Annotated in this window: 54 protein-coding genes (1 of these 54 running past the window's edge); 23 read left to right on the top strand and 31 right to left on the bottom strand. The window is 60.1% G+C overall.

What is annotated here, in order from left to right; translation table 11 throughout:
- The 6 genes from FCH38_RS21805 to FCH38_RS21780 all read right to left on the bottom strand — a co-directional run.
- A protein-coding gene (locus FCH38_RS21805) for a M14 family metallopeptidase (protein ID WP_174375142.1) crosses the window boundary here: on the bottom strand, nt 1-1,567 show its 5' portion. Its footprint begins 167 nt before the window's first position; 1,567 of the gene's 1,734 nt are visible here — the first part of the coding sequence; its start codon is at nt 1,565-1,567; its stop codon lies off the left edge, out of view.
- A 5-nt stretch (nt 1,568-1,572) separates the two neighbouring features.
- The gene (locus FCH38_RS21800) at nt 1,573-2,421 is read right to left on the bottom strand and encodes an ABC transporter permease (protein ID WP_149901547.1); all 849 of its coding nucleotides are present in this window, start codon (nt 2,419-2,421) and stop codon (nt 1,573-1,575) included.
- 6 nt (nt 2,422-2,427) lie between these two features.
- Entirely contained in the window at nt 2,428-3,351 is a 924-nt protein-coding gene (locus FCH38_RS21795; protein WP_174375141.1) for an ABC transporter permease subunit, read from the bottom strand.
- 77 nt (nt 3,352-3,428) lie between these two features.
- Nucleotides 3,429-4,964: an ABC transporter substrate-binding protein gene (locus tag FCH38_RS21790; protein ID WP_174375140.1), complete on the bottom strand. Its 1,536-nt coding sequence runs from the start codon at nt 4,962-4,964 to the stop codon at nt 3,429-3,431.
- Between the two features lie 42 nt (nt 4,965-5,006).
- Nucleotides 5,007-6,827, bottom strand: coding sequence for an ABC transporter ATP-binding protein (locus FCH38_RS21785; protein ID WP_174375139.1), 1,821 nt, complete (start codon nt 6,825-6,827; stop codon nt 5,007-5,009).
- Between the two features lie 139 nt (nt 6,828-6,966).
- The gene (locus tag FCH38_RS21780) at nt 6,967-7,104 is read right to left on the bottom strand and encodes a hypothetical protein (protein WP_174375138.1); all 138 of its coding nucleotides are present in this window, start codon (nt 7,102-7,104) and stop codon (nt 6,967-6,969) included.
- 401 nt (nt 7,105-7,505) lie between these two features.
- On the opposite strand from FCH38_RS21780, the gene FCH38_RS21775 reads away from it, so the two are divergent.
- The gene (locus tag FCH38_RS21775; protein WP_174375137.1) at nt 7,506-7,799 is read left to right on the top strand and encodes a putative quinol monooxygenase; all 294 of its coding nucleotides are present in this window, start codon (nt 7,506-7,508) and stop codon (nt 7,797-7,799) included.
- A 60-nt stretch (nt 7,800-7,859) separates the two neighbouring features.
- Here FCH38_RS21775 and FCH38_RS21770 read toward each other — a convergent pair whose 3' ends face one another.
- The gene (locus tag FCH38_RS21770; RefSeq protein WP_174375173.1) at nt 7,860-9,761 is read right to left on the bottom strand and encodes a bifunctional sugar phosphate isomerase/epimerase/4-hydroxyphenylpyruvate dioxygenase family protein; all 1,902 of its coding nucleotides are present in this window, start codon (nt 9,759-9,761) and stop codon (nt 7,860-7,862) included.
- Nucleotides 9,762-9,882: 121 nt separating this feature from the next.
- Between FCH38_RS21770 and FCH38_RS21765 the strand changes: the two genes are divergently transcribed.
- A complete protein-coding gene (locus tag FCH38_RS21765; RefSeq protein ID WP_149901543.1) occupies nt 9,883-10,575 on the top strand; it encodes a TetR/AcrR family transcriptional regulator in 693 nt (230 codons plus the stop codon).
- Here FCH38_RS21765 and aroQ read toward each other — a convergent pair.
- The 11 genes from aroQ to pcaD all read right to left on the bottom strand — a co-directional run bounded on the left by aroQ (nt 10,550) and on the right by pcaD (nt 19,088).
- Entirely contained in the window at nt 10,550-10,993 is a 444-nt protein-coding gene (gene aroQ, locus FCH38_RS21760; protein ID WP_153516850.1) for a type II 3-dehydroquinate dehydratase, read from the bottom strand. The genes FCH38_RS21765 and aroQ overlap by 26 nt on opposite strands.
- Nucleotides 10,990-11,859 (bottom strand): shikimate dehydrogenase, encoded by an 870-nt coding sequence (locus FCH38_RS21755; protein ID WP_174375136.1) that lies wholly within the window; start codon nt 11,857-11,859, stop codon nt 10,990-10,992. Before FCH38_RS21755 ends, aroQ begins: the two co-directional genes overlap by 4 nt.
- A 202-nt stretch (nt 11,860-12,061) precedes the next feature.
- Entirely contained in the window at nt 12,062-12,823 is a 762-nt protein-coding gene (locus tag FCH38_RS21750; RefSeq protein WP_174375135.1) for an amino acid ABC transporter ATP-binding protein, read from the bottom strand.
- Nucleotides 12,824-12,836: 13 nt separating this feature from the next.
- Nucleotides 12,837-13,676 carry a transporter substrate-binding domain-containing protein gene (locus FCH38_RS21745; protein ID WP_174375134.1) on the bottom strand — a complete coding sequence of 280 codons (840 nt, stop codon included), beginning with the start codon at nt 13,674-13,676 and terminating at the stop codon, nt 12,837-12,839.
- A 42-nt stretch (nt 13,677-13,718) separates the two neighbouring features.
- Complete coding sequence (locus tag FCH38_RS21740) at nt 13,719-14,369, bottom strand: amino acid ABC transporter permease (protein ID WP_149901538.1); 651 nt, start codon at nt 14,367-14,369, stop codon at nt 13,719-13,721.
- 10 nt (nt 14,370-14,379) lie between these two features.
- Complete coding sequence (locus FCH38_RS21735) at nt 14,380-15,048, bottom strand: amino acid ABC transporter permease (RefSeq protein ID WP_174375133.1); 669 nt, start codon at nt 15,046-15,048, stop codon at nt 14,380-14,382.
- Between the two features lie 364 nt (nt 15,049-15,412).
- Nucleotides 15,413-16,474 (bottom strand): 3-carboxy-cis,cis-muconate cycloisomerase, encoded by a 1,062-nt coding sequence (locus FCH38_RS21730; protein WP_174375132.1) that lies wholly within the window; start codon nt 16,472-16,474, stop codon nt 15,413-15,415.
- 18 nt (nt 16,475-16,492) lie between these two features.
- Nucleotides 16,493-17,113 (bottom strand): protocatechuate 3,4-dioxygenase subunit alpha, encoded by a 621-nt coding sequence (pcaG, locus tag FCH38_RS21725; protein ID WP_174375131.1) that lies wholly within the window; start codon nt 17,111-17,113, stop codon nt 16,493-16,495.
- Between the two features lie 2 nt (nt 17,114-17,115).
- Nucleotides 17,116-17,856 (bottom strand): protocatechuate 3,4-dioxygenase subunit beta, encoded by a 741-nt coding sequence (gene pcaH / locus FCH38_RS21720; RefSeq protein ID WP_003505508.1) that lies wholly within the window; start codon nt 17,854-17,856, stop codon nt 17,116-17,118.
- Nucleotides 17,853-18,287, bottom strand: a complete 435-nt coding sequence (gene pcaC, locus FCH38_RS21715) for a 4-carboxymuconolactone decarboxylase (protein WP_174375130.1) — start codon at nt 18,285-18,287, stop codon at nt 17,853-17,855. The genes pcaH and pcaC overlap by 4 nt, the downstream gene beginning before the upstream one ends.
- 3 nt (nt 18,288-18,290) lie before the next feature.
- Nucleotides 18,291-19,088 (bottom strand): 3-oxoadipate enol-lactonase, encoded by a 798-nt coding sequence (gene pcaD, locus FCH38_RS21710; protein WP_174375129.1) that lies wholly within the window; start codon nt 19,086-19,088, stop codon nt 18,291-18,293.
- Between the two features lie 94 nt (nt 19,089-19,182).
- Between pcaD and pcaQ the strand changes: the two genes are divergently transcribed.
- On the top strand, nt 19,183-20,127 hold the full coding sequence (gene pcaQ, locus FCH38_RS21705) for a pca operon transcription factor PcaQ (RefSeq protein WP_174375128.1): 945 nt from the start codon (nt 19,183-19,185) through the stop codon (nt 20,125-20,127).
- Here the strand turns inward: pcaQ and pobA are convergent.
- Complete coding sequence (gene pobA, locus FCH38_RS21700; protein ID WP_174375127.1) at nt 20,121-21,293, bottom strand: 4-hydroxybenzoate 3-monooxygenase; 1,173 nt, start codon at nt 21,291-21,293, stop codon at nt 20,121-20,123. The genes pcaQ and pobA overlap by 7 nt on opposite strands.
- 117 nt (nt 21,294-21,410) lie before the next feature.
- Between pobA and FCH38_RS21695 the strand changes: the two genes are divergently transcribed.
- Entirely contained in the window at nt 21,411-22,334 is a 924-nt protein-coding gene (locus FCH38_RS21695; protein ID WP_174375126.1) for a helix-turn-helix domain-containing protein, read from the top strand.
- Here FCH38_RS21695 and FCH38_RS21690 read toward each other — a convergent pair.
- Nucleotides 22,304-23,065 (bottom strand): IclR family transcriptional regulator, encoded by a 762-nt coding sequence (locus FCH38_RS21690; RefSeq protein WP_174375125.1) that lies wholly within the window; start codon nt 23,063-23,065, stop codon nt 22,304-22,306. The two genes, FCH38_RS21695 and FCH38_RS21690, sit on opposite strands and share 31 nt — an antisense overlap.
- A 139-nt stretch (nt 23,066-23,204) precedes the next feature.
- Between FCH38_RS21690 and FCH38_RS21685 the strand changes: the two genes are divergently transcribed.
- From FCH38_RS21685 to FCH38_RS21640, 10 genes are all read left to right on the top strand, one after another.
- A complete protein-coding gene (locus tag FCH38_RS21685; protein ID WP_174375124.1) occupies nt 23,205-23,912 on the top strand; it encodes a 3-oxoacid CoA-transferase subunit A in 708 nt (235 codons plus the stop codon).
- Nucleotides 23,909-24,604, top strand: coding sequence for a CoA transferase subunit B (locus tag FCH38_RS21680; protein ID WP_174375123.1), 696 nt, complete (start codon nt 23,909-23,911; stop codon nt 24,602-24,604). The genes FCH38_RS21685 and FCH38_RS21680 overlap by 4 nt, the downstream gene beginning before the upstream one ends.
- A gap of 10 nt (nt 24,605-24,614) precedes the next feature.
- Nucleotides 24,615-25,820 carry a 3-oxoadipyl-CoA thiolase gene (pcaF, locus tag FCH38_RS21675; RefSeq protein WP_174375122.1) on the top strand — a complete coding sequence of 402 codons (1,206 nt, stop codon included), beginning with the start codon at nt 24,615-24,617 and terminating at the stop codon, nt 25,818-25,820.
- Nucleotides 25,821-26,313: 493 nt separating this feature from the next.
- Complete coding sequence (locus FCH38_RS21670; RefSeq protein ID WP_174375121.1) at nt 26,314-27,342, top strand: LacI family DNA-binding transcriptional regulator; 1,029 nt, start codon at nt 26,314-26,316, stop codon at nt 27,340-27,342.
- A gap of 281 nt (nt 27,343-27,623) precedes the next feature.
- A complete protein-coding gene (locus FCH38_RS21665) occupies nt 27,624-28,565 on the top strand; it encodes a sugar ABC transporter substrate-binding protein (RefSeq protein WP_174375120.1) in 942 nt (313 codons plus the stop codon).
- 138 nt (nt 28,566-28,703) lie between these two features.
- Nucleotides 28,704-29,627 carry a substrate-binding domain-containing protein gene (locus FCH38_RS21660; RefSeq protein WP_174375119.1) on the top strand — a complete coding sequence of 308 codons (924 nt, stop codon included), beginning with the start codon at nt 28,704-28,706 and terminating at the stop codon, nt 29,625-29,627.
- A 46-nt stretch (nt 29,628-29,673) separates the two neighbouring features.
- Nucleotides 29,674-30,570, top strand: coding sequence for a sugar phosphate isomerase/epimerase family protein (locus tag FCH38_RS21655; protein WP_174375118.1), 897 nt, complete (start codon nt 29,674-29,676; stop codon nt 30,568-30,570).
- Nucleotides 30,571-30,580: 10 nt separating this feature from the next.
- Nucleotides 30,581-31,591 (top strand): Gfo/Idh/MocA family protein, encoded by a 1,011-nt coding sequence (locus FCH38_RS21650; RefSeq protein WP_174375117.1) that lies wholly within the window; start codon nt 30,581-30,583, stop codon nt 31,589-31,591.
- A gap of 8 nt (nt 31,592-31,599) precedes the next feature.
- The gene (locus FCH38_RS21645) at nt 31,600-32,385 is read left to right on the top strand and encodes a TIM barrel protein (RefSeq protein WP_174375116.1); all 786 of its coding nucleotides are present in this window, start codon (nt 31,600-31,602) and stop codon (nt 32,383-32,385) included.
- 205 nt (nt 32,386-32,590) lie between these two features.
- Nucleotides 32,591-33,637: a LacI family DNA-binding transcriptional regulator gene (locus FCH38_RS21640; protein WP_174375115.1), complete on the top strand. Its 1,047-nt coding sequence runs from the start codon at nt 32,591-32,593 to the stop codon at nt 33,635-33,637.
- Between the two features lie 9 nt (nt 33,638-33,646).
- Here FCH38_RS21640 and FCH38_RS21635 read toward each other — a convergent pair whose 3' ends face one another.
- The 6 genes from FCH38_RS21635 to FCH38_RS21610 are packed head-to-tail and all read right to left on the bottom strand — an operon-like array spanning nt 33,647 to nt 41,790.
- The gene (locus FCH38_RS21635) at nt 33,647-34,705 is read right to left on the bottom strand and encodes a carbohydrate ABC transporter permease (RefSeq protein WP_174375114.1); all 1,059 of its coding nucleotides are present in this window, start codon (nt 34,703-34,705) and stop codon (nt 33,647-33,649) included.
- Between the two features lie 2 nt (nt 34,706-34,707).
- Nucleotides 34,708-35,703, bottom strand: coding sequence for a carbohydrate ABC transporter permease (locus FCH38_RS21630; RefSeq protein WP_174375113.1), 996 nt, complete (start codon nt 35,701-35,703; stop codon nt 34,708-34,710).
- 1 nt (nt 35,704) lies between these two features.
- Nucleotides 35,705-36,811, bottom strand: coding sequence for an ABC transporter ATP-binding protein (locus FCH38_RS21625; RefSeq protein ID WP_174375112.1), 1,107 nt, complete (start codon nt 36,809-36,811; stop codon nt 35,705-35,707).
- Complete coding sequence (locus FCH38_RS21620) at nt 36,799-38,163, bottom strand: glycoside hydrolase family 28 protein (protein WP_174375111.1); 1,365 nt, start codon at nt 38,161-38,163, stop codon at nt 36,799-36,801. Before FCH38_RS21620 ends, FCH38_RS21625 begins: the two co-directional genes overlap by 13 nt.
- Complete coding sequence (locus FCH38_RS21615; protein WP_174375110.1) at nt 38,160-39,254, bottom strand: glycoside hydrolase family 88 protein; 1,095 nt, start codon at nt 39,252-39,254, stop codon at nt 38,160-38,162. Before FCH38_RS21615 ends, FCH38_RS21620 begins: the two co-directional genes overlap by 4 nt.
- Nucleotides 39,255-39,267: 13 nt before the next feature.
- A complete protein-coding gene (locus FCH38_RS21610; protein WP_174375109.1) occupies nt 39,268-41,790 on the bottom strand; it encodes a hypothetical protein in 2,523 nt (840 codons plus the stop codon).
- Nucleotides 41,791-41,984: 194 nt separating this feature from the next.
- Between FCH38_RS21610 and FCH38_RS21605 the strand changes: the two genes are divergently transcribed.
- Both FCH38_RS21605 and FCH38_RS21600 read left to right on the top strand, forming a co-directional pair.
- Entirely contained in the window at nt 41,985-43,265 is a 1,281-nt protein-coding gene (locus tag FCH38_RS21605) for an ABC transporter substrate-binding protein (RefSeq protein WP_174375108.1), read from the top strand.
- Nucleotides 43,266-43,499: 234 nt separating this feature from the next.
- Nucleotides 43,500-45,482 (top strand): phosphatase PAP2 family protein, encoded by a 1,983-nt coding sequence (locus FCH38_RS21600; protein ID WP_174375107.1) that lies wholly within the window; start codon nt 43,500-43,502, stop codon nt 45,480-45,482.
- 81 nt (nt 45,483-45,563) lie between these two features.
- Here the strand turns inward: FCH38_RS21600 and FCH38_RS21595 are convergent, their stop codons facing one another.
- The gene (locus FCH38_RS21595) at nt 45,564-46,712 is read right to left on the bottom strand and encodes an ROK family transcriptional regulator (RefSeq protein ID WP_174375106.1); all 1,149 of its coding nucleotides are present in this window, start codon (nt 46,710-46,712) and stop codon (nt 45,564-45,566) included.
- Between the two features lie 145 nt (nt 46,713-46,857).
- Between FCH38_RS21595 and FCH38_RS21590 the strand changes: the two genes are divergently transcribed.
- The 6 genes from FCH38_RS21590 (at nt 46,858) to FCH38_RS21565 (ending at nt 52,657) form a co-directional block, all read left to right on the top strand.
- Nucleotides 46,858-48,087: an extracellular solute-binding protein gene (locus FCH38_RS21590; protein ID WP_174375105.1), complete on the top strand. Its 1,230-nt coding sequence runs from the start codon at nt 46,858-46,860 to the stop codon at nt 48,085-48,087.
- A gap of 86 nt (nt 48,088-48,173) precedes the next feature.
- Nucleotides 48,174-49,214, top strand: coding sequence for an ABC transporter ATP-binding protein (locus tag FCH38_RS21585; protein ID WP_174375104.1), 1,041 nt, complete (start codon nt 48,174-48,176; stop codon nt 49,212-49,214).
- On the top strand, nt 49,214-50,068 hold the full coding sequence (locus FCH38_RS21580; RefSeq protein WP_153516893.1) for an ABC transporter permease: 855 nt from the start codon (nt 49,214-49,216) through the stop codon (nt 50,066-50,068). Before FCH38_RS21585 ends, FCH38_RS21580 begins: the two co-directional genes overlap by 1 nt.
- Nucleotides 50,068-50,931 (top strand): ABC transporter permease, encoded by an 864-nt coding sequence (locus tag FCH38_RS21575; protein ID WP_174375103.1) that lies wholly within the window; start codon nt 50,068-50,070, stop codon nt 50,929-50,931. The genes FCH38_RS21580 and FCH38_RS21575 overlap by 1 nt, the downstream gene beginning before the upstream one ends.
- A 47-nt stretch (nt 50,932-50,978) precedes the next feature.
- Nucleotides 50,979-51,875, top strand: coding sequence for a glycerophosphodiester phosphodiesterase family protein (locus tag FCH38_RS21570; protein WP_174375102.1), 897 nt, complete (start codon nt 50,979-50,981; stop codon nt 51,873-51,875).
- The gene (locus FCH38_RS21565; protein WP_174375172.1) at nt 51,872-52,657 is read left to right on the top strand and encodes an inositol monophosphatase family protein; all 786 of its coding nucleotides are present in this window, start codon (nt 51,872-51,874) and stop codon (nt 52,655-52,657) included. The genes FCH38_RS21570 and FCH38_RS21565 overlap by 4 nt, the downstream gene beginning before the upstream one ends.
- An 82-nt stretch (nt 52,658-52,739) precedes the next feature.
- On the opposite strand, the gene FCH38_RS21560 is transcribed toward FCH38_RS21565, so the two are convergent.
- The 4 genes from FCH38_RS21560 to FCH38_RS21545 form a co-directional block, all read right to left on the bottom strand.
- Nucleotides 52,740-53,315 carry a flavin reductase family protein gene (locus FCH38_RS21560; RefSeq protein ID WP_174375101.1) on the bottom strand — a complete coding sequence of 192 codons (576 nt, stop codon included), beginning with the start codon at nt 53,313-53,315 and terminating at the stop codon, nt 52,740-52,742.
- Nucleotides 53,316-53,326: 11 nt separating this feature from the next.
- Nucleotides 53,327-53,662: a ferredoxin FdxA gene (gene fdxA, locus FCH38_RS21555; protein ID WP_174375100.1), complete on the bottom strand. Its 336-nt coding sequence runs from the start codon at nt 53,660-53,662 to the stop codon at nt 53,327-53,329.
- Between the two features lie 104 nt (nt 53,663-53,766).
- Nucleotides 53,767-54,366, bottom strand: a complete 600-nt coding sequence (locus tag FCH38_RS21550; RefSeq protein ID WP_174375099.1) for a superoxide dismutase — start codon at nt 54,364-54,366, stop codon at nt 53,767-53,769.
- A gap of 240 nt (nt 54,367-54,606) precedes the next feature.
- Nucleotides 54,607-55,404 carry a 2-keto-4-pentenoate hydratase gene (locus FCH38_RS21545; protein WP_153516815.1) on the bottom strand — a complete coding sequence of 266 codons (798 nt, stop codon included), beginning with the start codon at nt 55,402-55,404 and terminating at the stop codon, nt 54,607-54,609.
- A gap of 350 nt (nt 55,405-55,754) precedes the next feature.
- Between FCH38_RS21545 and FCH38_RS21540 the strand changes: the two genes are divergently transcribed.
- The coding region (locus FCH38_RS21540; RefSeq protein WP_174375098.1) for an AGE family epimerase/isomerase at nt 55,755-56,111 on the top strand (357 nt) is incomplete at its 3' end.

The raw sequence follows: 56,111 nt of genomic DNA, 5'->3' as shown, positions 1-56,111 counted from the left end.
GGCACGGGAAGCCGTTGATGATGCGGAAGCCGGTTTCACCGGCGTGGATTTCATAAAGCGCGATCTGGCGATTATTGTAGTCCAGAAGGCCCGGAATGGCGCCGAGATGGCGGGTCACCTTGTCGAGCAGGGCTTCGGCCTGGCTTTCCCAATCCGCATGGTGGCGGATGATGAGGAAGAAACCCTTCGGCAGCGTCCACATGGCGAAATTGCGCGGCACATAACCGGATAGAGGCCGGGTCCACTCGTGAGAGGGATAACCGTGCAGGTTCACGTGCAGGCTTGCGCCGCTTATGTCCTGCGCCTTGAAGCGGATTTCCTTCTCGTTGAGATGGCTGCCTGAATTTTCCGGCGTGCGATATTCGAGATCGTCGCCCAGCGCCGTGTAGCGCGCGGCATGGTGCATATGGCGCGGATTGTCGAGGCGCAGCCGCTGATGCAGGGCGTAGCCGTCGGGGTTTTCCAGCGGCGAGATGGTGAAATGCGCGCCGCTGCGGTCTGCGAGTTTGCGGGCGGCGCGGATGGCGCCGACGATACCTGTCGTTTCGTTGGGGTGCTGGCCGCCGCTCACCATCACGGCGGCATCGCTGCCGGCCACATAACGGGCGGAAAGGATGCGGCCAGAACGGGAGCGCGCCTCGAAGACTTCGCCGCCGATATCCGCCAGCAGAGCCGAAAGCTGCCCTGCCGCGATCGGTTCGCGGGCCGTATCGATCGGCTGTTCGCCGCCGTCGAGGAAGGCGGTGGTGAGCTTGCGGGTCTCGATGCGGAGGGAGATTTCGCCTTCGTTTTTGACGATTTCCGGTACGATCTGACCGGGCTTCAGGCCCCGGTCACCCAGCGGGCGGCCGGATTTCTTCTGGAAGAATTCCAGCAGCGAGAAATAGAAATCCTCATGCAGTGCTTCACGCAGGCTGACGACTTCGTCGCCGATGGGCAGGACCATGTCTTCGGCCGGATGCGCGACGCGGATGTTCAGTTCCTCGAAATAGGGTTCTTCATTGCCCCAGCCGTGGTTGGCGACGGCATTGATCGCCGCTTCGAAAAGCTGCTCGTAATCCGTTGCCAGTCGCTCGCCCACAGCCTCACCGGCAAGCCGGAACCAGCCGGTTGGCGAGACATTGGTTTCGCCGACGATATCGGTGTGAACCCGGTTTGGGGCCGGAACCTTCAGGCTTTCCTTCTTGCCGTTGCGGCTCAGCGTAACGTCATAATGGAAGGCGTCGTCGTCGCGGGCGATGAAATCGATCTTCGCATCGCCCACCAGAGCCGCCAGCGGATAGGCCTCCAGCCGGAAACGGTTGGCGGGCGCATTGGCGTGCACCGGGTAACCCACCTCGATGGCGTCGATGCCTTCCAGATTGATCTCTTCCAGAAAGGTGAAGAGAAGCGGTTTGTAGGCGCTGCGGATACGGGCGCTGACGCCTTTTTTCTTCAGCCTTTCTTCGGCTTCGCGGCGGCTTTTGGCATCATCGAAGGTCCATGCCTCGAAGGACTGGCCGGGCGTGGCGCGGGCGACAAGCGTGTCCAGAGTACGCTCGAAGGTCTGGTCGAAAATCTGGCTCATCTGGATTACCTCGAGGTTCTGCCTGTTGGGTCAAGGCTGTCGCGCAACCAGTCGCCGAGAAGGTTGAGGCCGAGCACGGTGAGCAGGATGGCAAGGCCGGGGAAGACGCTGACCCACCATGCCGTCTGCAAGTAAGTGCGGCCGTCCGCCAGCATGCCGCCCCAGCTCGGAATGGTGGGATCAACGCCGAGGCCGAGGAAGGTGAGGCTGCTTTCAAGCAGGATGTTGTTGGCGACATTGAGCGTCATCAGCACGATGACCGGGCCGATGAGGTTCGGGAGCAGGTGCTGGAGAATGATGCGCCAGTCCTTCACGCCGATGGCGCGGGCCGAGAGAATGAATTCCCGCTCCCGCAGCGTCAGCACCGAGCCGCGCACGAGGCGGGCATATTGCACCCATTGCGATATGATCAGCAGGATGATGGTGTTGGTAAGGCTGCCGCCGACAATGGCGATGAAGGTGATGGCGAGCAGAATGAAGGGCATGGCGAGCTGGATATCGGCAAAGCGCATGACCAGCATATCCCAGAAGCCGCGATAATAACCGGCGACCAGGCCGACCGCGACGCCGAAGATGACCGCGCCGATGACCGAGGTGAAACCGACCAGCAGCGAAATCTTGCCGCCGGCGACGACGCGGGCGAGCACATCCCGTCCGAGCGGATCGGTGCCGAGCGGATGGGCGGCATTGGCGAAGGGTTTGGCAAGGCGCGCCATCAGGTCGATCTTGTCCGCCCCGCCCGGAAACAGCACGTCGGAAAAGACGACCGCAAGGCAGATGACGGTGGTGAGGGACGCGCCGAGGATGAATTCGAGATTGGTGAAGCGCGACAGGCGCGAGGTTTTGGCAGCCATCGTCACTTACTCCGTGCGAATGCGCGGATCGACAAGCCCATAGGCGATATCGACCAGAAGGTTGATGCCGACGATCATCAGCGACAGCACGGTGATGACGGCCTGAAGTACGGGATAGTCACGCGCGCCGACCGCATCGAAAGCCAGCGTGCCGAGACCCGGCCAGTTGAACACCCGCTCGATGACGACGATGCCGCCGAGCAGCCCGCCAAATTGCAGGCCGAAATAGGTGATGAGTGGAATGGCGCAGTTGCGCAGCGCGTGTTTGTAGAGAACCTTGCTTTCGCTCAGGCCCTTGGCGCGCGCCACCATGATATATTGCGAGCGCAGCGTATCGAGCATGGCGGTGCGCACAAGGCGCACATTGGTGGCGGTGAGGATGACGCCCATGGTCACTGACGGCATGATGTAGCTGGCAAAACCGCCCATGCCGCTCGGTGGCAGCCAGCCGAGCGTGATGGAGAACAGGAGCACCAGCATGGTGGCAAGCCAGAAATTGGGGAATGACAGGCCGATGAGCGAGAAGATGCGGATCATCTGATCGGCCGTCTTGCCGCGCGAGGTCGCGGCCTTGATGCCGAGCGGGATAGACAGCGCAATCGACACGGCCATGGAGATGAAGGCGAGTAGCAGCGTGGCGGGCAGGGCATCGGCGATGAGGCGCGAGACCGGCGTGCTGCCGGTGAAGCTGCGGCCGAAATCGAGCGTCACGAGACCCTTCAGAAAGCTGAAATATTGCACGAAGAACGGCCGGTCGGTGCCGAGCGCTGCGCGGATGCGTGCCAGATCGTCTTCCGTCATGCTGCCGCCACCCTGGAACATGGTGACAGCCGGATCGCCCGTCAGGCGGACGGCGAAAGAAACGAGAAGGGTGATGGCGATGACGACAAAAATCGCCTGCAGCAATCGCTTGATGAGGAAACCGGCCACGTTTTTTACCTTGAAGAGAGATCCGGCCTTGCCCGCATTGCGGCGGGCAAGGTGTGTTGATCAGAAAACCAGCCTGATTATTCGACGGTGACGTCGGTAAGCTTCAGGCGGTTATCCGGCGGTGCGATGAAACCCTTGACCCGCTTGTTGATGCCGTAAATGGCATTGGTGTTGTAAAGCGGAATTTCCAGCGCGCGTTCGGCGGCATAAGCGCCGACTTCCTTGAGGATCTTTTCGCGCTCGGCACGGTCGGTCAGCGGACGCTGCGATTCCAGCAACTTGTCCAGTTTCTCGTCCTTGTCGTAAGGGTTCCACTTTTCACCCGAGTGATACATGGAATAGGCCGTGTTATCGTAATCGAAGGTCCAGCCGCCCCATTTCTGCTGGAACATCGCGCCGGTCTTGCCCTGCGGGATGATGTCGTTCAGCAGCACGTTGGTTTCATAGGGCTTGATGGTGGCGGTAATGCCGACCATGGAGAGGTAGCTGGAAATAACCTGCGCCACTTCGTTCATCGTCGCGTCATTGCCGCGGATATCGATCTGCAGCGCCGCACCTGCCTTGACGCCGGCTTCCGCGAGCAGCTTTTTCGCGCCTTCAGGATCGTAAGGCAGCGGCTTCAGATCGGCATCGTAACCAAAGGACAGCGCGCTCTGGAAGCTGGCGATTTCCGAGGCCTGACCGGCGAGGATCGACTTGACGATGGTGCCGCGATCAACGGCCATGATGATCGCCTTGCGCACCTTCGGATCGGCGGTAATGCCGTCTCGGGTGTTGAAACGCAGCGCATCGACGGTCGGGCCGGGAACGCTGACGATCTCAAGCTTGGAATCGCCTTCGATGACCGGGATCATGCCGATCGGGATGGTGGGCGGAATGACGAGATCGACGCGGCCGGCCTGCAATTCGGCAACGGCGGTCGCCGGCTCGGCGATGAAGCGATATTCAAGCTCGGAAAGTTTTGGCGCACCGCCCCAGTAATCGGGGTTGGCTTCCAGCTTGATATTGGTCTTCGGCGCGTAGGAAACGAATTTGAATGCGCCGGTGCCGACTGGGTTGAGGTTGAAATTGTCCTCGCCCTTTTCCTTGATGTAGGCAGGCGGAACGATCATGCCGCCGTAACCGGCAAGCTTGGTGAGCAGGACGGGATCCGGCGCCTTCAGCTTCATGTCGACGGTGTAATCGTCGATGACATCGACGCTTTCGATGGCGACATAGTTGGAGCGCTGCGGACCTTTGGCACCCTGTTCGCCGAGAAGGCGCTCGAAGGTGAACTTGACGGCGGCGGCGTTGAAGGGCTCGCCATTATGGAACTTGACGTTCTGGCGCAGCTTGAAGCGGATACGCTTGCCCTCGTCCAGCTCTTCCCAGGATTCGGCAAGGCCGGGAACCAGTTTCAGGTCCGGGCCGCGATATGTCAGGCCATCGAAGATGTTGGTGGCCACGGCCGCCCATTGCACCAGAAAGGTGTCGATCGGATCCCAGCTGCCGGGGTCCTGCGGGCTGGAAATGGTCATTTTGCCGGCGGCGAAAGCCGGTGCTGCGGTGAAGGCCGTGCCGGCCAGCGCAAGCGCGACGAACGTTGTCGTCATCCCCTTTTTGATATTTGTCATCTACCTGTTCCTCTTCAGATGGTTGCGGTTTTTCGCGGTTGTTCAGGCGCTCTTTGCGATAAAGTGGCCCGGATTGATTTCCTCATGGGCGAGAATGGCCGGCTCATCGCCGACACGGCGCACGGGGTTGGGTATTTCGCCCTCGATCATGGCGATGCGGCGCTCGACGGACGGGTCGGCAACCGGCACGGCCGAAAGCAGACGGCGGGTATAATCATGCGTCGGCGTTTCGAAGACCTGCTGGCGGCTGCCCATTTCCATGATCTGGCCGAGATAAAGCACGGCGACGCGATGGCTCATCTTTTCCACCACCGCCATGTCATGGCTGATGAAGAGATAGGCAAGACCACGCTCGGCCTGCAGGTCCATGAACAGATTGATGATCTGCGCCTGAATGGAGACATCGAGCGCCGACAGCGCCTCATCGGCGATGATGAGTTTCGGGTCGGAGGCGAGCGCGCGGGCGATGCAGACACGCTGGCGCTGGCCGCCGGAAAACTCGTGCGGATAACGCGATGCATGTTCGGAGCTGAGGCCCACACGCTCCAGCAATTCATCCACCCGCCGCCGTACCGCCTTCTGATCATTGATCAAACCATGGGTGTTTATCGGCTCAGCAATCGAGAAACCGACCGTCTTGCGCGGATCGAGCGAGGCGAAGGGGTCCTGGAAGATATATTGCACCTGCTGGCGCATGCGGAACCGTTCCGCCGACGACATTTGCGAATAGCTGCGTCCGTTGAAGGCAATTTCGCCTGATACGGCTGTCTGCAACTGCTGGATGGTGCGGCCGATGGTGGATTTGCCGGAACCGGATTCGCCCACCAGCGCCAGCGTTTCGCCGGCATGAATATCGAAGCTGACCTTCTGCACCGCGCTGCAACGGTGCGTCGCCTTGCCGAACAGGTTTTTGCGGATATCGAAGCGGACGAACAGGTCCTTGACCGACAACAGCGGCTTGTCGTCATATTTCGCGGTGTTCTGCACGCGCTCTTCGCCCACCACGACCGGCTGGCCATCCTGCAACACGGTGAGCGGCAGGCGCTTGGGAAACTCTTCACCAGTCATGCTGCCGAGGCGCGGCACGGCGGAGAGCAGGGCGCGCGTATAAGGATGCTGCGGATTGGCGAAGATATCCTTGACCGGACCTTCCTCGACCTTCTTGCCCTTCCACATGACGACAACGTCATCGGCCATTTCCGCCACCACGCCCATATCGTGGGTGATGAAGACCATGCCCATGCCGAGCTGCTTTTGCAGGTCGCGCATGATGTTGAGAATCTGTGCCTGAATGGTGACATCCAGCGCCGTGGTCGGCTCGTCGGCGATCAACAGCTTCGGTCGGCAGGCGAGCGCCATGGCGATCATTACCCGCTGGCGCATGCCGCCGGAAAGCTGGTGCGGATAACGGTGCAAAAGCTCGGCCGCATCGGGCAGGCGCACCATGTCGAGCAGTTGCTTTGCCTGCTCCATAGCAGCCGTCTTGCCCAGCTTCTCATGCAGAACAAGCACTTCACAGATCTGGTCGCCGATGGTGAAGACCGGGTTGAGCGAGGTCATCGGCTCCTGGAAGATCATGGCGATCTCCTTGCCGCGGATCGACCGCATCTCCTTCTGCGAGGCCTTCAGCAGATCACGGCCTTCGAACAGGATACGACCTGCGGGGTAAGTCGCGCCCATCATGTCCGCAAGACGCATGGTCGAAAGCGAGGTGACCGATTTACCCGATCCGGATTCGCCGACGATCGCCACCGTCCTGCCGGCTTCCACGGAAAAGGATATGTCGTCCACGACGCGGCTGTCGCCGAACTCGACGCTCAGGCCTTCGACCGAGAGGAGGGCGTTGCGGTTTGCGGCAGTCATGTCAGCGTCTCCGGCTTGGCGTGCGCGGCAATTCTGGCGCGGCCATCTGAATTATGGAAGGGCAAAGGGGCGTCGGACAGGCGTTTGGTATCAAGCTCTGAGCGAAAAACGTGAATGCCGGGGAGAAGCGCATAGTGTCTCACGCCGCCTCAAGGGCGCAATGCGCATCGGATGAGGCCGGCAAGCGCGGATATTGCGATCTTGCCCCGGCTCTGAAAGCTACCGCGTCGGTGCCGGCAAAAAGACCGGCATCGGCCCCGGAATCGATGTTGCGCATGAAACTGTATTCCCCACCCTTGTTTTACAAAAAAGCTAACAAAACCCGACAATCATGTCCAGAGTGTTGAACAATTTTTGTGTACTGCTCTACAAATACGCAAATGCGCTTATTTTGGGCGCGGTGTGTTCTGGCCATCGGGTGAGGAGAAGCCGATGGCTTTAGGTCGCTTTAAAAAGGGTCGCCGCTGGCTGGACTGAGGGCATATGGATGTACGGGTTCTCTCCATACACGAACTGGTGCTCGGACTTGAACCGGTACTCCATTGCTTTTAACGGTTTGTGGATTCTGGACTAAATCCGGAAAGTTGCGCGGGCTAATTTTATCTTGATGTCGCAATGGTAGAGGTACTGCTATTCGTCGCCCGGGGCGCATGATGTAATTCAACAAGGATAGCGAACATGACGAATAGAACGGGTGCGGTCAGATTATCCGGCTTCCTGCGGTGCGCATCGGTGGAGGATATCCAGCTTGTGGAAACCCATCTTCCAGCGCACCTTCGTCTGACCAGAGCGGAACCCGGCTGCATTTCCTTTGACGTCACTCAGGCCGACGATCCTCTGATCTGGCGAGTGGAGGAACTTTTTGTCGATCGCGCCGCCTTTGATTTCCATCAGCAGCGGACGCGGGCATCGGAGTGGTTCACTGCCACCTCCGCCATTCCACGGGACTATGAGATAGTGACGCTGGCTTGAATGCAGATCGGCCGCATCGACATTACTGCCGGCTGCGGCCTGATCGGAGTTTGACGGGGCCTATTCCCGCGGCATGCCGACCGGTGGGGCGAGGCGCCGTTGCGCGGCAATGCGGAAGGGCGCGTTCATCGCACCATAACCGGCATAAGCCCCACGCCGCTCGATGATCTCGAAGAAGAAACCTTCACCGAAAGTGCGGCTATAGATCTGGAAATATTCACCATTGTCGTCGCGGTCATAAAGAATGCTCGCCTCCCGCAAGGCATCGGAAAATTCCGGTTCAAGCCCGAAACGGGCTTCGAGGTCGTCGTAATAATTGCGGGAGATCGGCAGGGCGTGGAAACCGCGCGCCTGCATTGCCTTGGCGGTGGCGAAAATATCGTCGGTGGCAAACGCGATGTGCTGGATGCTGGTGCCGAAACCCTCGGCCAGAAATTTGCCGGCAAAGGTCTTGCGGTTGTCCGCGCCGTTCATGGTCAGGCGGAAATGCGGTGAGGGAACGCTTTCGATCGCTTGGCTGCGCACCAGACCGCCCGGATCGACCACATCCACCATCGGCGTGCGGCGGGTGGAAAACAGCGAGGTGTAGAACAGGAGCCAGGTCAGCATTTCATCATAATGCGTTGTTTGCGCCAGGTGATCGATACGCTTCAGCCCGGCATCGCCTACCGGTGTTTGGCCTTCTTCCGGCACGAATTCATTGTCCCAGATGGAGGCGAGCGCCGGCGAACCGTCAAGGAAATAGATGACGCCATTGCCCACGCCCTGAATGGCGGGAACGGCGACTTCGCCTGTCTTGCGCGGTTCCGTGAAGGTCGGCGCGCCGAGCGCTTCGGCCCGGGCAAGGGCTGCCTGCGCATCATCGACCTTCAGGCCGAAGGCATAGGCATTGGTGCCGTGGATGGAATAGGACGCACCGGCGAAACTGTCGCCTTCATCGCTGGTGTTGATGACAATACGGATATCGCCCTGCGTATAAAGATTGACATCGCGATTGCGGTGCTTGCCGGTTCTTTCGAAGCCGAGCGTGGCGAGCAATGTCTCCAGATGGGCTTTTTCTTCCGGTGCCGTGGTGAATTCGACGAATTCCACCCCTTGCGTTTGCACCCGTTCCGGCATGGCGGGCACATCGATGCGAATATCAGGTTCGAGACGGCGCACCTGATCCATGAGGTTGATGAGCGAACGGTGACCGTCCTCGGCGAGCAGGCGGGCCGAGCCGCCGCGAAACTGGTCGTTGAAGATTTCCAGCGACAGCGGGCCGCTATAACCCGTTGCGGCCACGGCGCGCATAAAATCCACCACCGGCAGGTCGCCTTCGCCGGGCATGTTGCGGAAATGGCGGCTCCAGTAGAGCAGGTCCATGTCGATCAGCGGCGCATCGGCCAACTGCACGATGAAAATCTTGTCGCCGGGAATGGAGCGGATCGAATTGGGATCAATCTTGCGCGACAGCGTGTGGAAACTGTCGAGAATGATGCCGACATTGGCGTGGTCGGCGCGGCGCACCACTTCCCATGCGTCGCGGTGATCGCTGATATGCCGGCCCCAGGCCAGCGCCTCGTAACCGACGCGCACGCCGTGTTTTGCCGCAAGCTCGCCAAGGTCATGGAAATCGGCGGCGGCGCGGTCGATGCCGCCGAGCGATACCGGCGAGACATTGGAACAGATCAGCATCAGATCGGTGCCAAGTTCGCCCATGATATCGAATTTTCGCTGGGCGCGGTCGAAGGCGCGGGCGCGGTGTGGTTCCGGCATGCCCTCGAAATCGCGGAATGGCTGGAAAAGCGTGATATCCAGACCGTGATCGGCGGCCAGCGCCTTCACCTCGCGCGGTGAGGCGTCATAGGTCAGGAAATCATTTTCGAAAATCTCCACGCCACTGAAGCCCGCCTTGGCGATGGCCGCAAGCTTTTCGGGAAATTCCCCGCTGATCGACACGGTCGCGATGGATGTGCGCATTGGCATGCTCTGTCTGCCTGTGTCATAGCTCGCCATATTGCCTTCCTTTTCAGCCTTATGTACTGATTGGTTAATAATCAGGGCGTGACCGCAGGCCGCCGCCCCACCGATGGAATGGATGATGACCAAAAGCGCGACGTCGAACGGAACCCGAGACAGCCGGCAGGCGAAGCGCGATCCGGAAGGGGTTCGCCGCGACATTCTTTCGGTCGCCATGGAAGAGTTTTCGCAGAACGGTCTTTCCGGCGCCCGCATCGATGAAATTGCGGCCCGCACGCGCACGTCCAAGCGCATGATCTATTATTATTTCAGCGACAAGGAGAGCCTCTACCAGCGCGTGCTTGAGGAAGCCTATGCCAAGGTGCGCGGCGGTGAAAGCGATCTGGAGCTTGACGATCTGGAGCCGGCGGCGGCGCTCGACAAGCTCTGTCGGTTCACCTTCGACCACCACCGGCGCAATCCGGCCTTCATCCGCATGGTGATGATCGAAAACATTCACCACGGCCGCCACATGCAGTCCTCCGAAACAATCCGCCAGTTGAACCGGCCGGCGATCGACGCGCTGGAAAGCGTGCTGCTGCGCGGCCAGAAAGGCGGCATCTTCCGCGATGGCATCGATGCGCTGGAACTGCACTGGCAGATCAGCGCGCTGTCCTTCTTCAACGTTTCGAACGCCGAGACCTTTTCGTTCATCTTCGGCGACGGCCTGTTTACCGAAAACGGTCAGGAGACATTGTCGCGGCATGTCAGCGACATGGTACTGCGTTATGTGCTGACGCCCGCCCATATCACGACGATCGGGAAAAACGGTTGATGAGGTGGCGAAGCGCCACTTCGTAACCTTCGATGCCGAGACCGGCGATCACGCCTTCGGCGCGGGTCGAGACGTAGGAATGGTGGCGGAAAACCTCGCGTTTGTGGATGTTGGAAATATGGACCTCGATGACAGGCGCTTCGAAGGCATTCAGCGCATCTAGGATCGCCACTGATGTATGGGTAAAAGCGCCGGGATTGATGACAATGCCCGACGATTTGCCCCGCGCGTCGTGAATCCAGTCGATCAGCTCATATTCGCGGTTGCTCTGGGCGAAGAACAGCTCATGGCCGGCAGCATCGGCCACCTTGCGGCAGTTAGTCTCCACATCGGCCATGGTCTCATAGCCGTAGATTTCCGGCTGGCGCTGGCCGAGCAGGTTGAGATTGGGTCCGTTCAAAACAGTAAAAAGGCTCATGCCACCCCCTCCGCCATGCAAAGTTCGGTGAAATGCGCCGTCATCCGTTCCGCATCCGGCTCGCGGCCGCAGAAGAGACGGAATGCGCCGACGGCCTGAAACACGGTCATGCCGCCGCCGGGCAGGGTGCGACAGCCTTTTGTTGCTGCCGTCGCCAGAAGCTCGGTGACCAGCGGCATATAGACGATATCGGCCACCCAGTGCCGCTGTTCGATGAGATCGGCCGCAACCGGCATGCCGGGGTGGGCGGGCATACCCATTGGCGTCGCATGGATGAGACCATCGGCGAAGGGCAGGGAGGCGGCCGGGTCGTCAACGGCAAAGGCGCGGCCTTCGCCGAAACGGGCATTGAGTTCGCCAGCCAACCTTTCCGCCCGCGGGAAATCGCGGTCGAAAATATCGAGACGGGCGATGTCGAGCTTCAGCGCGGCGTGGGCCACGGCCACACCCGCACCGCCAGCGCCGACCAGCAGCGCCCGGTCACGTTTTGCATCCGGCAGGCCGCGCACGAAACTTTCGTAAAACCCGTACCAGTCGGTATTGTGGCCGATGCGGCGACCGTCTTTGAAGACGACGGTGTTGACTGCACCCAGCATGCGGGCATCGTCCGACAATTCATGCAGGTGCGGAATGACCGCCTGTTTGAAGGGATGGGTAATGTTGGTGCCGGCAAAGCCGCGCGTTTCCAGCTCTTCGAGCAGATCGGCAAGGGCGCTGGCTGGCAGCTTGCGGGCGGTAACGTCGACCAGCTCATAAGTATAATCGAGCCCGTGGGCAGCCCCTTCGCGCATGTGCAGCGCCGGCGATTTGGAAAGCTGGATATCGGCGCCAATCAGGCCGACCTTGAAGGATTTTGTTTCTGTCATGATCGGGTGTCGTTCGTCGGTTCGGGGCAGGCTGCGCCTGCCTTCAGGTTGCTGGCGAGGTGTTGAAACCTCTCCTTCGTCATCCTCGGGCTTGACCCGAGGATCCTAGCGTGTTGAAATCAGTGGATCCTCGGGTCAAGCCCGAGGATGACGTCGCGTATGCCGAGAGGTCGCCACAAGTCTGAGGGCAGATGGACGAACCTCAATGGTGGGCGAGAATTTCGCCGAGGAACGTGCGGGTGCGCTGGTGCTTGGGGTCGCGGAAGAACTCGTCCGGCGGGCCTTCCTCGATGATCTCGCCTTCCGACATGAAGACCACGCGGTCTGCCACCTGCCGGGCGAAACCCATTTCATGGGTGACGCAGATCATCGTCATGCCGTCACGGGCAAGGCCGATCATGGTGTCGAGCACTTCTTTCACCATTTCCGGATCGAGCGCCGAAGTCGGCTCATCGAACAGCATGGCTTTCGGCTCCATGCACAGCGCACGGGCAATCGCCGCGCGCTGCTGCTGGCCGCCGGAAAGCTGCGCCGGATATTTATCGGCCTGATTGAGAATGCGCACGCGCTCCAGATATTTGCGTGCCGTCGCTTCCGCTTCGGCTTTCGAAAGCCCCTTCACCCGCATGGGGGCGAGCGTGCAGTTTTCCATGATGGTCTTGTGCGGGAAGAGGTTGAAGCTCTGGAACACCATGCCCACCTCGCGGCGAACCGCATCGATGGCGCGGCTGGAATCCGAAAGCGTCGTTCCCTCCACCGTGATCTTGCCCTGCTGGATTTCCTCCAGATGGTTGATGCACCGGATAAGGGTGGATTTTCCCGAACCGGACGGGCCGCAAAGGACGATTTTTTCACCCTTGCGAACCGTCATGTCGATATTTTTAAGCGCGTGGAAGGCTCCATACCACTTTCCAACCCCTTGAAGGGCGATAAGCGGAACCTCGGCAGTTGTGGATTGTGGCATGGAAACCTCCGGATTACTTCACGGTGAAGGGGATGTCGGGCAGGCTGTCCGGGAAGGCGGGAACTTCGCGCTTCATCCACTTGTCGTAGATCTTGGCCAGCTGGCCATCGGACTTGATCTTGTCGAGGAAGGCGTTGACGGTCTCGTTCCAGTCCTTTTCTCCCGGGCGGGTGCCGGCGCCGTTATAAAGCGTCGTCAGATCGAACTTCGGCTCGTATTTGCCTTCCGCCGCCTTGTTCAACCGGTCGCCATAAAACTGATTGCCGCCGACGGCTTCCACCTGGCCCGAGATCAGCGCCTGAATGTTGGCGGCGTCATCGTCGAAGCGCAGGATATTTGCGTTGGAGCCCGCACCTGCGGTGATCGAGGTGTCCATGGCGCTTGACTTCGGCACGCCAACGGAAACGCCGGTCAGATCGTCATAGCCGGCGATCTTCTTGTCTTTCGGGCCATAGACGGACAACACGTTGCCGGCATAGGGCTTGGAGTACTGGATGGTCTTGGCGCGCTCGGCCGTCATGCCCATGGTTGCGAACAACAGGTCGACCTTGCCGGTCAGCAGGGCCGGAATGCGGTTTGCCACGGCAAGCGGCACGAATTCGACCTTGACGCCAAGATATTCGGCAAAGGCCTTGCCGATATCGGCATCGAGACCGTCCTGTACGCCGGTGGAATTGACGAAGCCCCATGGCGAATTGTCGCCCTGAATGCCGATGACGACCTTGCCCTTGGCCTTGGCCTCATCGACCGTGCCGGCGAAGGCGTCGACCGGCGCGACAAAGGGTAGCGCAACCGTTGCCGCGGCAAGCGCGAGCAGAGCGCGGCGAGAGAGTTTCATGGTGGTGGTTTTCATCTTTTGCTCCTCCTTACAAAGCTGATGAGATGGTTTTGGTTGTTAACGGGAATTGGCCTGCATCCGTCTCTCCACGCCCGCACCCCAGAGGGAGAGCGGCCAGCAGATCAGGAAATAGATGATGCCGACGATGGCGAAAACGGTGAGCGGGCGGAACGTCTGGTTGGAGACGATCTGTCCGGCACGCGACAACTCGACGAAACCGACGATGGCCGCAAGCGAGGTGCCTTTGATGAGTTGCACCAGAAAACCGATGGTGGCCGGCAGCGAAATCTTGAAGGCCTGCGGCAAAACCACGTCCTTCATGCGCGAGATATAATGCAGGCCGAGCGCGTTGGCGGCCTCTGTCTGGCCTTTCGGCACCGCCTGGATGCCGCCGCGCCAGATTTCTCCGAGAAAGGCGCTGGCATGCAAGGTAAACGCGATGGCGACGGCGACCCAGGCATCGACATTGAGACCCGCGAGCGCCACGCCGTAATAAACCACGAAAAGCTGCATCAGCAGCGGCGTTCCCTGGAACACCGCAATGAAAGCCGTGCTTGCACGCTGGACCGCCACGCTATCGGCAACACGGGCAAGCGCCACGCAGAGACCGAAGACACCGCCGCCGATGAAGCCGATCACGGTCAGCGCCAGCGTCCATTTCAGGCCTTGCATCAGGAAGAAGAGTTGGTTGGGACCGATGGATTCCATTGTCTTCTCCTCACTTGACCGGATAGCTGAAGGATGCGCGGGAGATGAGCGAGAAAACGCCCATCATCAGCGAGGAAATGACCAGGTAAAGCAGCGTGATCGAGAAATAGACCTCGAACGACCGGAAGGTGTCCGCCTCGATTTGCTGCGCCACCGATGTCAGTTCGTAAGCCGCGATCGAGGTGCAGACCGATGTCGTCAGCGTCAGCATGATGAACTGGCTGGTGAGCGACGGATAGACCGCGCGCAATGCCGGCTTCAGAATGATATGGCGGAAGATTTGCGACCGTTGCAGGCCGAGCGCCAGTCCAGCTTCCACCTGCCCCTTGGGAATGGAATCCACGCCGCCGCGAATAATTTCAATGGCATAAGCGCCGCCGTTCAAAGCCAGCGCAATGATGGCGGTGACGGTGGGGTTAAGCTTGATGCCGATCTGCGGCAGGGCGAAGAAGATGAAGAATATCTGCACCAGAAACGGCGTGTTGCGGATGACTTCCACAAAACCGATGACCAGATTGCGTAGCAGCTTGAACCGCGAACGACGGGCAACGACGCCGAGAACGCCGATGACGGTGGCGAGCGACATGCCGGCGATTGCAAGGCCGATCGTTGCCAGACAGGCTAAAAGCAGCTCGGGAAGGCGGTCCATGACCACCGAAAAATCGAGACTGTAAGACATTCTTCCTCCCAACCCGTTCGGGTCCGGACAGGCGTTTCGCCTTGTCCGTATCGCTTTGGACACCTGGTGGCGCCAAAGCCCTCCATTGTTTTGCCCTGCCTTGGAAGCTCTTCTTCCTCTTCCCCGGCATGTCTTAACGTGAATGTTTGTACCAGTTAGTTCATTTTAGAGTCAAGCGTCATGCCCGGTGAAAAGCGCCTCAAAAGCGGTTTTTTCTTCTTTTTAGTTTTTCCGGAAAGTCTTTTTATATCAATGTGTAAGGCGAGAATTCGCAAGCGGTTTCGATGCACGGTTGCGCTGCCTTGGCTTTCCCATTGGAAGCGTCCGGGAACCTGTCTTCTTTTGGAAAACACCAGTCTTTCGGCTAGTCTTCGCCGGCTCCCAGCCTGTCGATCTGCCCGGCAAGCCGTTCGGCAATCAGAAGTGCGGCGCCTGTTGCCGTCACCATTTGTGGCAGCGTCATCCATTCGAGCATCCAGCCCGCGCCGGAACGTTCCTGTTCATGGACGAGGGACTGATGCAGCGCCGATATCTGCACGGCGTTGAAGCGCGAAAGCGTCACCAGCGTTTCCGCATTGACCGGGTTCTGCTTGTGCGGCATGGCCGAGGAGCCGCCGCCGCCGGAAAGGCGGATCTCCGCGCCGAGTTCGGCCATCAGCGCGATATCCTGTCCGAACTTGCCGAGCGCGCCGGTGATGAGGGAGAGAATATTGCCGAATTCGGCGATGCCGTCGCGCTGGCTCTGCCACTGCAGTCTATCGGCAAGGCCAAGCCGTTTTGCGAGATCGGCGCGGACTGTATCGGCATTGTCGCCGAGTTTTTCCAGCGTACCGGCCGCCCCGCCGAACTGCAGGGCAAAACCATTCTGCGCAAAGGTTTCGAGCCGCAGCAGGTGGCGCTCCAGTGCCGCGGTCCAACTTGTCGCCCGGTCGGCGACGGTAATGCCGATGGCGGCCTGCATGCGGGTATAACCCGTCAGCGGGTTATGGCCGTCACGGGAGGAAAGGTCACTGAGCGTATCGATGAGGTGGCCGAGGCGGATAGTGATGATTTCAGTTGCCGCCTTCAGCCGCAGCATCAGGCTGGTATCGATGACATCCTGGCTGGTCGCGCCGAAATGCACTTTGTCCGCTGCCTTGTCGGCGACCGCTGCCCGCATCTGCCGCACCAGTTCCGGCACCACCACGCCATCCTTTGCGACGGCATGGCGAAGTGCTGTCATATCGGCGGCAAAGTCGGTCAGCCCCGAAACGATGGCTTCCGCCACACCATCCGCCAGAATACCGGCCTCGGCTTCCGCTTCCGCCAGAGCCGTTTCGAAGCGGACCATGGCGTCGATATCCGCCTTTGCCGCAAACAGTTCGACGATCTCGCTATCGCCGAAAAGGCCTGACAAAAACGGATGTTCGAAGGGTGTAAGGCTCATCTCAGGTTTCGCTTCCGCTTAGATATCGAAAAACACCGTTTCGCCTTCGCCCTGAAGACGGATATCGAAACGATAGATATTCCCCTCTTCCTTCCTGGCGACAAGCGTGGCGATGCGGCTTTTCTGTTCGACGCGTGCAAGAACCGGATCGGCTGCATTGGCCTCCTGCTCTTCCGGAAAATACATGCGGGTCTGTAGACCGATATTGATGCCGCGCGCCACGATCCAGAAGGTGATGTGCGGCGCCATCGGCCGGCCGTCGCGGAAAGGCACGGTACCCGGCTTGATCGTCTCGAAAATGAATTCGCCGGTATCCATGTCGCCGGGTGAGCGGCCCCAGCCGGTGAAATTCGGATCGGCCTTGCCGCGTGTCTCGCTCGGGCTGTTGTAAAAACCGTCCGTGTCGGCCTGCCAGATTTCGATCAGCGCGTCCTTCAGCGGCATGCCTGCGCCGTCATAGACAGTGCCGCGCACGCTGATGCGCTCACCACGGGCCTTGTCGTTGTAGAGCGCGCCAGATCCGAGATCCTTTTCGAACACGCCTTCGATGCCGACGAAATTGGGTGTGCAGCCGATATGCACATAGGGGCCTGCCGTCTGCGAGGCGGTCTCTTTGAAATAGTTGAGCGGCTGAACCATGGTCAGTTGCCCTCCATGCGGTTTTCGAAAAGGGTCGAGCGGCGACCGCGCAGCACGATATCGAACTTATAGGCCAACATATCCATCGGCAGCGTCGCATTCATGTCCAGCGGTGCGATCAATCTTCTGATCGCATCCTCGTCCGGAATGGTTTTGACGATGGGACATTTCCAGATCAGCGGATCGCCTTCGAAATACATCTGGGTGATGAGCCGCTGAGCAAAGCCGTGGCCGAAGACCGAGAAATGGATGTGGGCCGGCCGCCAGTCATTGACGCCGTTCGGCCAGGGGTAAGCGCCCGGCTGGATGGTCTTGAACCAGTAATAACCGTTCTCGTCGGTAATCGTGCGGCCGACGCCGCCGAAATTCGGATCGATGGCGGCGAGATAGCTTTCCTTCTTGTGGCGATAGCGTCCGCCGGCATTGGCCTGCCAGAATTCCACCAGCGCGCCATCCACACCGCGGCCGCGCTCATCCAGCACCCGGCCGTGCACCAGAATGCGCGGGCCAACCGGCATTTCGCCGGGGCGGGCGTAATTGAGGATGAGGTCGTTATCCAGCGGGTTCAGCATGCCATGGCCGAAGACCGGGCCGGTGATCTCGCTTTTCGTGCCTTCCAGCGAAATCAGCGCGCGCTGCGGTGAACGCAGAATGGAGGTCTTGTAGCCGGGCGCATAGGCCAGCGGGTGAATATCGCGGTTGCGCGCGAAGAACGGCCCGGTTTCGGGCGGCTGGTTGCTCATTTCGTCTCCTCCCCATCGCCAGAATTATCATGGGAACTATCGGCCTTCATGCTGGCCAGGGCAAGCTTGGCGATCTTGAAAGCATGGTTGGCGGCAGGTACGCCGGCATAGATCGCCACATGCAGCAGCGCCTCGCGGATGTCGGCTTCGGTGGCGCCGGTATTGGCGGTGGCGCGCACATGCATGGCCAGTTCCTCATCCTGCCCCAGCGCGGCGAGCAAGGCGATGGTGACCATAGAGCGCTCGCGCTTCGTCCAGTGATTGCCGGACCACACCGTGCCCCAGGCGGCTTCGGTGATGAGTTGCTGGAAGGGCTGGTCGAAGCCGGACGTCATGGTCTGCGCCCGGTCCACATGGGCGTCGCCCAGCACCGAGCGACGGGTTTTCATGCCCTGTTCGAAACGTTCATTCTTGTCGATATGGTCCGCCATCGGTCAATGCTCCGGCAAGGTCTTCAGAAAAATGCACGCTGCCTGTGTGTAGGCACGCGGCTGTTCAAGGCAGGGAATGTGTCCGCAGCCGGCAATGGTTACAAAGCGGCTCGCAGGGATAAGATCGGCCAGCGACCGCACCAGTTCCGGCGGGGTGGAGCCGTCCTGATCGCCTGCGACACAGAGTGTCGGCACGGCGAAGCGGCCTGCTTCTTGCGTAAAATCCGCATCGCGGATGGCGGCGCAGGTGCCGCTGTAACCCGCTTCCGGCTGCTGGCATAACATGTTGCGCGCACCGGCATAAGCGGCATTGTCCGGTGTGCGGAAAGCGGACGTAAACCAGCGCTCCATGACGGGATCGACCAGCGAGGCGAGACCGTTGGCGGCAATCTTGTCGATGCGTGTATTCCACATTTCGGCCGTGCCGATCTTGTGGGCGGTGTTGCTAAGCACCAGGGCGCGGACGAGATCGGGACGGCGCGCATAAATCCCCTGCGCAATGAGGCCACCGACCGAGAGGCCCCAGATAATGGCGCTTTTTACGCCGAGATGATCGAGGAGTTCGATCAGGTCACCGGCATGATCGTCGATGGAATAGGGAGTGCGCCCGACATCGGAAAGCCCGTGGCCGCGCTTGTCGTGCAGGACATACGCATAATCATCGCCCAGCGCTTCTATCACCGCATCCCAGATGCGGAAATCGGTGCCGAGCGAATTGATGAAGGCGATGACCGGCTTGCCGCTGTCCAATCCCTTAATGCGATAATGGATCACAGTCTCGCCGCAGCGCAGAAAATGCATGATGTGCTCCTCCTGCGAAAGATATTGCAAGCCAGTTCCGGTTAAGTAAAATGACATTATCGATGAAAATCATAACCTATGGATTATATGAGCGATGGTCGACCAGCGTATCAAGTTCCGCCACCTGCAGACTTTCGTGGAGGTGGCGCGCCAGAAAAGCGTCATCCGCGCGGCGGAAATCCTGCATGTCAGCCAGCCGGCGGTGACGAAGACCATTCGCGAGCTGGAAGAGATTATCGGCGTCTCGTTATTCGACCGCGAGGGGCGCGGCATCCGTATCAGCCGTTATGGCGAGGTGTTCCTGCGCCATGCGGGCGCGACGATGACGGCGCTGCGTCAGGCGGTCGATTCGGTCTCGCAGGAGGCGGCGCGTGCCGGTCCTCCCGTTCGGGTCGGCGCTCTGCCCACGGTTTCGGTGCGGATCATGCCGAAGGCGATGGCCGGTTTTCTGGCGGAAAAGACCGGCAGCCCGGTCAAGATTGTCACCGGCGAAAACGCCGTGCTGCTGGAGCAGTTGCGTGTCGGCGATCTCGATCTCGTCGTTGGGCGTCTCGCCGCGCCGCAGAAAATGGCGGGCTTTTCTTTCGAACATCTCTATTCTGAAAAGGTGCGCTTCGTGGTGCGCGCCGGCCACCCGCTGCTTTCTCCGGGCCTTTCGGTGTTCGATCACCTGCATGAATATCCGGTGCTGATGCCGACGCGGCAATCCGTCATCGGTCCTGTTGTTGAGCAGTTTCTGATCGCCAACGGCGTTCCGGCCCTGCCGATCCGCATCGAAACCGTCTCGGATGCCTTCGGCCGTGCCTTCCTGCGTACCAGCGATGCGATCTGGATCATCTCGGAAGGCGTGGTGGCGGCAGATGTGGCGGATGGCATTCTGGCGATCCTGCCGGTTGAGACCGGCGACACCAGCGGTCCCGTGGGGCTGACGGTCAGGGCCGATACGCAGCCCTCCCTGCCGCTGTCGCTGCTGATGCAAGCCATCCGCGAAGCGGCGAGCGAGCTGCTGGATGGGAAAACGGAAGCTGCCTCTCAGTAAGGAAGCCCGACATAATTTTCCGCAAGGGCCGTGGAAGCGGCGCGGGATTGGACGAGATAGTCCAGCTCCGCTTCCTGAATGCGCTGGCCGAAATCTCCCGTATCGGGAAAGCGATGCATCATTGTCGTCATCCACCATGAGAAACGCACAGCCTTCCAGACGCGGGAGAGCGCCTTTTGCGAATAAGCATCTATGCCGGCCTTGGACCTGTCGCGATAAAACTCGATCAGCGCCTCGCTCAGATAATGCACATCGCTGGCGGCGAGGTTGAGGCCCTTAGCACCGGTGGGTGGCACGATGTGTGCGGCATCGCCCGCCAGAAACAGCCGCCCAAACCGCATGGGTTCGCAGACGAAGGACCGTAGCGGCGCGATGGATTTTTCGAAGGAAGGGCCGGTTACCATGGCATCCGCATGGTTTTCCGGCAGGCGACGGCGGATTTCATCCCAGAAACGCTCGTCACTCCAGTCCTCGGGCCGGTCATTCAGCGAACATTGGATGTAATAACGGCTGCGTGTGTGCGAGCGCATGGAACAGAGAGCAAAACCGCGCGGGTGGTTGGCGTAGATAAGTTCGTGGTTGACCGGCGGCACATCGGCCAGAATGCCGAGCCAGCCGAAGGGGTAGACCTTCTCGAATTCCTTGATCGCGCCCTGAGGCACCGATTTGCGGCTCACACCGTGAAAACCGTCGCAACCGGCGACGAAATCGCAATCGATCCGGTGGGTTACGCCGTCTTTCTGGTAGGTGACATAGGGGCTTGCGCCATCAAAATCATGCGGTTCGACATTGCCGGTGTCATAGATCGTCACAAGGTTTGCCGCCTCACGCACATCCATCAGGTCATGGGTCACCTCGGTCTGGCCATAGACCATGACGCGTTTGCCGGCGGTTAGATCGAACAGATCGATGCGATGGTCGCGGCCGTCGAAGGTCAGCGAAAAACCGTCATGCGGCAAGCCTTCCCGGTGCAGGCGCTTATCCGCGCCAACCTTTTCCATCAGCTGCACCGTGCCTTCTTCCAGCACACCGGCGCGGACGCGGCCGAGGATATAATCCTTGCCGACCCGGTCGAGAATGACGGTCTCGATGCCTTCTCTCGCAAGAAGCTGGCCGAGCAGAAGCCCTGATGGGCCGGAGCCGATGATGACGACCTGTGTGCGCATTATTTCCTCCCGAACTTGTCTCCGGTCAAGAAATTGACCAAGGCGGGCCACAAGCTCAATGGACTTTCTGATCCGTAAGTTGCACAATCCGACCATCAGACGGGGGAGTGTGCTGAGATGCGGGTTGCTGCAAATGAGGGGCTTTATGGCGAAGAAGCAGCGCAAGGCACTGATTTTCGCTTCCATTGTGAGACGCTTTTTTCAAGAAGCAGCTTGCACCGCTTCGAAATCGGGTTGCATCGCCATTCCGCCTTTCTGCAAATCTTGTACATTTTTGGCGGCGAGGGCGATGCATTGCTGGGTGGCCGTATCGAGCCTATCCGCCCGCCGGTCGCCATCATCGTGCCGCCGGGTTTCGAACACGGCTTCCGTTTTTCACGCGATATTGGTGGAGTGATCGTCACCATGTTGCCGGGCGCGCTGCCGGCATCGGTGCAGGCGCTTTTGCTGCGCAATTTCCAGCGGCCAGTGCTCCTGCCGTTGCGGGATTTTGCTGAGGAAGAATGCCTGCGCCAAGGTTTCGAACGGATTTCCGCCGAATATGAGGCCCGTGAGATCGGCCGGGATGCGATGATCGAAGGCCAGCTCGCCACCGTCGTCACGCTTTTGACGCGGGCGGCGCGCCCGCTTCTGGAAACGAGTGGCGAAGGCCTTGCGGAGCAGCGTTTCGAACGGTTGCTGTCGCTGATCGCCCGCCATATCCGCGAGCCGCAAAAAGCCGGGTTTTATGCCAAGAAGGTCGGCCTGTCCGAGACTCATCTCAACCGTCTGGTCCGCTCGGTTTCCGGCCTCAGCCTGCAGCGGCTGATCGCTAAGCGTCAGATCGAGATAGCCCAGCAGGAACTGATCTTCACCGTCTCGAGCGTGCAGATGATCGCCGAAGGGCTGGGCTTTGCCGATCCCGCCTATTTCAATCGCTTCTTCAGGCGTGAGACAGGCATGACGCCGCGCGCCTGGCGGGTCGCCGAACAGCAGAAAATAGGCGATTCCGGCGCGCGGCAGAAAGAGCCTCAGACCAGCATTCTCGCCAGTTCCCGCTGAACGGCAAGAAGTTCCGGCAGGTAGCGTTCCACCAGATCCTCCATCGAGGCCACCGAGGCGGCGAGCCCGACATTGAGCGCGGCGACCGTCTGGCCGCGCACGCTTTTCAGCGGCACGGCGATGGAGCGAAGACCGATTTCGACTTCCTGATCGATCAGCGCATAACCGCGATGGCCGGTCGCCTCAATCTCGGCGAGCAGGGCGTCCATGCTGGTGATCGTTCTTTCCGTGCGGGCGACCAGGCGGGAGGCCTCGAGGATTTCGTGTTGCCGCTCGTTTGGCTGCGCCGAAAGAAGAACGCGGCCCATGGAGGTGCAATAAGCGGGCAGGCGTGAGCCCGGCATCAGCGCAATCGACATGACGCGTTGCTGGGCGGCGCGCGCCACATAAACGATCTCGGTCTCATCCAGAATGGAGACTGAGGTGCTCTGGCCAATCTCCTCCGACAGGCGGTCTAGCAGCGGCTGCACGATCTTCGGCAGCGGCATTGTGGCCAGACAGCCGGTGCCGAGCCGTAGCACCTTGGGTGTGACGGTGAAGAATTTGCCGTCATAAGCCGCATAACCGAGTTCCGAAAGCGTGAGCAGACAGCGCCGTGTCGTCGCACGATCAAGCCCGGCGATCTCGGCGGCATCGGAAATAGAAAGCCGTGGACGCTCGGCGCTGAAGGCCTCGATCACCCGCAATCCCTTGGCGAGACCGCCCATCATGTCTCTTTCACTGACGGCCATGCTCAAGCTCCATTTGTGCGATATACGAACAAAAATCATATAACGCACAAAATTCTTGCCGTCGAGGCATTTTCGGCTTTACCTCATGGCCAAGCAGCCTTGTCGGTTCCATCCGCACGGCTGGATGGAGGTTTTAAGAATGGACAAGACAATCAAGAGTGCTGAAGAGGCGCTTTCCGGCATCGGTGATGGTGCGACGATCATGATCGGCGGTTTCGGCGGATCTGGCGCGCCGATCGAGTTGATCCATGCGCTTATAGACAAAGGGCCGAAGAACCTGACGGTCATCAACAACAATGCCGGCAATGGCCGCATTGGCATCGCCGCGATGATCGACGCTGGCATGGTCAGGAAAATGATCTGCTCCTTCCCGCGCTCTTCCGATCCCCGCGCCTTTACAGACCGATATCTGGCCGGCGAAATCGAATTGGAACTGGTGCCGCAAGGGACGCTCGCCGAGCGCATCCGCGCTGGCGGCGCGGGCATTCCGGCCTTCTACACCCCGACCGGCTTCGGCACCGAATTGGCGCAAGGCAAGGTCATAGCAGAATTCGACGGCCGCTCTTACGTGCAGGAGCGCTGGCTGAAGGCAGATTTCGCCATCGTCAAGGCCGAACTTGGCGATACTTATGGCAACCTCACCTACAACAAGGCCGGGCGCAATTTTAACCCGCTGATGTGCATGGCCGCAAAGACGACCATCGCGCAGGTTTCCAGGATCGTCGCCGCCGGAGAGATCGACCCGGAGCATGTCGTTACCCCCGGTATTTTTGTGAACGGCGTCGTGGAAATCCCCGATCCGCAACAGGAAGAAGTCCTCATTCGTGCGGGAGTAGCATACGCATGACCCAGACCATCGACACCCGCGAAGACATCAAGCTCTCCAATGCCCAGATCGCCTGGCGTGCGGCGCAGGACATCGAGGACGGTGCTTACGTCAACCTTGGCATCGGCTTTCCGGAAATGGTGGCGCGTTATCAGCCGCCCGGCCGTCAGGCGATCTTCCACACTGAAAATGGCATCCTGAATTTCGGCGAAGCGCCGCGGGAAGGCGAGGAGGACTGGAACCTCATCAATGCCGGCAAGAAGGCCGTGACGCTGAAACCCGGTGCCGCCTTCTTCCACCATGCCGACAGCTTCGCCATGGTGCGCGGCGGGCATCTGGATGTGGCGATCCTCGGAGCCTATCAGGTGGCGCAGAATGGCGATCTCGCCAATTGGCGCGTCGGCTCCAGGGGCGTGCCGGCCGTCGGCGGGGCCATGGATCTGGTGCATGGCGCCAAGCAGGTCTTCGTCATCACCGAACATGTCACCAAGAATGGCGAACCGAAGCTCGTTGAGACATGCGCTTTTCCGCTCACCGGCGTCGGCTGCATCACCCGCATCTATACCAGCCATGCCGTCATCGACGTGGTGGATGGCCGTTTTGTGCTGCGCGAAAAACTGCCGGCGATGACGTTTGAGGAATTGCAGGCCATGACCGGTGCGCCACTGCATGTGGATGACGAGATAATCGATCTCGTCGCCCCGGAACTGTGAGGAAAAACCGATGACCGACGCATTCATCTGCGATTATATCCGCACGCCCATCGGCCGCTTCGGCGGCGCGCTATCTTCGGTGCGGGCCGACGATCTTGGGGCGGTGCCTCTCAAGGCATTGATGGAACGCAATCCGTCCATCGACTGGGAAGCCGTCGAGGATGTGATCTTCGGCTGCGCCAATCAGGCGGGCGAGGACAACCGCAACGTGGCGCGCATGTCGTTGCTGCTCGCCGGCCTGCCGGTCTCGGTGACCGGAACGACGATCAACCGGCTGTGCGGCTCGGGCATGGACGCCGTCATTGCGGCCGCCCGCGCCGTGAAATCGGGAGAGGCGGAGCTGATGATCGCCGGTGGCGTGGAAAGCATGAGCCGCGCGCCCTTCGTTCTGCCAAAGGCGGAAAGCGCCTTTTCGCGCAATGCTGAAATCTATGACACCACCATCGGCTGGCGTTTCGTCAACCCGCTGATGAAGGCGCAATATGGCGTCGATTCCATGCCGGAAACCGGTGACAATGTGGCCGTCGATTATCAGGTCTCGCGGGAGGATCAGGATGCCTTTGCCGTGCGCAGCCAGCAGAAGGCGGCAGCAGCGCAGGCTAATGGCCGGCTCGACAAGGAAATTTTCTCGGTGACGATCCCGCAGCGCAAGGGCGATCCGCTTGTCGTGTTGAAGGACGAACATCCCCGGGAGACCAGTCTCGAAACGCTGGCGAAGCTGAAACCGGTGAACAAGCGCGATGGCGCGACGGTGACGGCGGGCAATGCCTCCGGTGTCAATGATGGTGCGGCCGCGCTCATCATCGCTTCGGCGGAAGCGGCGAAGAAATATGGGCTCACCCCCATTGCCCGCATCCTCGGTGGTGCCGCCGCCGGTGTGCTACCGCGCGTGATGGGCATCGGCCCGGCCCCGGCCTCGGCCAAGCTCCTGACGCGGCTCGGGTTGACGCAGGAACAGCTTGACGTGATCGAGCTGAACGAGGCCTTCGCCAGTCAGGGACTTGCGACGCTGCGCCAGCTCGGCATTGCCGATGACGATGCGCGTGTGAATGCCAATGGCGGCGCGATCGCGCTTGGCCATCCGCTCGGCATGTCGGGTGCCCGCATTGCCGGCACGGCGGCGCTTGAACTTTCGCTGACGGGCAAGCGGCTAGCGCTCGCTACCATGTGCATCGGTGTCGGGCAGGGTATTGCCGTGGCGCTGGAGCGAGTCTGACCGGATAGCGGCATTCGGTATCGGGATACGGGGCGAGTGCCGTCGTGATACGGTGCGGATGCTGCTGTAAAATGGGGTGAATGCCGCTGACTCAGTTTCATTACGCGTGATTGAGATCATTCAAGCCGCGCTGGCCGACGATTTTCTCGCCTTGGCTCATACCAACCGTGCCCTCCCCATTTACCCTCGTTCCTGTGCTTTTCACAGGAATCCGGCCGACGTGCGTCTGCACCGCGAAAGAACCCCTTCAGCCCTAGGACTTGGGCTGGCTGGATCTCTGTGACAAGCACAGAGATGAGGGAAGGAGGTGTGGCGGACTAGTCGTAGCGGCTAGTCGCGGTGGATGGTAAAGCAGGCGCCATACAGAAGACGCGGCCTCAGCGTTTTCCCATGACGCTTCCCGCCATATTCCTCAGCCCATGTTGGATTCCATCATTATCCGTGACATGTTTTGCGAGATATGACAGGAATCTTTCCGCCTGCGGGAGCCAACATGAAGCGTCCGACCATCACCGATGTCGCAAAAGCCGCGAGCGTCAGCGTCGCCACCGTCGACCGGGTACTGAACGGCCGCCTGCCGGTGCGGGAGGAAACCGCGCGGCGGGTATTCGAGGCGGCGGAGAAGATCGGCTTTCACGCCACCAACATCATTCGCCAGCGCATGCTGGCCGATATGCCGTCCTATAGTCTCGGCATCATCCTGCGCAAGGAACGGCATGCTTTCTACCAGACCTTTGCCGACGAGCTGGAGCTTGCGGCGCGCAACATCCGGGATCGCCACCTCAACCTGCGTATTGAATTCGCCCAGTCGGGGGAGCCGGCTGAGCTTGCAGCGTTGCTGACAGGCATGAAGGGCCGCGTGCAGGCGGTTGCCGCCACGGGGCCGGACCATCACGATGTTACGGCCGCCGTCGAGGCTTTGAAAGCCAAAGGCATTCCGACGTTTTCGTTGCTGTCCGATTTTGCCCAAGGCGTGAGGGAGGCGTATCTCGGCGCCAACAATATGAAGGTTGGGCGCACGGCCGCCTGGATGATTTCGCAGCTGGCGCGCAGCAGGGGCAAGGTGCTTTTGCTGCTGGGCGGCCACCGGTTCCACGGCCATTCGCTGCGCGAAACGGGCTTTCGCAGCTACATGCGGGAATATGCGCCGGAATTCGAGGTGATGGATGCCCTCATCACGCTCGAAACGCGTCGCCTGACCTATGAGCTTGTCATGGACACCATCGCCAAGCACCGGGATCTCGTCGGCATCTATTGCATCGGCGGCGGCATGGAAGGGGTGGTCGAGGCCATGCAGCAAGAAAACAAGCAGGAGACAATCGTCTGTCTCGTGAATGAACTCACGCCCGAGTCCCGTCAGGCACTGCTGGAAAGGCGCATCAGCGGCGTCTTCCAGACACCGCTTCGCGAGTTGTGCACCGACCTTCTTGCCACCATGGTCCACACCATCGAACACGGTATTGCGGAAACGCCGGGACAGCGTTTTGTGCCTGCGCATCTGTGGGTTCCTGAGAGCCTTTGATGGTTTGATGGATTCCATCATAAATCCGATGCCGTTTCTATCAGGCTTGATGGTTTCGGTGGTCCCTGACGCGTTGACGCCGGGACCGGACTAGGAAATCTTGGCCGCGGGTGGAACGGGCAGGAGGCCGGACCCACACGACATTAGATTATTTCGAGGCTGTTTGACGCTGCGAGTTTTCCTTCGCGGCGAAGGCCAGCTTTTGCCGGAAGACGGTGGTGGCGCGATGCGCTCAAGCCGGCTCGACCGGTTCTTTTCAAAGGGGTTTGGAGGAGAACGACATGAAAAGACATTTCGCAATTGCAGCTTTCGCCGCGATGCTGGCAACGGGCGCATCGGCGCAGACCGTCGGGGTTTCTATGGCCCTGTTCGACGATAATTTCCTGACCGTGCTGCGCAACGGCATGATTGATTATTCCAAGGGCATGAGCGGCGTTTCGCTGCAGGTCGAGGATGCGCAGAACGATGTCGGCAAGCAGCTGAGTCAGGTGCAGAACTTCGTCGCCGCCGGTGTCGATGCCATCATCGTCAATCCGGTGGATACGGACGCGACCGTGGCGCTTTCGCAGGCCGCTGCCGCCGCGGGCATTCCGCTCGTTTACGTCAACCGCCAGCCGGTCAATCTAGACAGCCTGCCGGAAAAACAGGCCTTCGTCGCCTCCGATGAAAAACAGTCGGGCACGTTGCAGACGCAGGAAGTCTGCCGGCTGTTGAAGGAGGCGGGCAAGACGGAAGCCAGGGCCGTGGTGATGATGGGCGAGCTTTCCAACCAGGCGGCGCGTATGCGCACGCAGGATATCAAGGATGTCGTTGCCACGCCTGATTGCAGCTTCATCAAGCTTGTCGAGGAACAATCCGCCAACTGGTCGCGCACGCAAGGGTCGGACCTGATGACCAACTGGCTTTCAGCCGGCGTTGAGTTCGATGCCGTCATTTCCAACAATGACGAGATGGCCATCGGCGCTATCCAGTCGCTGAAGGCGGCGGGCCGGTCGATGGACAGCGTCATCATCGCCGGCATCGACGCCACGCAGGACGCGCTTGCCGCCATGGCGGCGGGGGATCTGGATGTGAGCGTTTTCCAGAATGCCGCAGGACAGGGCAAGGGTGCTCTCGATGCGGCGCTGAAACTCGCCAAGGGTGAGACGATCGACAAGAAGGTCTTCGTTCCCTTCGAACTGGTGACGCCTGACAACCTCAAGAGCTATCAGGCCAAAAACTGAGCCATGGCCTTGCCTTGGCGGCTTCTCCGCTCCCGGGGAGTGCCGCCGGGTAGGCCGAACGCGCCGGAGCCGGCAGGATCGCCGGCTCCGGCGATACAGAATGAAGCAATCAGCAGCGATTTTCCGTGGGAGGAAACTTTGAAAAAACTATTGATAGCGACGGCGCTCTGCATCTTCGCGACACCGGCGCTTGCCGAGACCCGCGTTGCAGTCTCGATGACGTCTTTCGACAATCCGTTTCTGACGATCCTGCTCAACGGTATCAGGGCAGAAGCCGGGCGCGATAAAAACATCGAGCTTCTGGTTGAGGATGCCCAGCTTGATCCGTCAAAGCAGCTCAATCAGGTGCAGAATTTCATCGCCAATGGTGTCGACGCGATCATCGTCAATGCGGTGGATGGCGATGCCACTGCCGCAATCACCAAGGCCGCATCAGCCGCAAAAATTCCGCTGGTTTATGTCAACCATCCGCCGGCCGAGCTGGAAACCGGCCTGCCTGACGGAACGGCCTTTGTCGGTTCCAACGAACTCGATTCCGGCACCATGGAAGCTGAAGCCGCCTGCAAGCTGATGGGTGGCAAGGGCAAGGCCGTCATCCTGATGGGACCATTGGAAAACCATGCGGCGCTGGTGCGCACCAGGGATGTCGAAACGGTATTTTCCAAACCGGAATGCAAGATCGAAATCCTCGAAAAGCAGACGGCGAATTGGAGCCGCACGCAGGCGCAGGACCTCGTATCCTCCTGGCTGACGGCGGGCATCCAGTTCGATGCCGTCATCGCCAATAATGATGAAATGGCGATCGGAGCCGCGCAGGCGCTCAAAGCAGCGGGCGTTTCCATGAAGGATGTCGTCATTGCCGGCATCGACGCCACGCCGGATGGTCTTGCCGCCATGCAGGCCGGCGATCTCGATATCACCGTTTACCAGAATGCGACGAAGCAGGGGGAGGTCTCCGTCCAGACGGCGGTGAAGGCCGCTGCCGGGCAAAGCACTGAGAAGACGATCTGGGTGCCGTTCGAACTCGTTACACCGGAAAATATGTCCGCCTACGCGAAATAGACAGGGCTTCGGCCCCGGTCTTTTTATCCCTCCACTGGAAACAGCCATGAAACATACGCTTGATCCCCACATGTTCCGGCATCTCTCGTTGCCTGAGACCTGCCGCAAGGTCGCCGAACTCGGTTATGATTACGTCGAACTTTCGCCGCGCCCGGATTTCCTTTCCTGGTGGACACGGCCCAAGGTCTATCCCGAACGGGTCGCCGAATTCAAAAAGTCGTTGAAGGACCATGGGATCGGTCTCGCCACGCTGCAGCCGATGTATCGCTGGGCAAGCCCCTATCCGGATGAGTGGGAAGTGGCGATCGACAACTGGAAACGCGCCATCGAGATCGCGGTCGAGATGGAATGCCCGATGTTCGTTTCGGAATTCGGCCGTGGCGGCTCGCCGGAGCGCAGCCTCAACGACCGCTCCGGCCTGCACCGGCCGGAAACCTGCGAGGCGCAGTTCTTCCGCGCCATGGATATTCTGGTGCCGATCCTCGAGCGGGAAGGGTTGGTGCTGTCGCTGGAGGCGCATCCCGAAGACTGGCTCGAGGAGATCGCCCCGGCCATCGACATCATCAAGACCATCAATTCCAAGGCGGTGAAGGCCTCCTTCATCGCGCCGCACACGTTCTTTTACGGGCCAGACATGGTGGCGAACCTGCGCGCGACGGAGGGCCATCTGGTGCATGTGCGCCTTGCCGATACCTATGATCACAACAAGTCGTCGCAGCTGCGTTACATCGTCAATCCGCCGGGCTCCAAGGTCAGGGTGCACCAGCACACCGATTTCGGCCAGGGCGAGATCGACTGGGAAACCTTCTTTGCGACGCTTGCCGACATGAAATTCGATGGCGTGCTGTCGAACTGCGTCTTTGCCTGGGAAGACCGCGTCGATGAAAGCGCGCGGTTCATGCTCAGCGAAACCCGGCGATACGTCGCCAAATACTGGAAATGAGGTTTTTCAGATGACTGTGAGAATTGGTGTCGTCGGCACCGGCGCAATCGGGCGCGATCACGCCCACCGTATCAACAAGGTTCTGGGCGGCGGGAAGATCGTTGCGCTCAGCGACGTCAACCGCGCCTCGGCCGAGGCGGTCAAAAACGATATCGCCGTGGATGCCGTCGTTTTCGCCACCGGCGAAGAGCTGATCGCATCGCCCGATGTGGATGCCGTGCTCGTCACTTCGTGGGGCGCAACCCATGAGCAATATGTGCTGGCGGCCATCGCCGCCGGCAAGCCGTGCTTCTGCGAAAAGCCGCTGGCGACGACGGCCGAAGGTGCAAGGCGCATCGTCGATGCCGAAGTGGCGCACGGCAAGCGGCTGGTTCAGGTGGGCTTCATGCGCCGTTATGACGCCGGGTATGTGGCGCTGAAACAGGCCGTCGATAGCAAGATCGGCGCGCCGATCATGGTGCATGCCGCCCACCGCAACCCGACGGTTCCGGAACAGTACGTCACGCCCATGGCGATCCACGACACGATGATCCATGAGATCGACGTGTTGCGCTGGCTGCTTGACGATGACTATGTTTCGGCCCGAGTTCTCTTTCCCCGCTCCGCTGCCCGCAGCCATGCGAAGCTGAAGGACCCACAGATCGTCATTCTGGAAACGGCCAAGGGCACGATCATCGACGTCGAAATCTTCGTCAATTGCCACTATGGCTATGATATTCAGTGCCAGGTGGTGGGCGAGGACGGCATTGCCAGCCTGCCAGAACCGATGTCGGTTCAGACGCGTCTTGGCGCCAAGCTGCAGAACGATATCCTCACCGACTGGAAGGATCGCTTCATCGCCAGCTACGATGTCGAATTGCAGGATTTCATCCACGCGGCGGCAAAGGGCACGGCCTCGGGACCGAACTCCTGGGACGGCTACGTGGCCGCCATCACCTCCGACGCTTGCGTGGCCGCGCAGGAGAAGGACGGGGCAGCCGTCGCAATCGAGCTTCCCACTCGTCCCGCCCTTTATCAGTGAGGTCTTTCATGCGTTTTGCAATCAACCACATCACCACGCCGAAACGTTCCCTCGAGGAGTTCTTCGCAACCGCTCGTGAACTCGGCCTCACCGAAGTCGAAATCCGCAACGACCTGCCAGACATCGTCGGCACGACGGATCCGGCGGCGGTAAAGGTGGCGGCCGAAAAGGCCGGCGTGACGATCATCTCGATCAATGCGCTTTATCCCTTCAATGTCTGGTCGGGGGATCTGCCGCAGCGCGCCGTTGCCATGGCCGATTATGCCGCGGCAAGCGGCGCGAAGGCGCTCGTCATGTGCCCGCTCAACGATGGAACAGAGGTGTCCTTCGACGATCTCGTGGCGGCGCTGAAGGCCATGAAGCCGATCCTTGAAGAACGCGGGCTGACCGGCCTTGTCGAGCCGCTCGGTTTCCCCATCTCGTCGCTACGCACCAAGGCCGAGGCCATCAAAGCAATCGACGCGGCTGGTGGCGACGATATCTACAAGCTGGTGCACGACACCTTTCACCATCATCTCGCCGGCGAGACTGCGTTCTTCCCCGAGCGTACCGGCCTCGTGCACATTTCCGGCGTAGTCGACCCCACCGTCTCCGTCGCCGACATGCTGGATGCCCACCGTGTTCTGGTGGATGGCAACGACCGGCTGGAAAACATCGCGCAGATCAGGACGCTTGAGGCGACCGGCTACAAGGGTCCTTACAGCTTCGAACCCTTTGCGACGGAAGTGCATGACCTGAAAGACCCCGCCGCTGCGGTGAAGGACAGCATCGACCATATCTCCCAGGCGCTCTGACCGCCTCGCCGCCTGTGGTTCGCCGCGGGCGGCGCTTTATGGTCGGAGATAAAAACCCAGAGAATTCAATTCCGTCTTTACGGATCATGCTGTAGTCTTCCACAGATTAGAGAGCAGCAGACAGGCACGGGTATTCTCCAGATCGACTGCATTGAGCAGGCTTTCTGCCCGCACCGTCCGAAGAAGAGTGGTTGAATTCCCCTTTATGAAAATAGACAGGAAAACGACGCTTAAGGACGTAGCGCGGGAGGCGAATGTATCGCTGAGTACGGCTTCACACGCCATCAACGGTACAGCCCCCTTGACTATTCAGGTTCGCGAGCGAGTGCTGGAGGCGGCCCGCACGCTCGGTTATCTCGAAAACCGCCGGCAGAAGGCGACGATCGCCACTTTGCGTGTCGTGCTTCTCGCCATGACCAATGATGCGGCACCGCAGAGCGATCTCAACATGGTCAGCTGGACGATGCTGAACGGCTTCCGGCGCGAGTGCGAGAAGCGCGGCATTCGTATCGTTCCGTTTGTCAGCACAACGAGCCGGCTCGATCCCGTTGCCGTGGCGCAGGCTGCCGATGCCGACAATGTCGATGGCATCGTGGTTCTCAATGATGACAGGTCGCAACTGGTCGAGGCACTGTCCGCGCTTGGCAGGCCGGTGGTACTGATCAATGGTGAAGACCCGGCCATGATCGTCGATACGGTGACGGCCGAGAACCGTTTTGGTGCGCGGCTTGGTATCGAGCATCTTCTTTCCCTCGGGCATCGCAATATCCTGCATGTCACCTGGAAGGGCCGCACGACGATCCGCCGGCGGTTTGATGGCTATAGCGATGCCTTTCTGGCGGCGGGCCTGACAGTTCCGGCCAATATGGTCATCGAGGTGGAAAGCTACGAGCCGGAATGGGGCGAGGTCGCGATCCGCCGCCTGCTGGCCGAGCAGCGCCCGCTTAGAAACGCTACCGCGATTTTCTGCGCTGCCGATAATCTGGCGCTAGGCTGTCTGAAGGCCCTGACGGAAGCTGGTATCCGCGTTCCAGAGGATATCTCGGTGCTGGGTTTCGACGATATCATGCCGGCCGCCTTCAGCGCGCCGCCGCTCAGCACTATTCAATTGCCGGCGGACAGGCTGGGCGGTGCGGCACTTTCGCTTTTGGAGCAGCGGCTTGTGGCGGCTGATCCGACCCGGCCGGCGCACCGGCTGGAACTCGGCTGTCGCCTCGTGCTGAGGGGCAGCATTGCGCCGCCCCCCAAATGATGTTGCAGTTTATTTCATGCCCGTGCCGGCAATCCCTGTCGTGATGTAGCGTTGCAGGAACAGGAAGACGACGGTAACAGGCGCCAGGCTGAGGAAGGTCATGGCGAGGATATAGTGCCATTGCACCGAGAACTCGCCCTGGAAGGCGTTCAGCCCCACCTGCAGCGTGAAGTTTTCGCGGCTGCTGAGGACGATCAGCGGCCAGAGGAAGTCGTTCCAGCGCCACAGAACCGAGAAGATGGCGAGAACCGCGAGCGCCGGCGCCGTCAGCGGCAGAATGATGCGCCAGAAAATGCGGAATTCGCTGGCGGCATCGACGCGGGCCGCCTCGATCAGCTCGTCGGGAATGGTCAGCATATATTGCCGCAGCAGGAACACGCCGGTTGGCGTCGCGACGGTAGGGATGATGACGCCCCAGAGATTATCGACGAGGCCGACGCCGACGATGACGAGATAGGCCGGCACCATGACGACGGTGAGCGGGATCATCAGGGTCGAGATGATCAGCACGAAGATCGCCTTCTCGCCGCGGAAGCGGTATTTCGACAGCGCAAAGGCCGCCATGGCATTGACAATCAGGGTCAGAACGGTCGCGACGAAGGTGACGAAGACCGAGTTCTTAAGAAAGGTCAGGAAGCTGAACCGGGTCAGCGGATCGGTGAAGTTTTCCGTCGCGATGGTCAGTTTCTGGACAGGCGTTATTTCGCGCGTATCGACGCTGACGGGTGGGCCGGGATTGGCGGGGTCCACCATCTGGGCTTTGAGGCCGACACGGCGGACCATGGCCATTTCCCGCTCTACACCATCTATGGTGGCTTTCCAGACACTGAGCGGCTTGTCATAACCCTGCACCTCCACCTGCACGGCGGCGCGCGGCAGAAGGCTCGGTGGAAACCGGGTGATTTCGGCTTCCGGCTTTAGCGATGACATGGCGGCCCAGACGACCGGGATGAGGACGGCGAGTGTGCCGCCGATGAGCCAGACCCATGAGAGAATATCGGTAAGGCCGATCCGGCCGGGGCGGCGGGTTCGCGTCAGGAACGCGACGGCGTTGAGGTTGCCGGACATGATCAGGACTCCATCTTTTTGCCGAGGCGCAATTGCACGAGCGTCAGCGCGAGAAGAACAAGACCCATGAGAACCGATGCGGCGGATGCTAGGCCGAATAGCCTGAGATCGCTGCCAAAGGCCATCTGGTAGATATATTGCACCACAAATGTATTGGCCGTTCCCGGTCCGCCACCATTGGTCAGAACCCATGCTTCATCAAATATTTGCACCGAGCGGATCATCAACAGGATCAGGACGACGAGAAGGTTGGGGGCAAGCAGCGGCAAGGTGATGCGCAACAGCGTGCGCCGGGGCGAGGCCGCGTCGATGGCTGCTGCTTCATAGAGGTCTTTCGGAATGGCCTGCAGGCCGGCCAGCAGGATGAGCGTATAAAAGCCCATATGGAACCAGACTGAAACCACCACCACGAAGAAGCGCGACCAGCCGACATCCAGCAGGAAGATTTCCGGCGGCACGCCGAGCATTTGCAGGAAGGCGTTCAGCAGGCCGTTGCGGTCAAGGAACCATTTCCAGATGAGGCCGATGACAACCGGCGACAGCAGCACTGGATAAAAGAACATGGCGCGGAAGAAACCGCGCGCCGCTATCGCCCGGTTGAGGATGAGCGCTGTGATGAGGGCGACCAGCAGCGTGGCGACGACGTTGAAGCCGACGAACCACAGCGTGTTCCAGATCGCCGTCCAGAACAGCGATTCCCGGCAGCTGCCCGGATCCATGTAACTCTGGCAATCAAGCAACTTGCCGAAATTTTCGAGCCCCACGAAAGGGCGGTCGCTGATCAGGAGTTCGGTGCCGCCGGTGAAGGCGTAACTGACGGCAATCGCAATCGGCAGGAAGGTGAAGATGCCGAACAGAACAAGGTTCGGCATCAGGAAAATATAAGGCATGCGCTTCTTGCCGATCACCCGCTCGATCAGGTTGAGCGGCACTTCGGCGATGGCCATCACGGCATCTAGAGCGCGGTCGGACAGTCTCGCAAGCTTTGGATTGGCCATGCTACCCTCTCCCCTCGCTATTGAGACGCGGCAGCGCCAGTTCGGTGGCGGGGTCGAAGACATGCACCCTTTCACGCGCCGGCATGATCTTCAGCACAGCACCGGAGGCAGGCGCGAAATGGCCCGTCTGATGCACGATGATCTGCTCTTTCTGGCCTTGAAGATTGCCATAGAGATACGTCTCTGTGCCGAGGCTTTCGTGGTACTGAACCTCAAAGGGCAGGCCGGCATGGTCCGTGACCGTGAAATGCGAAGGGCGGATGCCCGCCAGCATCGCCTGTCCGGGGCCGACGGCGGCCGGATCGACAAGGCAGGGCAATGGCGTGCCATATCCGGCGTCGATTTCCAGATTGCCGTCGCTGCCGGTGACGATTGTTCCTTTCAGGATATTCATGCGCGGCGAGCCGAGGAAACCGGCGACGAAGAGGTTGCGCGGATTGTCGAAAAGCTGAAGCGGGCTGCCCACCTGCTCGATGCGCCCGGCGCGCAGCACCACGATCTTGTCGGCCATGGTCATCGCTTCCACCTGATCATGCGTCACATAGATCATCGTCGTCTTGATATCGCGATGCAGCCGCGTGATTTCGGCGCGTGTCTGAACGCGCAACGCCGCATCGAGGTTCGACAGCGGCTCGTCGAACAGAAAGATATCCGGCTCGCGCACGATGGCGCGGCCGATGGCGACGCGCTGGCGCTGGCCGCCGGAAAGCTGTTTCGGTTTGCGGTCGAGATAGGGTTCTATGGCCAGCATCCGCGCCGCTTCGTTGATGCGGCTTTCGATTTCCGCCCGCTTGAAGCGCAGGTTTTCCAGACCGAAGGCAAGGTTCTTGCGCACGCTCATATGCGGATAAAGCGCGTAGGACTGGAAGACCATGGCGATCTTGCGCTCGGCCGGCGACAGCGCGCTGACATCGCGCCCGCCAATGCCGATGGTGCCGGAGGACACATCCTCAAGACCGGCGATGATGCGCAGCAGCGTCGATTTTCCGCAGCCCGAGGGGCCAACAAAAACGACGAACTCCCCGTTCTCGATCTGAAGATCGATATCATGCAGCACATGAACGGCACCGAATGCCTTGTTGAGGTTTTCTAGCTTCAGACTTCCCATGACGTGCTCCCTTCGGGCAAGTTCGTCATCGCGACGATCTCTTGTTTGTTCCAGCCCTCGGGCAAGGGCATCGCTCTTCTAACGGCGACATCGCGCGCCGAAAATCCCTCTACGCCGGAGAGATAGACCGCAGGCATTCCGCCGGGATAATTCTCCAGTCCGACGATCCTGCCTTCGGTATCTCGCGTCCAGGCATTGGCGCGACCGGCGGCATCGGGGCTTGGCGCGATATCCGCATTGGTCGGGCGCAGGTCATATTGCAGGCCGGTGCCGAGCTTGCCGGGCTGCTGCGACAGCGAGATGCGCTCCAGCGTGACATTGTGAATGCCGGCCTTCGAGGTGGCGACGAGGTTGATCGCACCTTCCATCGAGCCGCTCAGATCTTCGACAACAAGGTTTTCCACACTGCCGGCCTGACGTTCGGGGCGGCGATCGACGACCGTGACGGTCACCGCTTCGCCAGAGCCCCAGAAGCCGCCGGGCGTTTCATGGCACTCGGCCTCGATCCGCGAAAAGCGGATGTTGCGCATAGCGCCGCCATCGCGGGAGAAAAGGCCGATGCCGCGATTGGATTCAACGATTTTGCAATCCTCGAAAACCACATTGGTGAAATCGCCGAAGGATTCCGTGCCGAGTTTAACGGCGCAGCTGACGCTCGAGACCGTGCAGCGGCGGACCGCGATATTATCGCAGACGCCGACGGCGTTGCCATCCGGCCCCGCACTTGTTTTCAGGCAGATGCCGTCATCGGCGGTTGAGATGAAGCAATCCTCGATCAGCGCACGCCGGCAGGCGTCCAGCACGATGCCATCCGTATTGGGCAGGCGGCGGTCATTTTCGATGCGGACATTCCGGAAAACAAGATCGTCGCAATCGACCATGTGCAGCGTCCACATCGGCGAACCACTGACGAAGAGGTTCTCGAGGCGCACATTCAGGCAGGATTCCAGCACGATGACACGCGGACGGCGCGCCGCCGGGATATAGGTTCCCATGGCCTCGTCATCGCCGATAATGAAGTTCTTGCCGCCCGCCTCGATGCAGCCGGGACCGGTGATGGCGATGTTGCTTGCTCGCCGGGCAATGATCATGCCGCGGTTGGACGCTTCGGCGATGACGGAAACTGTCGTATGGGCATAGGCCTCGTAATCGGAGACGGGTGCAAGCACCGCATCTTCGGCAAGATGCAGCTCCACGCCGCTCTTGAGATGAAGGCCGCCGCTGACATGGCGTCCGGCCGAAAGCGACACGCGCCCGCCGCCCGCCGCCGAGACCGTATCGATCGCCCGCTGGATGTCGGCCGTGGCGTCGCCGCTTCCGGCTGTTATGGTGATGTCTGGCTGCGCGCTCATGATACCTGCGGCCTTTTCAGGAACACGTCGATCAGGAGGAGCATCGTCAGCGCCTGCCCGTATGGCGTCGGCAGATTGGGAATGCGGCGGTAGAATTCGAGATCATGGCCCATCGGCGTGCCATCGGAGACGCCGTGCACGACGCCTTCATCGTCGATATTGCCAAGCACCGCCTTCAACGCGCGTTCCGCATGGGGGCGGTTTTCTTCGCCGAGAATGCCGGCTTCGATACCGCGCAAAATGCCGTAGGCGATGCCGGCCGTGGCTGATGTTTCCACCGGCGAGGTCGGGTCGTCGAGAAGCGTGTGGAACATGCCGTCCTCGCGCTGATATTGCCGGAGCGACCGCACCTGGCTTGCCAGCACGTTGGCGAGGAAACGCCTGTCCTTTTCGGACAGCGTCGGCACCAGTTCGAAGAGTTCGGGAATGGCGACCGTAATCCAGGAATTGCCGCGCGCCCAGAAGGCGTCGGCGAAGTTGTGGCGACCGTTGAAGGTCCAGCCGTGATACCAGAGCCCGGTGACGGGATCCGACAGATAACGCGTATGGACCATGAACTGGTAGACCGCTTCGTCGATCCAGTCCTGGCGTTTGCAGACGACGCCGGCGCGGGCAAGGAACAGACATGCCATGAACAGCGTGTCGTCCCATAATTCGCCCTCGTTCAGCCGTTCCTTGACGACGTGCTGGAAGCCGCCATCCTCGGTTTTAGGCAATTCATGAACCAGCCAGTCGGCCCAGTCTTCCACCAGCGCCCGGAAATCCGGACGATCGACATGTTCTGTCAGGATGACCAGCGGCAGCATCGGCGCGGAACTGTTGATCTGGCGCGGCGGCAGGCCACGCTCGATCTGCCAGCCATACCATGTCACCAGATCGTCCAATGCCTTCTGGTCGTTGGCGGCCAGCGCCCGGCGCAGGAAGCCGTAAAGGCCGACGCCGACTTCCCAATCCCATTCATCGAACTGGATCTTGCCGTCGGAACTGCCGCTCGCCAGGCCTTCCTGAATGCCCTTGAGGCGGCTGAAGGCGGCGGCGACATTGTCGATCGTCGTCTGAAGAGTGTCTTTTTCCATACTTGGCTGGTTCATCTGGTTATTCCGATTAGGAGTAAAATGGTCGTGCCGCGCCGCCGGATGCGGGATCGGCACTGTCGAATGTGATTTCGGGTTGGGGCTGCTCGTGGTCGAAGGCCATGGCTTGCCCGCCAATGGTGAACGCGCCGTCCCAGGTGAGGGTGAGGTCCGGTCTGCCCGGCGGTGTGACCGAGAGCAGCCGGCTTTCGGCTTCGAAGGTGACGCGTGTGGCGAGGATTTTTTCCCGAAAACGGGCAAACTCCGCGACATCCCCGCAGCCGATGACGCCGACCCAGCCGGCGCGGCGGCCGGGTGATCTGATCTCGCGATTGGCGGTGGCGCCTGCGGTAACGGGTTCAAGCCCGTTCGTCGCATAAAGCGCGGCAAAGCCTCGGCCCGAACGGGTGATGAGCCAGTTGCCCTCCGTCAGCACCTCGTCCAGCCCGTCGCGGCCGAGATAGGCATGGGTCCAGTCGTTGCGGTGATCGTCCGTGTCGAAGATCATCATCGCCAGATCACGGTGTTGCGCCACGCGCGGCAGGATGCCGCTGCCCGCCCAGTAGGAGGGGCGCTGCGTACCCCACGGATCATCTTCGCCGGGATGGTTGACCCAGAGCCGCGCCATGGGATGGCCGGCGAGTTTGATGTCCATGACATGCTGCTGGTGGCCTTGGCGACCGGTTTTATGATCCACCACGGTTGAAAGCTGCGCGGCCTCGTTCTTGAAAAGCACGAGCTTGCCGGGTTCCAGCCCCTGCGCATACCGCGCCTCGACCATACGGCCAGCCTCAAGCTGTGAAAGGGCGGCGAGATGTACGGGCGGCAGATAATCGCCGCAGCAGAACATCGGCAGCGAGGCGACGCCATTGTTGAGCCAGCCCTGGCCAAAGGCCACTTGCGCAAAGGGCGCCAGTTCCGTCAGCGGTCCGGCGCGCAACTCCTTGTCATAGGCTCTGCCTTGAGAACCGCAGGGAACGCCACTGAGCGTATGCAGTGCGATCATCTCGAAGATGAGATCGAGCTGGTAGCGTGCGCGTGCGGCAAGCTCCGTCCCTGCCCAATGCTCGATGGCGAGAAGGCCAATGAAATCCACGGGGTAATAGGCGGCCGAATTCCATTCGGCGAGGCCATGCGCCTCGACACTGTCGAACCAGCGCTCCAGCCGGTCCGCCGCCAGCGCCGCCTGTTGCCGGCCGGTGCGGCCAGAGGCGGTGAAGGTGGCGTCCGGCAGATAGTCGCCGGCCAGCAGCTGGCTGGTGTGAAAGCACAGAACGTGGTTCTCGCTCCAGAACCACATGACGTCATTGCCGGGCTCATCCACCCAGTAGCGATAGGCGAGGATCGAAGCATTGATCCGCTCCAGCATCTCGGTCGGCAGGCGGTCACTATGGGCGCGCACCAGCCAGAGAAGCGGGATCATGATGAAATCGGAGCAGTCTTCGCGCCGGTCGATGGACCGCAGCGTCGCATCAACGATGCCGCCGATTGTCTTGAGGTCATCGCTGCCGGTGGCGACCATCGCCAGCGCCCGGCCGATGCGCCATGCGCCGAAACGGGCGCTAAAGGACAGCGCCGCCTTTTTTCGCTCGGCAATATCGGCGGCTGCGGGTTGCGGGGCGGCATCGCGCATGAAGGCCGCGTCGATAACCCGCGTTACAGTTCCGTCTCCGGAACCGAGGGTAATCCTGACGCCGTGATACCCGTCCGAAATGCCCCTGGTTTCAGGGATCGTCAGCGAGGATTGCCCGGCTTGCAGCACGGTATCCACTTCCGCAAGCGCCGCGCGCTCATGTCCATGGCTTTTCACCGCGATATGCACGGGCAGGTCGCTTGTGGGCGCGGCACCGAAAACCAGTTCAAGCGCCGTGCCGGAAAACACATCCTGCGCAGGACGAACGTCGCGCACCAAGGCGGCAAGACGCTTCGTTTCTTCCCTGTCGAGCGGCACGGGCAGCACGACCGTCAGCGGTGTGGCGTCGATAACTTCAAGCTCGAAGAACCAGATGATGTCGCGTTCCGCCAGATCCTCGCAGAGCAGCAGCACCTCATTGTCGCCGGCCGCAAGCTCGAGTGTGATGTCACGGCTGGTTTCGACATTGCGGATAAAGGGTTCGAAGCGCACCTGTTCAGCGCCGTTCACCCAGATGCGCACGCCGCCGCAGGTGCGCAGCCGGAAATGCGCTTTTCGCGTGGTGTCGCTGCGGAATGTGCCCTTCAACCAGCGCTGCACGTGGGTGGGAACATGCCAGAAGCCGGTGAATTCAACGCGGCGGTTGGAGCCGGGCAGGTTGAGGTGCGAAACCGCAAAGGCAGCCTCAGGCGCGATGTCGCGACCGATCATGGTCTGCTGGAAGGCCTTGCGGCAGGGCAGGTCGCCGACATCGACGAAACCATTGATGAAACGGTAGTTCACCCGGTCCTCCGCCGGCGCGAGCGTTCCCGGAAACGAGGTCTCTACCAGATCGGAGACTATCCAGGCTGTCACCGTTTCGCCGTCGGCAACGGTATATGTGGGTTGCGACGCATTCGTCGCCAAAGGTCCATCCGTCATAATGGATCGCCTCCCTTCGATCTTTATGAAATTATTTTCACAAATCTATCTTCGCTTTTTCACGTTGATTTGTGCGATTTCGCCAAAACAAACAGCTTGACGTTTATTCTGTCAAGTCGCAAAACAGGATAAATCGAATTAAGCAGAGGAGCTTCTGTTCGATTTATGAAAATATTTTCATTGGGAGGATGAGCATGGTGAAATTGTTTTCGGGCGTCAGCGCCCTCGTATTGGCTTCTATCGCGGGTCTTTCGGTCGCGCAGGCGGAGACCCGCACGATCACTTTTCTTTTTACGGATGACGACCAGGGTTATGTGCAGCGCATGTCTGAACTCAGCAAGGAGTTCGAGGCCGCCAATCCGGGCGTGAAGGTCAACTTCGTGTCTTCGGGCTATGATGCCGTTTCCAAGCAACTGCCGGTACAGCTGGCGGTAGGCGAAGGCCCAGATATCGCCAAGATCACCGACTGGCAGCTTGCGCCCTATTATCTCGACATGCGTCCTTACATGAAGGATGCGGAGGCCTTCGCCAAGCTGCACGGTTCTAGCCTCAACCAGCTTCGCCTGCCCAACGTCAATGATCCGCAGTCGATCAACGGCTACATGGCGTCGCAGACGCTGAACCTGCCCTTCGTCAACAAGACGCTGTTCGAGCAGGCGGGTGAACCGCTACCAGGCCCGACCGCGAAATTCAGCGAGATCGTCGAGGCTTCCGCCCGCGTCGCCAAGTCAACCGGTGTGCAGATTCCCTTTACCATGGACCGCTCCGGCCACCGCTTCTCTGGCGGTGCCTTTGCTTATGGAGCGACCTATGTGAAGGACGGGAAGTTCAGCTTCCCCGATGACGCGTCGAAGAAATACATCGCCGATATCTATTCCTGGACGCAGAATGGCAGCTTCCCCAAGGAAATGTGGGGTGCCGCCGGCGGTTCGCAGTACAAGAACATGGGTGACGAGTTCGTCAACGGCAATGTCGTGACCTATCTTGCCGGCAACTGGATGGTCAATCCGTTCCAGAACAAGATCGGCGACGCCTTCGAATGGACGGCGATCAATGCGCCCTGCGGCGATGCCGGATGCTACGCCATGCCCGGCGGTACCGCCATTGTCGGTTTCAAGCGTACCAAATATCCTGAAGATGTCGCTCATTTCGTCGAATTCCTCGGCTCCGAGAAGGTGCAGCGGGAAATCGCCGAAAACTACGTCATCCTGACGGGCGCGGAGATCGTCGATCCGCAATACAAGCTGAAGAGCGAAGACGCCAGGGCGGCGATGAAGGTCTTCCTCGACAACAAGAAGAACGTGCCGCAGGCAGCTCGCGAATTTGAGCGCGCCAAGGGCGGCAGCGCCATGTATCAGCAGATCGTGCAGCGGATGAGCCAGTTGATCGTCGGTGAGTTGACGCTCGACCAGACCTACAAGGTTCTGGCTGACGATGTCGCCAAGATCAATGAGGCGGTCGCAGTCAAGAAATAAGGGGCTACCATTCCGGCTTTGCCGGAAGAGCCAAGCCATCAAACGATATGCCCGGAGCCGGTCTCCGGGCATATCTCTCCGCTTTTTTCGGGCGGATATTGCCGCATATGCTCTCTCGATCAGCACTATCGAAAAACTGAAATACGCTCCGTTTAAACCTGATGACGAGGCGCGCGGGAAGCCGTGCCGCCTGTTTTCGTCACGCGTCACTCGCTGCAAATCATAGGATTCGTCATGGCCAAACTGAAGATGTCGTCTTTTCCGTCCGCACGATTGTCCCTGCTTGCCTCCGTCGCATTGCTCGTTCTTGTTCCGAGCGCGCAAGCGTTTGATCGCACCGGGCCGGCAGGTCAGGGTTATGCGATCACGGTGCCGGAGCCTGCCGCGACCTATCCGCTGCCGCTTTCCGACAATTATCGCAACCAGACCGGCAAGAATGAGAAGGGCGAGGATGTTCGTGCCTATGACGACCGGGACAATCCGATCATCGAAATCCTCTCCGGTTTCAACCGCATCTGGACGCTCGGCGATGAAAAATGGGCGGATGGCGGCGCGAATGGCGATGGCCCCTCGGATTTCAGCCATGTGAAGATTGTCGATCCGGCCGTCTGGCAGGAAAACATGCGCTACGTGCTGTCAGTGACCGGTGAAAACCGCACGCGTGCCGCCGCTTTCGAAGCTTACATGAATGACCGCCGTTCGCAGGGTTTCAGCGTCATTGACGGCATGGGGCCGCTCACCGCCTGGTATCGCGAGGGGGCGGGTGCGACGACCACGATCAATCACACATTGGCGGATTTCGACCCCAATGAGGTCATTACCCGCAAGGAAGACGACAAGGGCACCGAGGCCGGTGCGGCGGATAGCGAGATGAAGGATTTTGTCGCCTTCATGAAGGTGATCCGCGGCCCTGAGGGTACGACATCGCCGGCGAAATACTTCTATTCCACACCACGGCCCTGGCGCATGAATGCCAAGGGCGAGGTGATCGAGACCGGCAAGGAAACCATCGGTGACCGAATCTTCGAAAGCTATGATAGCGACGCCGGCGTTGTCGTTCCGGCGCTGAAATATGCCCGCGAAAATCGCGGTCGTGCCAAGGATGGCGGTTTTCCGAGCGGTCACACCAATGCCGCCTATCTTGCCGCCATTGCTTATGCCTATGCCGTGCCGGAGCGTTTTTCCGAATTGTTGACGGCGGCCTCCGAACTCGGCGAGAGCCGCATCGTCGCCGGCATGCATTCGCCGCTCGACGTGATCGGCGGCCGCATTACGGCAACGGCGATGGCCGCCGCCATGTTGCAGGATCCCAAAAACGCGGAGGTGAAGAAGGCTGCCCACGAAGCCTTGCAGACCTATTTTGCCAAGCGTCTGCCGCAGGGCCAGTCGCTTGTCGACTTCGCCCATGGCGCAAAGCCGGATGTTGACCGGTTCGCCGATGCGGCGGCGAATGAGGCGGATTATCGCAGGCGCATGACCTTTTCCTTCAGCCGCGACAAAGCCGTGGGCGATGCGCCGATGGTGGTGCCGAAGGGGGCCGAGGTTCTGCTGGAAACGCGCCTGCCTTATCTCGATGCCGCAGAGCGTCGCGCCGTTCTGTTCTCCACCGGCATCGAGGCCGGTTATCCACTGCTCGATGACAGCAATGGCTGGGGCCGCATCAATCTGGTAGCCGCCGCCGGTGGTTACGGCGCGTTTGACGGCGATGTCGAGGTGACGATGGATGCCGCCGCCGGCGGGTTTAGTGCCGCAGACCGCTGGACGAACGATATTGCAGGGCACGGGCGTCTCGTCAAATCCGGCAGCGGATCGCTGACGCTCAGCGGCAACAACAGTTATGGTGGCGGAACGATCCTCAGGGATGGCACGCTGGTGGCTTCCTCTACGGATGCGCTTGGAACCGGCGGCGTTCTGATCAGCGGCGGCACGCTCCAGCTTACGGGAAAAAAGGATGTTGTCATCGGCGGCGATTTTATGCAGTCGGGCGGTGGGCTGACGTTTGATCCACAAAAGGTCGGGCTGAAGATCAAGGGCAATGCGGTGCTGGACGGCGCCACGCTGAAGCTCGCCTTCGATGGCGGCGCACCGGCTGCCGGCACACGGCTCGATGTGATCTCTGCCAACGGCCTGACCGGCACATTCGCTACGATCGATGCGGGCAATGTGAAGGTGAGGCCAATCTATACGGGTTCGGCATTGTCGGTGCTGGTCGAATAGGGCGTGATGCAAGGACGCAGGCCGCCGCAACCCCCGGTTACGGCGGTCTCGCCGGATTTGAAAACCGCTGGATGATCACTACTACAGGAAGTAGCGCACCCGGAGCGGCAACAGCGCCGCGCCAAGGGCTGAAGGATCGCCTTCGGTCTCGCTGAGAACCAGCTTCGCCTCCTTTGGCCCGACACCATAACGGTGCTCGCGTTGCGAAGGCATGTGCGCGCGTTCGATCATCATTCGACCCAGCGCGCGCGGCAATTGTCCGCCGAAGACGATAGCCTGCGGATCGAGAACGGCGATCAGGCTCGCCACCAGCCGGTCCACCTGTGGCATGGTCTCGGCCAGCCACTCCTCCACACCCGGCCATGAAGGGTCGAACTGCCGATAAAGGGCTTCGATCGAATGGATATCGACGCCGTTTTTCTGTAAAGTCGCGATCAGATATTGCAGGGCCGGGCGCTTGGGCGATTCATCCGGGCTGTATATGCCGCTGAATTCGCCGGCGTTGCCGTGGAAACCGTAAAACGGCTGGCCGCTGAGAATGAGGCCGCCGCCGAAACCATAGTTGAAGGACAGGTAGGCGAAGGTCTGGCACCACGAGCCGACACCGCGAAGGCTTTCGCCGATGGCACCCGTGGTGCCGTTGTTTTCCAGCCAGACGGGCAGTTGAAACCTTTCTTCGAGGATCGGTTTCAGATCCATCAGCGACCAGTCTCGTAGAGGTTCAGGCGCGTTGAATGCCCGGTCTTCCGACACGAAGAAACCTGACATGGAAAAGCCGAGGCCAAGCAGCCGCTCGCGCGGTATGGCGTGTTCCGCCAACTGCCTTTCAAGAACCAGCGACAGCGCGGCAAGCGTCATTTCCCGATCGCCGGGCAGCATCCTCAGTTTTTCCTCGACGATCACGGCACAGCGAAAATCGGCGAGGCAGATCACCACGGAATCGGTGTTGATGGAAATACCGAGCGAATAGGCCCCTTCGGGCACCAGCTCGATAGTGGGGCTTGGCTGGCCACGTGTGCCCTTGAGCGGCGCGCCGGTGCGCAGAAGCCCGCGCTCCAAAAGGCCTTCGATCAGCCGGTGCACGGATTGCTGGGTCAGGTTCGTGTGGCCGGTAATCGACGCCCGGGCGATGGGGCCGTGGCGGCGGATGATATCCAGAATCAGGCGCTCGTTCTCGCTGGCAAGCGGCTGGCGGTTGAAGGTCTGGAGCGGCGTCTGATCTGTTGTCATCGCCTTGGATAACGGCTGCGCGGGGCGGCGGCAACATGGGGCATCGGTTCGCGACAGCATTTTTCACTGGACTGTCATAAATATTACACTTAGAGTGTATTAATAAGGGGCCGGTCAACAACGGGTCCCCAGGAGGAACCATTCAATGCGCCTGAAATTTCTTGCGATCGCCGCGCTTGCGCTGGCGACGACGGCAGCGCCGTGCCTTTCCGCTGACAGCAACATGAAAAACCTGAACTTCGATCTGTCGAAGGTTACGCGTGACAATTTCTATGAGATCGTCGTTCCCGCCGCCAAAGCCGAGGGCGCGGTGACGATGTATAATTTCGCCGGCAGCTTCGCCGATACATGGAAGGAGCTGATCACCCGTTTCGAAGCCAAATATGGCATCAAGGTCGCCTATAGCGATGTGAAGGGCGATCAGGCGAACCAGCAGCTCATCGCGGTGCAGGCGGCAGGCCAGGATTCGCCGGTCGATGCCTATTTTGCCGGTGGCGGCAGTTATCCTCTTCTCTCTTCCAAGGGCGTTGTCGGCAATATTGCGCTGACGAAAATCCTGCCGAACATGGCCAATTACAATCCGCAAATGGCCGAAACCGTCTTCGGCAAGCCGCATGGCGGTAGCTTCCCGCTGGTGCATCTCAACCAGACCGCCATCGGTTACGATTCCGCCTTCGTGAAGGCTGAAGATGTGCCGAAGAGCTTCGAGGACCTGCTCGTCTGGGCTGAAAAGAACCCCAAGCGTCTCGGCGTTACCCTGCCGGCCAAGGGCGGTTCCGGCGGCGGCTTCATTTATTCGGTGGCGCTTAATTATCTCACCGGCGACTGCCGTGCAAAGCTCACCGACTATAATCAGACGCTGCAGCAGGCCGAAGACTGGGCCATGGAGTCCGAGTGCCTCACGCCCGTCTGGGATTATTACCGCCGTCTTCTTGCCGTGGCTGAACTGACCAACGGCAATGCCGACACGCTCAATCTCATCAACAACCAGCAGCTTCACATGGGCACCGTCTGGGAAGATCAGGTCATGAGCTTCCTCGGCACCAAACAATTGCCGGATAGTTTCCGCGTCACGCTTCTTGAAAAGGGCCAGGTCGGATCGGGCGACGCCATGTTCGTGCCGGCCAATGCCAAGAACGTTGCATCGGCGTTGCTCCTCATCGATATGGCGATGAGCAAGGAATTCCAGCTCTGGAAGCTGGAAAACAAGGCTTCGCGTTCTCCCCGTACGGATGTCACCAATGATCTGATGCCGAAGGCCGTGCAGGAGCATGTTTTGCCGCAGAGCGTCTATCCGCGCCTGTCTGCCCCGGCTTTCTGGGACATGTCGACGGCGCTTGCCGAAGCGCTCGATGAAAAAGTGCTCAACCAGTAACGCCTTCAGGATCGCCGGATCGTGTGGGGCACAAAGAGCCTCCCACGGTCCGGCAAGCTCGGCCGCAAACAGGAGAGAGCATCGCCATGAGTGAACTCGAGATCAGCAATATCACCAAGGATTACGGTTTGAGCCGGGCGCTTCATCCCGTGTCGATCACCGTCGAGCGCGGCGAATTCGTCACCATTCTCGGCCCCTCCGGTTGCGGCAAGTCGACCTTGCTGCGCATTCTGACGGGTATCAGCCAGCCGTCGGGTGGTGAAATCCTCCTTGGCGGCAAACGCATCGACCAGACGCCGCCGGAAGCGCGCGATATCGCCATGGTGTTCCAGTCCTACGCGCTTTTCCCGCATATGTCCGTCGCCAAAAATCTCGGTTTCGGCCTGAAGATGAAAAAGGTTGCGAAAGACGAGCGCGCACGCCGCATCGCCCATGCGCTTGAAATCTGCAATCTTGCCGGTCTGGTGGATCGCATGCCGCGGCAATTGTCCGGCGGGCAGCAGCAGCGCGTGGCGCTGGCGCGGGCCATCGTCATGCAGCCGAGCCTGCTGCTGTTCGACGAGCCGCTGTCGAACCTCGACGCTAAACTCCGCGATACGCTGCGCCACGAACTGACCGAACTTCACCGCCGCATCGGCGCCACCAGTCTTTATGTGACGCATGATCAGGCCGAGGCCATGGCGATGTCGGACCGGATCGTCGTCATGAATGCCGGCCGGGTCGTTGAGATCGGCACGCCGCTCGAGCTTTATCGCTCGCCGAAACACGCTTTCACCGCCGGTTTTCTCGGCCAGACCAATCTTCTGCCCGTATCCGCCCAAGGGACACAGGCGCAATTGCCCTGGGGGCAGGCCGTCACGCTGGATAAAGCGGCAGCCGGCAACGTCCAGATTTCGGTTCGTCCGGAAAACATCCACATCCGCGCCGATCAGGCCGGTGACGGCACGGTTTCCGCCGTCTCCTTCATGGGCGCCAATGCGCTCTACACGGTCGAGATCGGCGGACGCCAGATCCGGATCAGCCAGTCCGGCGCTGAAACTTTGATCGATGCCGGGCATAGGGTCGCCCTGCAATTTCCCGGTTCAGTCCATCTTCTCGATGTCAGAATGGCGGGGGAGGCGGCATGATGGCCGCGGTTCTTCGCGACAGGCGCGCGCAGCTCCTTCTCTTGCTGGCGCCTGGGGTAGGATATCTTCTGGTCTTCTTCGGCGGCCCGCTGTTTTCAGCGTTGATCGGCAGCTTCAGGCAGGAAGATGGCAGCTTCACGCTGATGTTCTACCAGCGGATATTCACCCGCGCCTCGATGATCCGTGGTCTGACGACCTCCATTTATTACGGTGTGATGCCTGTGATCGTCTCGCTTGCGGCCTCGGTGCCGCTGGCGCTGTTGATCCGCAAGAGCTTTCTCGGCCGCAAGCTGTTCAGCGGTCTTTACAAGCTGCCGATGGCGGTGCCGGGCATCATCGTCGGCCTGATGGTGATCGTCGTTTTCGAAAGGGGCGGTTTCCTCGACCGTCTGGTTGCGCCGCTCGGGCTGGAACTGCCCAAGCTCGTGCGTGACGATTGGGGCATCGGCGTCATCCTTGCCAGTGTCTGGAAACAGATACCCTTCATGACGCTGATCATCACCAGCGCCTTTGCCGCCATACCCGAGGATATCCGTCATGCCTCGCGCACGCTCGGCGCTTCGCGGCTGAAAACGTTTTTCTTCGTGGAAGTTCCGCTCGCCATGCCGGGCATCACCGCCGCCATACTTCTCACCTTCATCGGCTCCATGGGCTCCTATGCCATTCCCGATATCGTCGGCCCGCCGACGGCCCGGCCGCTCTCGGTACTGATGATCCAGGAGTTCAATCAAGGCCGTTTTAATCAGGTCTATGCCATGGGCATGGTGCTGAGCCTTTTCGCGGTCTCCGTGCTCATTCTTTATTATTCCCTCACATCCCGCATCGGCCCCGGCCAAACCCGAGGAGACGCATGATGAGCGCCATAACCCTTGAACCCGCCACCATTGCCCGCCGCCGTGCCTTTACGCCGGAAGACCGGATTTTTGTCTCCATCGGACTTTATGGCGCGCTGACGCTCGCCATTGCCCTGCCGCTGGCGCTGATGTTCCTCTGGAGCATCGCCGATGGCTGGTCGCCGCCACTCGTCGTGCCGAAAGACTACACCACGGCGCGCTGGGCGAGCATTCTCAGCGATGACAGCCTCATTCGCGCCGCCATCAACAGCATCCTCATCGCCATTGTCGTTACCTTTCTGACGGCGGCCATCGCACTGCCCACGGCCTGGGCCATGGCGCGTTTTCCGTTCCGGCTGAAACGGCTGGTGGAAATCTTCATTCTGGCGCCGATCATCATTCCGGGGCTGGTCGTCGCGGTCGGCATCGGACAGGTGTTTCTTCTCTTCGGGCTTGCCTATTCGGTCACCGGGGTCGTTCTCGTGCAGATGGTCGGCACCCTGCCGCTGATGATCCGCCTGATGACGGCGGCGCTGGAGACCATTCCCGATGATATCATCCATGCCGCGCGTTCGCTCGGTGCCGGAACGGTCGGCATCGTGCTCCACATCATCCTGCCGCTTGCGGTGCCCGGCCTTCTGGCGGGCGGGCTGATGTCCTTCATCGGCAGCTTTGAGGAATTCGACAAGTCCTTCATCGTCGGCGCGCCTGTTGTCGAAACCTTGCCGATCAAGCTTTACATGTATCTTGACCCCTATTCGATGCAGCTGCCGCTCGCCTCCATCGTCTCCTTCATCCTGCTTCTTCCCGCACTCGTCGTCTTTATCATCGCCGGCCGCATTCTGCGCGACGACCTGATGGCGGCGGGCATGGGGAAAATCTGATCCGGGCGACAGAGCCCCGATAAATGCAACGTCCGAAAGTGAAAACCATGCACCAAACCCTTGCAGCCTCCCGAAATGCCTCCAGCTCCTGCAATGTCCTTGCGCTTTGCTCGCGCGACAATCCGGCCATACTGACCATCGCTCATCGCGGCTTCTGGACCGCCACTGCCGAAAACTCGCTGGCCTCCGTCCGCGCGGCGGTTGCGGCCGGCGTTGAGATGATCGAGATCGACACGCAGGCGACGGCCGACGGCCGGTTGGTCGTCATTCATGACGAAACGCTCGACCGTACGACGACGGGGAAGGGGACCGTGAGTGAGCTGCCTTTCGAGGTGGTTCGCGCTGCCAGGCTGAAGGCCGGTGCGGGTGGCGATGCGGCTACTGTGACCGATGAATGTGTGCCGACGCTGGAAGAATTGCTGGAAGAGGCGCGTGGCAAGATCACCGTTAATATCGACACAAAATTCACCCGCGATCTGCCGCAAGTCATGGAAACCGTGCTGCGGCTCGGCGTCGAGGATCAGGTTCTGGTCAAGACCGACATTGATCCTGAGGCAGAACGTTTCGAGGTGCTGGACACCGACTGGTTCGGCAAGGTCCCGCATATGCCGATGTTCCCGGTGAGAAAAGGCAAGTTTGCCGAGGATCTGCGTCGGATCGAAGCGTTGAAGGCGCCGATGATCGAGGTGAAATTCACCGATATCGCTGATCTGGCCGAAGGCCAGGCCGAGATGGAGCGCCAGAATATCCGCCTGTGGATCAACTCGCTCGACGTTTCCCATTGCCTCGACTTCAACGATACGCGGGCGCTTTCAAATCCCGAATCCGTCTGGGGTGCTCTTGCCGGGGCTGGCGTCGGCGCGATCCAGACCGATGAAGTCGAAGCTTTCACCAACTGGTTGAAGACGGGCGCCGGTGAGACGGGCAGGGCGTGGACACGATGAACGAGCGTCTCGACCGCGCCGTCGCCATCATCGAGGAAGCGATGGGCCTTGCCCTTCGCTTTTTCGAGGCGCGCGACACCATCGCCACCCGGACGAAGGGCTTTCAGGATTTCGTCTCGGAAGCCGATACCACAGTCGAAAGGCTGGTGCGCGACCGTCTGGTGGTGGCGTTTCCCGACGAAACCGTGCTGGGAGAAGAAATGGGCGGCGTGGCCGACGACGCCTACTGGATCATCGATCCGATCGACGGCACCGCCAATTTCCTGCGCGGTTCGCCGTTCTGGGGCATCTCGCTCGGCTTCGTGCGCAACGGCCGGCCGGAACTCGGCGTCGTCGCCATGCCAGTGTTCAAGGATATCTATGCGGCGGCGGATGGGACGGGTCTGATGCTGAACGGCAAACCGCTTGCCCGGCATGTGCCTTTCGAGGAGGTGCAGGTCATGTCGCTCGGCGACAGTGCGGCCGCCGACGCGGAAGAAGTGGCGGCCCTCACTGTCGGGTTGAGACATGCCGGCTGGGTGGTGGAATCCATCCGCTCGACATCGATCGGCCTTGCCTTTGCCGCACGAGGCATCTTCGACGGCCATCTGCAAAAACTGACAACCATGTGGGACATCGCCGGCGGCGTCGTTCTCGCAAGGGAAGCGGGTCTCGATGTCCGTATCGGAACGCGCCCCGGCAGCGGCATCCCCTGGGTTGCCGCCGCAACGCCGGCGCTGATGGCGGTGACGGAGGGGCTCTGGCCGGAGATTGCGGAAAAAATGCTGGTGGAACCGTCATAAATTTCTTTGGAAGGGAATTGCCGGGTGTTGCCCAGACACCCGCGCTCCTTGTTCGTCTTTCCGAGGCGGTTTGGACCCGGCCTCACGCAATAACAGAACTACGTCCATCCATGCCGGTATAGCCGCGTCCGCTCCACAGCAGGGCCTCGCGCAGCGGGTCAGACGTCGCTTCGATGATGGCGCCGACGAACAGGATATGGTCTGCGGCATCGATGGAACCGACGAGTTCGCAATCCAGGGATAACAGCGCCTTGGCAAGCTTTGGGTTTCCCGAAGGCCAGACATCCCAGTCGCCGATGGAAAACCGGTCCGGCAGGTTGCCTTTTCCAGCAAACACGTCGGCAATTTCCTCCTGTCCTCTGGCAAGTGCTGCGATGGAGAAGCGCCGGCTTGCAGCGATGAGATCGACCATGCGGCTGCTGGCGTCGATGGAGATCATCAGAAGCGGCGGCTCGGCGCTGAGCGGCATGAAGGAAGTGATCGTTCGTCCGACCCTTTCTCCGGCGTGGGAGGCTGTGGCCAAAGCCACAGTAAAGGCCAGACCGGCCATTGCGTCCTTGAATTCACGCGGGGAAATCGTCGGTGAAACGGTGCCTTTGAGCGGAATATGCGTATGGCTTATCACGCTGCCATCGATCAGCCTGAGATTATGAGACATGCAGTGCCGGGCTAACCGCCCGCTCCCGGGTTCTTGGAAAAAATGGAAAACTTGGCCGCAGCACCATTCATGGCGTCAGCATTATCAGGCGACGGTCTTTTCTGGTGCACACGCGGCCAGATGCCGGAATAATGGCGGTTGAGGTCGAGCCAGACATGCAGCCCGGCTTCGGTATCCGGTCTGATCGCTGCTGCGGGACATTCCCGCTCGCAGATGCCGCAATCGATACATTGGTCGGGATGGATGACGAGCATGTTCTGGCCTTCGTAGAAACATTCGACCGGGCAGACTTCCACGCAATCCATATATTTGCAGGCGATGCAGTTTTCGGTGACGACATAGGGCATTGAAACGCTCGATGGAGTTGCAGCCGGACGGCGGCTGTCCGGCTGCGCCTGACCCGGCCAGCCGCACGGGGGCAGCGGCACAGGCCGGGTCGGTGGGGCTCAAATCAGAGACGCGTGGCCACGGCCTGCCAGTTCACCAGATGATCGAGGAAGTTCTCGATATAGGCCGGACGCTTGTTGCGGAAATCGATGTAATAGCTGTGCTCCCACACATCGCAGCCGAGAAGCGCCTTCTGCCCGAAGCACAGCGGATTAACGCCGTTCTCCGTGCGGGTGATCTTCAGCATGCCGTCGGTATCCACCACCAGCCATGCCCAGCCCGAGCCGAATTGCGAGGCGCCGGCAAGGGCGAAATTCTGCTTGAACAGCGATACCGAGCCGAAGGATTGCGTCAGCGCATCTTCCAGCGCCTTGGGGATGGTATGATTTCCCGGTCCCATGATCTCCCAGAAGAGATTGTGGTTCCAATGCTGGGAAGCATTGTTGAATATGCCGGACTGCGCGATAGCGGCTTTGTCATAGGTACCACGGACGATGTCCTCGAGGCTGCTTTTTTCCCATTCGGTGCCTGATATCGCCTTGTTGAGATTATCGACATAGGCCTTGTGGTGAAGATCGTGATGAAACTTCAGCGTCTCTTTGGACATGCCCGATGAAGCGAGCGCATCATGGGCATAGGGGAGGTCGGGAAGCTGGAAAGCCATGGAGTATCCTTTGTCAACTGTTCGCTCAAGAGCATGAAATGAGCCTTGTGGAAACAAGGTGACAATACTTCTAGGGGCTCAACCATGGTTGAGGTCAAGCGGTTTTTAAAGGCAGACGATTGGAGACAAAATGCCGATCGGCGAGCTTGCGAAAGAGACCGGTGTTGTCGTCTTGCCGAGACATATCACACAAGGTGCATGAAGCAGGATCGGCGTGAATGAAGAGGTGCGGCCGCGTGATTACCGAAGAGCTAACGGCCGATGACCCGCAAGCGTAAACGCCCCAACTGATTCCATTTTAATATGCGTATCGGCGGCAAGAGAACTGCTTATCGCGCCGCAGAGGCTGCCTGTCGTCACCACTTGCCCTGCCATTAGCGTGCCGCTCTTGTTGATGGGAGCATTTGCAAAGGCAAGAAGGGGAGCAAGAACATCCCCGTTGGGATGTTTTGCCGTGGCATTGAACAGATGGACAGGACCCTCAGTCACGATCAGATGCAACAGGTCCATGTCGCTTCCGGCGAAGACCTCCAAAATGCGCCGATCTATTTCGGGACCAATGGCGAAGCCGTGATTGGCCAGGCGGTCGGCGAGAAACAGCGGGAAAGGCACCTGGTTTTTTTCCGCCAGTCGATAACGGAGCAACTCGGCACCGAGATGGACCTTGTCGATATACCGTATCAAATCGCCTCTGGTGAAGGGAACCTCACCCACAGCGGGAATGTCTGAGGCGAGGGTAAAGCAGATTTCGACCTCAATGCCTTCCGTCCCTTCGTTTGGGAAAACAGCGAGATTGTCACCATCGGCCCGGTGGCAATCCAGCATCGGCGCGCCGGCGGCCTGGCCATCCGGCCGGATCGCCAGTTTCCAGCCTCTCACCGGCTTCCCGATAAGCTCGGCGAATATACGCTGAACGGCCATTGCCGTCTCGAAGTCCTCAGGAACGAGCCCATCCGCCTCTAGCTGCACAAAAGGAACTTTCGCGCCGCCAAGATCTGCCTGCACAAATCTTCGGGCCAGTTCTTCGATCGCCGTCATTCCCGTCATCATCCCCTTTGCGTTCATACACCGAATGCTGTCATGATTTCGCGCTGCTTGCCAAGGCCATTGATGCCAAGTTTGGCGACGTTTCCAACCTTTCGGAAAATCCGGGAGTTCATCCTAAGGGTGAAGCAGGAACGTTCCAGACCTGCGGCTGTTGGTGCTGCCGCGAGTGATAAAGTGTGGTCAGTCAAACCGGGTTTTGCGGGTGGTGGGACGGAATTTTGCTGTTGTTTTTGGTGTACGATCTGTTGAGACTATTTCAAAACGTCAGTTGATGTCTTTGTTTCTAGGTTCTGCTAGCGTATGGCTCCCCTCCAATACGACGTAAAACAGAGAGTTGACGTATGACAGTGCAATTTCCGAGTGCCGCTCAGGCGCTTGCCGAAGAGGTCGGAACATTACGGAAATGGCTGGATGAGGATGCCCTGCCTTTGTGGGGGGAGGCGGGTTCCGCCCGTCCGGATGGCGGCTTTTACGAGCGCCTCGGCCAGGATGCGAAACCGGTTTTTTCCGATGACCGCCGCGCCCGCGTTCAGCCACGTCAGGCCTATTGTTTCGCCGCTGCCGGCCAGCATGGCTGGCAGGGACCGTGGAAAGACGCGCTCCTGCACGGCTTGAGCTGGTTCGAAAAGGTCTATCGCCTCGATAACGGCCTTTACGGCAACCTCGCCGACCAGACCGGAAAACTCATCGATCCGTCC

Source organism: Agrobacterium tumefaciens (assembly GCF_013337285.1).
GTDB lineage: Bacteria > Pseudomonadota > Alphaproteobacteria > Rhizobiales > Rhizobiaceae > Agrobacterium > Agrobacterium burrii.
This window is presented reverse-complemented; position numbering and strand designations above follow the sequence as displayed.

What these genes read in the sequence shown, in the direction of transcription:
- FCH38_RS21745 (WP_174375134.1), bottom strand. Translation starts at nt 13,676, where the DNA reads ATGAAAACCACCACCATGAAACTCTCTCGCCGCGCTCTGCTCGCGCTT.
- FCH38_RS21785 (WP_174375139.1), bottom strand. Translation starts at nt 6,827, where the DNA reads ATGACTGCCGCAAACCGCAACGCCCTCCTCTCGGTCGAAGGCCTGAGC.
- FCH38_RS21610 (WP_174375109.1), bottom strand. Translation starts at nt 41,790, where the DNA reads ATGACGGATGGACCTTTGGCGACGAATGCGTCGCAACCCACATATACC.
- FCH38_RS21575 (WP_174375103.1), top strand. Translation starts at nt 50,068, where the DNA reads ATGAGCGCCATAACCCTTGAACCCGCCACCATTGCCCGCCGCCGTGCC.
- FCH38_RS21800 (WP_149901547.1), bottom strand. Translation starts at nt 2,421, where the DNA reads ATGGCTGCCAAAACCTCGCGCCTGTCGCGCTTCACCAATCTCGAATTC.
- FCH38_RS21775 (WP_174375137.1), top strand. Translation starts at nt 7,506, where the DNA reads ATGACGAATAGAACGGGTGCGGTCAGATTATCCGGCTTCCTGCGGTGC.
- pcaF (WP_174375122.1), top strand. Translation starts at nt 24,615, where the DNA reads ATGACCGACGCATTCATCTGCGATTATATCCGCACGCCCATCGGCCGC.
- FCH38_RS21730 (WP_174375132.1), bottom strand. Translation starts at nt 16,474, where the DNA reads ATGAGCCTTACACCCTTCGAACATCCGTTTTTGTCAGGCCTTTTCGGC.
- FCH38_RS21655 (WP_174375118.1), top strand. Translation starts at nt 29,674, where the DNA reads ATGAAACATACGCTTGATCCCCACATGTTCCGGCATCTCTCGTTGCCT.
- FCH38_RS21645 (WP_174375116.1), top strand. Translation starts at nt 31,600, where the DNA reads ATGCGTTTTGCAATCAACCACATCACCACGCCGAAACGTTCCCTCGAG.
- aroQ (WP_153516850.1), bottom strand. Translation starts at nt 10,993, where the DNA reads ATGAGCCTTTTTACTGTTTTGAACGGACCCAATCTCAACCTGCTCGGC.
- FCH38_RS21565 (WP_174375172.1), top strand. Translation starts at nt 51,872, where the DNA reads ATGAACGAGCGTCTCGACCGCGCCGTCGCCATCATCGAGGAAGCGATG.
- FCH38_RS21750 (WP_174375135.1), bottom strand. Translation starts at nt 12,823, where the DNA reads ATGCCACAATCCACAACTGCCGAGGTTCCGCTTATCGCCCTTCAAGGG.
- FCH38_RS21595 (WP_174375106.1), bottom strand. Translation starts at nt 46,712, where the DNA reads ATGACAACAGATCAGACGCCGCTCCAGACCTTCAACCGCCAGCCGCTT.
- FCH38_RS21740 (WP_149901538.1), bottom strand. Translation starts at nt 14,369, where the DNA reads ATGGAATCCATCGGTCCCAACCAACTCTTCTTCCTGATGCAAGGCCTG.
- FCH38_RS21680 (WP_174375123.1), top strand. Translation starts at nt 23,909, where the DNA reads ATGACCCAGACCATCGACACCCGCGAAGACATCAAGCTCTCCAATGCC.
- FCH38_RS21640 (WP_174375115.1), top strand. Translation starts at nt 32,591, where the DNA reads ATGAAAATAGACAGGAAAACGACGCTTAAGGACGTAGCGCGGGAGGCG.
- FCH38_RS21635 (WP_174375114.1), bottom strand. Translation starts at nt 34,705, where the DNA reads ATGTCCGGCAACCTCAACGCCGTCGCGTTCCTGACGCGAACCCGCCGC.
- FCH38_RS21580 (WP_153516893.1), top strand. Translation starts at nt 49,214, where the DNA reads ATGGCCGCGGTTCTTCGCGACAGGCGCGCGCAGCTCCTTCTCTTGCTG.
- FCH38_RS21735 (WP_174375133.1), bottom strand. Translation starts at nt 15,048, where the DNA reads ATGTCTTACAGTCTCGATTTTTCGGTGGTCATGGACCGCCTTCCCGAG.
- FCH38_RS21590 (WP_174375105.1), top strand. Translation starts at nt 46,858, where the DNA reads ATGCGCCTGAAATTTCTTGCGATCGCCGCGCTTGCGCTGGCGACGACG.
- fdxA (WP_174375100.1), bottom strand. Translation starts at nt 53,662, where the DNA reads ATGCCCTATGTCGTCACCGAAAACTGCATCGCCTGCAAATATATGGAT.
- FCH38_RS21790 (WP_174375140.1), bottom strand. Translation starts at nt 4,964, where the DNA reads ATGACAAATATCAAAAAGGGGATGACGACAACGTTCGTCGCGCTTGCG.
- FCH38_RS21650 (WP_174375117.1), top strand. Translation starts at nt 30,581, where the DNA reads ATGACTGTGAGAATTGGTGTCGTCGGCACCGGCGCAATCGGGCGCGAT.
- FCH38_RS21695 (WP_174375126.1), top strand. Translation starts at nt 21,411, where the DNA reads ATGCGGGTTGCTGCAAATGAGGGGCTTTATGGCGAAGAAGCAGCGCAA.
- pcaC (WP_174375130.1), bottom strand. Translation starts at nt 18,287, where the DNA reads ATGGCGGACCATATCGACAAGAATGAACGTTTCGAACAGGGCATGAAA.
- pcaQ (WP_174375128.1), top strand. Translation starts at nt 19,183, where the DNA reads ATGGTCGACCAGCGTATCAAGTTCCGCCACCTGCAGACTTTCGTGGAG.
- pcaG (WP_174375131.1), bottom strand. Translation starts at nt 17,113, where the DNA reads ATGGTTCAGCCGCTCAACTATTTCAAAGAGACCGCCTCGCAGACGGCA.
- FCH38_RS21560 (WP_174375101.1), bottom strand. Translation starts at nt 53,315, where the DNA reads ATGTCTCATAATCTCAGGCTGATCGATGGCAGCGTGATAAGCCATACG.
- FCH38_RS21780 (WP_174375138.1), bottom strand. Translation starts at nt 7,104, where the DNA reads ATGCGCAACATCGATTCCGGGGCCGATGCCGGTCTTTTTGCCGGCACC.
- FCH38_RS21625 (WP_174375112.1), bottom strand. Translation starts at nt 36,811, where the DNA reads ATGGGAAGTCTGAAGCTAGAAAACCTCAACAAGGCATTCGGTGCCGTT.
- FCH38_RS21600 (WP_174375107.1), top strand. Translation starts at nt 43,500, where the DNA reads ATGGCCAAACTGAAGATGTCGTCTTTTCCGTCCGCACGATTGTCCCTG.
- FCH38_RS21605 (WP_174375108.1), top strand. Translation starts at nt 41,985, where the DNA reads ATGGTGAAATTGTTTTCGGGCGTCAGCGCCCTCGTATTGGCTTCTATC.
- FCH38_RS21585 (WP_174375104.1), top strand. Translation starts at nt 48,174, where the DNA reads ATGAGTGAACTCGAGATCAGCAATATCACCAAGGATTACGGTTTGAGC.
- FCH38_RS21690 (WP_174375125.1), bottom strand. Translation starts at nt 23,065, where the DNA reads ATGGCCGTCAGTGAAAGAGACATGATGGGCGGTCTCGCCAAGGGATTG.
- FCH38_RS21615 (WP_174375110.1), bottom strand. Translation starts at nt 39,254, where the DNA reads ATGAACCAGCCAAGTATGGAAAAAGACACTCTTCAGACGACGATCGAC.
- FCH38_RS21550 (WP_174375099.1), bottom strand. Translation starts at nt 54,366, where the DNA reads ATGGCTTTCCAGCTTCCCGACCTCCCCTATGCCCATGATGCGCTCGCT.
- FCH38_RS21570 (WP_174375102.1), top strand. Translation starts at nt 50,979, where the DNA reads ATGCACCAAACCCTTGCAGCCTCCCGAAATGCCTCCAGCTCCTGCAAT.
- FCH38_RS21765 (WP_149901543.1), top strand. Translation starts at nt 9,883, where the DNA reads ATGACCAAAAGCGCGACGTCGAACGGAACCCGAGACAGCCGGCAGGCG.
- FCH38_RS21755 (WP_174375136.1), bottom strand. Translation starts at nt 11,859, where the DNA reads ATGACAGAAACAAAATCCTTCAAGGTCGGCCTGATTGGCGCCGATATC.
- FCH38_RS21665 (WP_174375120.1), top strand. Translation starts at nt 27,624, where the DNA reads ATGAAAAGACATTTCGCAATTGCAGCTTTCGCCGCGATGCTGGCAACG.
- FCH38_RS21545 (WP_153516815.1), bottom strand. Translation starts at nt 55,404, where the DNA reads ATGACGGCGATCGAAGAACTGGCCCGAAGATTTGTGCAGGCAGATCTT.
- FCH38_RS21630 (WP_174375113.1), bottom strand. Translation starts at nt 35,703, where the DNA reads ATGGCCAATCCAAAGCTTGCGAGACTGTCCGACCGCGCTCTAGATGCC.
- pcaH (WP_003505508.1), bottom strand. Translation starts at nt 17,856, where the DNA reads ATGAGCAACCAGCCGCCCGAAACCGGGCCGTTCTTCGCGCGCAACCGC.
- FCH38_RS21685 (WP_174375124.1), top strand. Translation starts at nt 23,205, where the DNA reads ATGGACAAGACAATCAAGAGTGCTGAAGAGGCGCTTTCCGGCATCGGT.
- pobA (WP_174375127.1), bottom strand. Translation starts at nt 21,293, where the DNA reads ATGCGCACACAGGTCGTCATCATCGGCTCCGGCCCATCAGGGCTTCTG.
- FCH38_RS21620 (WP_174375111.1), bottom strand. Translation starts at nt 38,163, where the DNA reads ATGAGCGCGCAGCCAGACATCACCATAACAGCCGGAAGCGGCGACGCC.
- FCH38_RS21670 (WP_174375121.1), top strand. Translation starts at nt 26,314, where the DNA reads ATGAAGCGTCCGACCATCACCGATGTCGCAAAAGCCGCGAGCGTCAGC.
- pcaD (WP_174375129.1), bottom strand. Translation starts at nt 19,088, where the DNA reads ATGCATTTTCTGCGCTGCGGCGAGACTGTGATCCATTATCGCATTAAG.
- FCH38_RS21770 (WP_174375173.1), bottom strand. Translation starts at nt 9,761, where the DNA reads ATGCGCACATCCATCGCGACCGTGTCGATCAGCGGGGAATTTCCCGAA.